Annotated in this window: 42 protein-coding genes (1 of these 42 running past the window's edge); 16 read left to right on the top strand and 26 right to left on the bottom strand. The window is 72.4% G+C overall.

Features of this window, described 5'->3' with window-relative positions; translation table 11 throughout:
* A protein-coding gene (locus tag B207_RS0112495) for an AAA family ATPase (protein WP_026310992.1) crosses the window boundary here: on the bottom strand, window positions 1-2,332 show its 5' portion. It extends 119 nt beyond the left edge of the window; the window shows 2,332 of its 2,451 coding nt (coding positions 1-2,332); its start codon is at window positions 2,330-2,332; its stop codon lies off the left edge, out of view.
* Complete coding sequence (locus tag B207_RS0112490) at window positions 2,329-3,000, bottom strand: hypothetical protein (RefSeq protein WP_018636877.1); 672 nt, start codon at window positions 2,998-3,000, stop codon at window positions 2,329-2,331. The genes B207_RS0112495 and B207_RS0112490 overlap by 4 nt, the downstream gene beginning before the upstream one ends.
* Before the next feature lie 452 nt (window positions 3,001-3,452).
* Here B207_RS0112490 and B207_RS0112485 point away from each other — a divergent pair, with 452 nt between their 5' ends.
* Window positions 3,453-3,887 (top strand): hypothetical protein, encoded by a 435-nt coding sequence (locus B207_RS0112485; RefSeq protein WP_026310990.1) that lies wholly within the window; start codon window positions 3,453-3,455, stop codon window positions 3,885-3,887.
* Between the two features lie 102 nt (window positions 3,888-3,989).
* Here B207_RS0112485 and B207_RS33670 read toward each other — a convergent pair whose 3' ends face one another.
* The 3 genes from B207_RS33670 to moaA form a co-directional block, all read right to left on the bottom strand.
* A complete protein-coding gene (locus B207_RS33670) occupies window positions 3,990-4,289 on the bottom strand; it encodes a DUF6457 domain-containing protein (protein ID WP_018636875.1) in 300 nt (99 codons plus the stop codon).
* 94 nt (window positions 4,290-4,383) lie between these two features.
* Entirely contained in the window at window positions 4,384-5,058 is a 675-nt protein-coding gene (gene mobA, locus B207_RS0112475; RefSeq protein ID WP_018636874.1) for a molybdenum cofactor guanylyltransferase, read from the bottom strand.
* Between the two features lie 11 nt (window positions 5,059-5,069).
* Window positions 5,070-6,062: a GTP 3',8-cyclase MoaA gene (gene moaA / locus B207_RS0112470; RefSeq protein ID WP_018636873.1), complete on the bottom strand. Its 993-nt coding sequence runs from the start codon at window positions 6,060-6,062 to the stop codon at window positions 5,070-5,072.
* 294 nt (window positions 6,063-6,356) lie between these two features.
* On the opposite strand from moaA, the gene ppgK reads away from it, so the two are divergent.
* From ppgK to B207_RS0112450, 4 genes are all read left to right on the top strand, one after another.
* Window positions 6,357-7,184: a polyphosphate--glucose phosphotransferase gene (gene ppgK / locus B207_RS0112465; protein ID WP_018636872.1), complete on the top strand. Its 828-nt coding sequence runs from the start codon at window positions 6,357-6,359 to the stop codon at window positions 7,182-7,184.
* Between the two features lie 368 nt (window positions 7,185-7,552).
* Window positions 7,553-9,943, top strand: coding sequence for a septation protein SepH (gene sepH / locus B207_RS0112460; protein ID WP_026310989.1), 2,391 nt, complete (start codon window positions 7,553-7,555; stop codon window positions 9,941-9,943).
* A gap of 159 nt (window positions 9,944-10,102) precedes the next feature.
* The gene (locus tag B207_RS0112455; protein WP_018636871.1) at window positions 10,103-10,303 is read left to right on the top strand and encodes a DUF7455 domain-containing protein; all 201 of its coding nucleotides are present in this window, start codon (window positions 10,103-10,105) and stop codon (window positions 10,301-10,303) included.
* Window positions 10,304-10,469: 166 nt separating this feature from the next.
* Window positions 10,470-11,546 carry a YihY/virulence factor BrkB family protein gene (locus tag B207_RS0112450; protein ID WP_035740570.1) on the top strand — a complete coding sequence of 359 codons (1,077 nt, stop codon included), beginning with the start codon at window positions 10,470-10,472 and terminating at the stop codon, window positions 11,544-11,546.
* A gap of 56 nt (window positions 11,547-11,602) precedes the next feature.
* On the opposite strand, the gene B207_RS33665 is transcribed toward B207_RS0112450, so the two are convergent.
* The 3 genes from B207_RS33665 to B207_RS42830 all read right to left on the bottom strand — a co-directional run bounded on the left by B207_RS33665 (window position 11,603) and on the right by B207_RS42830 (window position 14,833).
* Window positions 11,603-12,811 carry an LCP family protein gene (locus B207_RS33665; protein WP_018636870.1) on the bottom strand — a complete coding sequence of 403 codons (1,209 nt, stop codon included), beginning with the start codon at window positions 12,809-12,811 and terminating at the stop codon, window positions 11,603-11,605.
* Between the two features lie 1,237 nt (window positions 12,812-14,048).
* The gene (locus B207_RS41350) at window positions 14,049-14,591 is read right to left on the bottom strand and encodes a CoA transferase (RefSeq protein WP_084692114.1); all 543 of its coding nucleotides are present in this window, start codon (window positions 14,589-14,591) and stop codon (window positions 14,049-14,051) included.
* A gap of 98 nt (window positions 14,592-14,689) precedes the next feature.
* Window positions 14,690-14,833, bottom strand: coding sequence for a CoA transferase (locus B207_RS42830; protein ID WP_407671412.1), 144 nt, complete (start codon window positions 14,831-14,833; stop codon window positions 14,690-14,692).
* 404 nt (window positions 14,834-15,237) lie between these two features.
* Between B207_RS42830 and B207_RS0112430 the strand changes: the two genes are divergently transcribed.
* The gene (locus tag B207_RS0112430; RefSeq protein ID WP_018636867.1) at window positions 15,238-16,644 is read left to right on the top strand and encodes an aminopeptidase P family protein; all 1,407 of its coding nucleotides are present in this window, start codon (window positions 15,238-15,240) and stop codon (window positions 16,642-16,644) included.
* 254 nt (window positions 16,645-16,898) lie between these two features.
* Here B207_RS0112430 and B207_RS0112425 read toward each other — a convergent pair whose 3' ends face one another.
* Window positions 16,899-17,240 (bottom strand): histone-like nucleoid-structuring protein Lsr2, encoded by a 342-nt coding sequence (locus tag B207_RS0112425; protein ID WP_006542630.1) that lies wholly within the window; start codon window positions 17,238-17,240, stop codon window positions 16,899-16,901.
* Between the two features lie 877 nt (window positions 17,241-18,117).
* Between B207_RS0112425 and B207_RS41345 the strand changes: the two genes are divergently transcribed.
* Window positions 18,118-18,252, top strand: a complete 135-nt coding sequence (locus tag B207_RS41345) for an NYN domain-containing protein (protein WP_230204990.1) — start codon at window positions 18,118-18,120, stop codon at window positions 18,250-18,252.
* Between the two features lie 665 nt (window positions 18,253-18,917).
* On the opposite strand, the gene B207_RS33650 is transcribed toward B207_RS41345, so the two are convergent.
* From B207_RS33650 to B207_RS0112405, 4 genes are all read right to left on the bottom strand, one after another.
* Complete coding sequence (locus B207_RS33650) at window positions 18,918-19,763, bottom strand: ABC transporter ATP-binding protein (RefSeq protein ID WP_018636866.1); 846 nt, start codon at window positions 19,761-19,763, stop codon at window positions 18,918-18,920.
* Window positions 19,764-19,917: 154 nt separating this feature from the next.
* On the bottom strand, window positions 19,918-23,979 hold the full coding sequence (locus B207_RS0112415; protein WP_018636865.1) for a SpoIIE family protein phosphatase: 4,062 nt from the start codon (window positions 23,977-23,979) through the stop codon (window positions 19,918-19,920).
* The gene (locus B207_RS0112410; RefSeq protein WP_026310986.1) at window positions 23,976-26,516 is read right to left on the bottom strand and encodes a bifunctional acetate--CoA ligase family protein/GNAT family N-acetyltransferase; all 2,541 of its coding nucleotides are present in this window, start codon (window positions 26,514-26,516) and stop codon (window positions 23,976-23,978) included. The genes B207_RS0112415 and B207_RS0112410 overlap by 4 nt, the downstream gene beginning before the upstream one ends.
* A 98-nt stretch (window positions 26,517-26,614) precedes the next feature.
* Window positions 26,615-27,907, bottom strand: coding sequence for an acetoin utilization protein AcuC (locus tag B207_RS0112405; RefSeq protein ID WP_051102507.1), 1,293 nt, complete (start codon window positions 27,905-27,907; stop codon window positions 26,615-26,617).
* A 97-nt stretch (window positions 27,908-28,004) separates the two neighbouring features.
* On the opposite strand from B207_RS0112405, the gene B207_RS0112400 reads away from it, so the two are divergent.
* A complete protein-coding gene (locus tag B207_RS0112400; protein WP_326828405.1) occupies window positions 28,005-29,669 on the top strand; it encodes an AMP-binding protein in 1,665 nt (554 codons plus the stop codon).
* A 165-nt stretch (window positions 29,670-29,834) separates the two neighbouring features.
* Here B207_RS0112400 and B207_RS0112395 read toward each other — a convergent pair whose 3' ends face one another.
* Window positions 29,835-31,106 carry an RNA polymerase sigma factor gene (locus tag B207_RS0112395; RefSeq protein ID WP_018636861.1) on the bottom strand — a complete coding sequence of 424 codons (1,272 nt, stop codon included), beginning with the start codon at window positions 31,104-31,106 and terminating at the stop codon, window positions 29,835-29,837.
* Between the two features lie 1,060 nt (window positions 31,107-32,166).
* Here B207_RS0112395 and B207_RS0112385 point away from each other — a divergent pair.
* The 3 genes from B207_RS0112385 (at window position 32,167) to B207_RS0112375 (ending at window position 35,383) form a co-directional block, all read left to right on the top strand.
* Window positions 32,167-33,777 carry an amylo-alpha-1,6-glucosidase gene (locus tag B207_RS0112385; RefSeq protein WP_230204989.1) on the top strand — a complete coding sequence of 537 codons (1,611 nt, stop codon included), beginning with the start codon at window positions 32,167-32,169 and terminating at the stop codon, window positions 33,775-33,777.
* A 138-nt stretch (window positions 33,778-33,915) separates the two neighbouring features.
* Window positions 33,916-34,158 carry a helix-turn-helix domain-containing protein gene (locus tag B207_RS0112380; RefSeq protein WP_018636858.1) on the top strand — a complete coding sequence of 81 codons (243 nt, stop codon included), beginning with the start codon at window positions 33,916-33,918 and terminating at the stop codon, window positions 34,156-34,158.
* On the top strand, window positions 34,151-35,383 hold the full coding sequence (locus B207_RS0112375) for a type II toxin-antitoxin system HipA family toxin (RefSeq protein WP_018636857.1): 1,233 nt from the start codon (window positions 34,151-34,153) through the stop codon (window positions 35,381-35,383). The genes B207_RS0112380 and B207_RS0112375 overlap by 8 nt, the downstream gene beginning before the upstream one ends.
* A 76-nt stretch (window positions 35,384-35,459) precedes the next feature.
* Here B207_RS0112375 and B207_RS0112370 read toward each other — a convergent pair whose 3' ends face one another.
* From B207_RS0112370 to B207_RS41340, 3 genes are all read right to left on the bottom strand, one after another.
* On the bottom strand, window positions 35,460-38,546 hold the full coding sequence (locus B207_RS0112370; protein WP_018636856.1) for a vitamin B12-dependent ribonucleotide reductase: 3,087 nt from the start codon (window positions 38,544-38,546) through the stop codon (window positions 35,460-35,462).
* A gap of 556 nt (window positions 38,547-39,102) precedes the next feature.
* The gene (gene nrdR, locus B207_RS0112365; RefSeq protein WP_026310984.1) at window positions 39,103-39,690 is read right to left on the bottom strand and encodes a transcriptional regulator NrdR; all 588 of its coding nucleotides are present in this window, start codon (window positions 39,688-39,690) and stop codon (window positions 39,103-39,105) included.
* 278 nt (window positions 39,691-39,968) lie between these two features.
* Window positions 39,969-40,745, bottom strand: coding sequence for a LysM peptidoglycan-binding domain-containing protein (locus B207_RS41340; protein WP_018636854.1), 777 nt, complete (start codon window positions 40,743-40,745; stop codon window positions 39,969-39,971).
* Between the two features lie 605 nt (window positions 40,746-41,350).
* Here B207_RS41340 and lexA point away from each other — a divergent pair.
* Window positions 41,351-42,097, top strand: coding sequence for a transcriptional repressor LexA (gene lexA / locus B207_RS0112350; protein WP_018636852.1), 747 nt, complete (start codon window positions 41,351-41,353; stop codon window positions 42,095-42,097).
* A gap of 220 nt (window positions 42,098-42,317) precedes the next feature.
* Here the strand turns inward: lexA and hflX are convergent, their stop codons facing one another.
* The 6 genes from hflX to miaB all read right to left on the bottom strand — a co-directional run bounded on the left by hflX (window position 42,318) and on the right by miaB (window position 49,363).
* Window positions 42,318-43,817, bottom strand: coding sequence for a GTPase HflX (hflX, locus tag B207_RS0112345; protein WP_018636851.1), 1,500 nt, complete (start codon window positions 43,815-43,817; stop codon window positions 42,318-42,320).
* A gap of 173 nt (window positions 43,818-43,990) precedes the next feature.
* A complete protein-coding gene (gene dapF, locus B207_RS33645) occupies window positions 43,991-44,947 on the bottom strand; it encodes a diaminopimelate epimerase (RefSeq protein WP_018636850.1) in 957 nt (318 codons plus the stop codon).
* A 17-nt stretch (window positions 44,948-44,964) separates the two neighbouring features.
* Window positions 44,965-45,918: an EAL domain-containing protein gene (locus tag B207_RS33640; RefSeq protein WP_018636849.1), complete on the bottom strand. Its 954-nt coding sequence runs from the start codon at window positions 45,916-45,918 to the stop codon at window positions 44,965-44,967.
* Window positions 45,919-46,023: 105 nt separating this feature from the next.
* Window positions 46,024-46,923: a tRNA (adenosine(37)-N6)-dimethylallyltransferase MiaA gene (miaA, locus tag B207_RS0112330; protein WP_018636848.1), complete on the bottom strand. Its 900-nt coding sequence runs from the start codon at window positions 46,921-46,923 to the stop codon at window positions 46,024-46,026.
* On the bottom strand, window positions 46,920-47,831 hold the full coding sequence (locus B207_RS0112325) for a class III extradiol ring-cleavage dioxygenase family protein (RefSeq protein ID WP_018636847.1): 912 nt from the start codon (window positions 47,829-47,831) through the stop codon (window positions 46,920-46,922). The genes miaA and B207_RS0112325 overlap by 4 nt, the downstream gene beginning before the upstream one ends.
* The gene (gene miaB, locus B207_RS0112320) at window positions 47,828-49,363 is read right to left on the bottom strand and encodes a tRNA (N6-isopentenyl adenosine(37)-C2)-methylthiotransferase MiaB (protein WP_026310981.1); all 1,536 of its coding nucleotides are present in this window, start codon (window positions 49,361-49,363) and stop codon (window positions 47,828-47,830) included. Before miaB ends, B207_RS0112325 begins: the two co-directional genes overlap by 4 nt.
* Before the next feature lie 442 nt (window positions 49,364-49,805).
* On the opposite strand from miaB, the gene B207_RS0112315 reads away from it, so the two are divergent.
* The 4 genes from B207_RS0112315 to B207_RS0112300 all read left to right on the top strand — a co-directional run bounded on the left by B207_RS0112315 (window position 49,806) and on the right by B207_RS0112300 (window position 53,369).
* Window positions 49,806-50,540: an amino acid ABC transporter ATP-binding protein gene (locus B207_RS0112315; protein WP_018636845.1), complete on the top strand. Its 735-nt coding sequence runs from the start codon at window positions 49,806-49,808 to the stop codon at window positions 50,538-50,540.
* 234 nt (window positions 50,541-50,774) lie between these two features.
* Entirely contained in the window at window positions 50,775-51,731 is a 957-nt protein-coding gene (locus B207_RS0112310) for a glutamate ABC transporter substrate-binding protein (protein WP_018636844.1), read from the top strand.
* A gap of 121 nt (window positions 51,732-51,852) precedes the next feature.
* Complete coding sequence (locus tag B207_RS0112305) at window positions 51,853-52,503, top strand: amino acid ABC transporter permease (protein ID WP_084692118.1); 651 nt, start codon at window positions 51,853-51,855, stop codon at window positions 52,501-52,503.
* On the top strand, window positions 52,500-53,369 hold the full coding sequence (locus B207_RS0112300; RefSeq protein WP_018636841.1) for an amino acid ABC transporter permease: 870 nt from the start codon (window positions 52,500-52,502) through the stop codon (window positions 53,367-53,369). The genes B207_RS0112305 and B207_RS0112300 overlap by 4 nt, the downstream gene beginning before the upstream one ends.
* Before the next feature lie 133 nt (window positions 53,370-53,502).
* On the opposite strand, the gene rny is transcribed toward B207_RS0112300, so the two are convergent.
* The 3 genes from rny to recA form a co-directional block, all read right to left on the bottom strand.
* A complete protein-coding gene (gene rny, locus B207_RS0112295) occupies window positions 53,503-55,158 on the bottom strand; it encodes a ribonuclease Y (protein ID WP_407671411.1) in 1,656 nt (551 codons plus the stop codon).
* A 1,008-nt stretch (window positions 55,159-56,166) separates the two neighbouring features.
* The gene (gene recX / locus B207_RS33635; protein WP_018636839.1) at window positions 56,167-56,760 is read right to left on the bottom strand and encodes a recombination regulator RecX; all 594 of its coding nucleotides are present in this window, start codon (window positions 56,758-56,760) and stop codon (window positions 56,167-56,169) included.
* Between the two features lie 113 nt (window positions 56,761-56,873).
* A partial coding sequence (gene recA / locus B207_RS0112285) for a recombinase RecA (RefSeq protein WP_018636837.1) occupies window positions 56,874-57,671 on the bottom strand: 798 nt, incomplete at its 5' end.

Raw genomic sequence — 57,671 nt, 5'->3', positions numbered from 1 at the left:
GGGCGAGTACCTCCGAGCGGTGGTAGGCCTCGGCGACGTCCAGGAAGCCGGGTTCCAGGTAGCGGCGGCCGTCGATGGTCGGGCCGACGGTCCCCTCCATGATGGCTTCGACGTCCTCGCCGGTGAGCGTCTTGTGGGTCTCCAGCGCGTGGGTCAGCGACAGCACCTCACGCCGGTTCGCGGCCAGGACGCCCTCGGTGCGCTCGTAGAGCTCCCGCAGTTTGGCCTCGACCTGCTCGCCGAACGGCCGGTCCGCGTCGATGGACGCCTGGCCCATCTGGTGCTCGATCATGCTGAGCCGAGAGGCGAGCGTCTCCCCCATCGCCGCCGAGGAGATGTTGCCCGAGACCAGCAGGGTGGCGCTGCGCAGGTCGCCGCCGACACCGACGGTGTTGTCGCCGTCGAAGAACATCCGTTCGCCGGCCAGCGAGGCGAGCGACACCATGACCTGGATCTCGATCTCCGACTTCCACATGAACATGCGGTCCTCGACGGCGACATGCGCGACGAAGCCGCCGACTCCCCCGCGGCGCTCGATGGTCGCCAGGTCGATGACCCGGCCACGCTGGGTGCGGTAGGCGACGACGGCGTGGCAGGCCTCGTGCAGCGCGATGCTGTGCCGCTCGCGGGCGATGTGCTCGTGGTCGTCGGCGAGGCCGTACTCCTTGATCACCCGGGCGCGGAGGATGTCCTGCCAGGTGATGACCTCGCGGCCGTCCTTGATCGCCTGGACGAGAGCCTCGTTGACCGTGTCCTTGATGGTGGCGCCGGTCGCCTCGGGGCTCATGATCGCGAGCCGCTCGATCTGCTCGGCCGTCAGCTCGTGGTTCACCTTGGCCAGATAGCCCTCGAAGGTGCGGATCCGGCCTTCCTTGCTGGGGTAGCCGACCTTGTAGATCCGGTCGATGCGGCCGGGACGCAGCAGGGCCTCGTCCAGCGACTGGGGCATGTTCGTCGCCATCATGACCAGGATGCGGTACTTCGGCGGCGGCTTCGGGCGCATGCCGAGGGTGCGCCGCACGACCCGGTTCAGGAAGCCGCGCGGCTTCTTCAGGCCCGACATCTCGGTAAGCAGCGCCTGCAGGGTCCCGTCGACCTTTCCGCCGCCGCCCATTCCACCCATGACGAAGTTGTCCCGCTGCGCATGATCGCGGGCAATCTGCGCCTGGGCGAAGGTGTCGAGGTAGGAGAAACCGTTACAGGTGTCCACCGACGCCACGCCCGCCGGCACCCCGAAGGCGCCGTGCCCGGCGGAGAAGACGTCGCGGCCGCCGGCGAACCCGCCCGGGCGGGCGGCACTGGCGGCAAACGGGGTCGCGCCGCCGAGCTTCCCCCCGAAGCCGGTGGCGAGCTGGCCACGGTTGCCCAGGGTATCGGCCTCGTCGAAGAACACGATCACGCCGCCGTACCGCAGCGACAGTTTCCGCAGTCTGCGGAACAGCGACTTGACCTTCAGAATGCCGACGCCGACGAACATCGCCGAGAAGGCGCCCGGGTCGACGAAGACATAGGGTTTGCCGGTCTCGCCGGCGACCGCCTCCGCGATCAGCGTCTTACCGGTTCCCGGCGGGCCCCACAACAGGATGCCGCCCGGAACGTAACCGCCGCGGTCCTCGATCTCCTCCGGGCGTTCAAGGTAGAACACGTTCTCCCGGACCCGCCCGACGACGTGGTCCTGGCCCCACACGTCGGCGAACCGTGTCTTGATGTCCTCCGGGAAGTAGACCTCGACGCCGCCCTTGGACAGGAACCAGAAGATCGCGACGAACTGGCCGACGACGACCAGCATCAGCATAACTATCTGCAGCACATAGGGAATCGCGCCCCAGGCCGCGCCGGGCAACCCGACCGTCGCCTCGAAGAGGGACTCGTCGACGATCCGCGCGTAGATGAACAGGAACAGCGCCAGCGCGACGACGATCTTAAGCGCGCGGCTGACCCGGTACCGGTTCCAGTCGTTCAGGCGCTGCAGACGGCGTTCGGCGCGGCCGAAGACCTTCTCCGTCCAGAAGCGGTAGTAACCCGCCGACCGCTCGCCGAGAAAGATGTGGATCTGGTGGACGACCTCCAGGCCGAACAGCGCCAGGATCCACCAGCTCGACTCCGCCTGGATGCGGATCGCGTCGCCCCACGTCATCAGTGGGTTGCCCGAGACGTCCGCGGCCACCACGAAGGCGAAGAGCGCCCCGAGCAGAAGCAGGAACTTCACCCTGTCCCAGAGCGCCGCGGGGCGGCGGCGCTGCGACTCGCCCGGCCTCGCGTCGCCGTCCTCGTCCACGGGCCCCGTCACGGTGGAGGATCCCGGACGTCCCGCCCGGTCGCGTGTGCTCATGCCTGCTGCCCTCGGTCCGTCGGCTTGATCGTGAAGGAGCCCGTGACCTCGCCGATCTGCCCGCCGTGCTGGGCGTAGCACAGCGCCGAACAGGCCAGGACGAGCTGGTAGAGCACGGTCTGGTTCTGGTCCAGCAGGCTCGTCTGATCAATGGTCACCAGGCCTGCCGCCGTGGCCACCTGGTACACCAGGTGCACTCCGTGGACGCCCTCGTCCTGCGCGACCGACTCGTCGGCGAGCAGCAGGAAGTTCGGCGCCATCCGCGCGCCGTAGGGATCCTTGCGGACCGCCTCCTCCTGCGCCGCGACCGCGTCGTCGACGGAGACGACGAAGTTGCGCAGGTCATTCGTGGAGACCGCCCGGGCCTCCTCCGGAAGGAGATGCCGCACCTGGACGAAGCCCTTCGGCAAGGGGGCGTCGGGAACGAACAGGCTCGTCTCGTCGAACTTCTCGGCCGCGTCCAGGCCGACGACCCACTCCCGCGACATCAGGCCGCGAAGCATCTCCGGGCTCACGGTGCGGGCGTCGATACCGAACAGCGCGGGCCCGGGCATCTCCTGATGCGTCCAGCCGGCCGGCACCTTGAGGAACGCGCCGTCTTTCTTGTTCGTTACATACTGGTAACTGGGCGAGCCGCACCCGACCACAGCGGCCAGTAGCGCGACCACCGCGACGACGACCAGAACGAGGCCGGATCTCGGCCGCGAACATGGCCAGGCTCGTGGCAGTGGTCGTGGCAGGCCACGACTTCCAACCTCCACGGCGATCCTCCAGCCTCGCGAGGTCGAGCCCATGACGCGACTCCGGTCCATGGATCTACACCGGCGATGGATCTCGTGTTTCCCATTGCAAGTGTCGCTCATTCCGGTGTGAGGTCGGAGAAGATTTACCGGAAAGAGCGACCGCCGATTACCCTCCGCTGCCATGACCGCCCCCTCCCTGGCGGGTGCGGCACCGGTCTCCACCCTGCGGGCCCCCGGGTGAGGGCGCCAGTCGGTCACCACCCGGTCTCCGTCCGAGCCCGGCGAGGACTGCGAATACCGATCTGTCCAAGGCCTGGAACAGGGCACAGAAGTGCCCGGCTCTGGACAGGTACCCCGGAGGGGGCACACTGTCGGGTATGGCGCATTACCGGCGTGGACGGAAGGTGCCCGCGCTGCCCCCGGTGCGCAGGCATATCGTCGGCGGCCTCACCGTCGTCGCCGTGTTCGTCATGGTGGGCCTGACCGTGTGGCGGCCGATCGCGGCCATCCCCGCCCTGGCAGTGATCGTCGTTCTCGGCGTGCTGGACTTCGTGATCGTCACGAAGTCACCGGCCGCGGAAAGCCTGCCGTCCGGTCCGCTGAGCGGCAAGGAGCTCGACTGGGAGTCCGGGCTGATCGAGGCAGCGCCGGGCCTCGTCGACGCGCCGACGCAGATGCTTCCGCGACTGGCGTTCCGCTACAGCCGCGACGCCGAGGACGACGAGGACGAGCCCGCGGCGGATGACGTCCACACGATGGCCATCGACATGCGTGGCTATCTGGACGAGACCGGCACCGCCCGCATGCGCTGACGCCCGACTGACGCCCGCCTGCCGCCCCCGGTCGTCGCCGACAGGCGGGCGGACAGACAGGCCGACAGGCGGACAGGCGGACAGCACGGGTTGCGTTGTCCGTCAGGCCCGAGCGGCGTTACCCGTCCCGGTGTCCGTGCCGCCGTCGGGGCCGGGGAGCAGTGACAGGACCGTCTCGACCGCGGCGTGCACGTCCGGCCCGCTCCCGCCGGCGCGGCCCGCCGCCAGCCCGACCAGGAACGCGGTCAACGGCGCCGCCGGCCTGGCGACGCCGTGCGCCACATCCCGGGTGAGGTCGAGGACGAGCGCGGCGTCCACGCTTCCGGGCTCCAGGCCGAGCGCGGCGCTCACCCGGGCGACCCACCCGTCGAGGGCCCGCGAGACTTCGTCGCCACCTGTCACCAGCCTGCCTCCATCCGCTGTGTGCCTGCCGAGCCCGTTCTTCGGCTGCTGATCGACGCCGTCCGCGGCCGGTCGCCGCCCGACGCGGGCGGCGTCATCGCGGCCAGGCCCTGGCAGCGGCCAACGCCTCGGGATCGTCGCAGTCCAGGCAGGCACGGGCGTCCGCCGGCACCGTGCGCACCTGCCGGCCGGCCAGCAGCGACCGCACCGAACAGCCGGCAGGACGGGCCGGCAGCGCGGCCCGGAGCACCATCGTGCGCCAGGCAGCGGCCAGGTACTGCGTCCGCCCGGACGGATCACTCAGCACCGCGACGTCGGCAGGGGCAGGAACCGCAGGGACGGCAGGGACGGCAGGGACGGCAGCGGAGCGCACGTCGAGCCGGTCGAGCAGGCGGTGGATCTCGGCCGCGCCGAGAAAGGGCAGGTCGACGGCGAGGACCACGACAACCGGAGCCTCCACCAGGCGCAGCCCCGCGGCAATGGCGGCGACGGGGCCCCCGCCGGGTGGGTACTCACGGGCCCACCTGACCCGCCGGGAACCAGCTGGCCGCGGCCGGGGTGGTCCGACGACGATGGTCGAACCGACCGAACCGACCGAACCGACCGCGCCGACCGCGCCGAGCACGCGGTCGAGCAGGCGGGCGCCGTCCACCTCGAGGGTGGCCTTGTCCGCGCCGCCCATCCTCCGGGCCAGGCCGCCAGCCAGCACGATCGCGTCCCACGGAACGCCACCGCCGCCCGTGCGGGTGGCCCCGGGCCGCGCGGACACTCCCGGTGGATTCAACCGCCGATCGCCGACATCGGGCGGTCCGGCTGGCGGAAGCCGGGTGTGTCGATGCCGTGGCCGGCACGCTTGCCCGCAACGGCCCGGGCCCACAGGACGGCCAGTTCGTCGTCGTCGGCGCCGGCGCGCATCGGGCCCCGCAGATCCGACTCCTCCCGCGCGAACAGGCAGTTGCGGACCTGCCCGTCCGCGGTGAGCCGCACCCGGTCGCAGGCGGCGCAGAACGGCGCGGACACCGAGCCGATCACCCCGACGGTGCCCGGGCCGCCGTCAACCATGAACAACTCGGCCGGTGCGCTCCCCCGCGACTGGGCCCGAGCCGGTTCCAGACCGAACTCGGCCCGCAGCAGCTCCATGATCTCAGCTGCCGTGACCATCTCGGCCCGGCGCCAGCCGTGCTGGGCGTCGAGCGGCATCTGCTCGATGAACCTCAGCTCGTAGCCGTGCTCCAGGCAGAAGCGCAGCAGCGGCGCCGCCTCGTCATCGTTCAGGCCACGGACGAGGACAGCGTTGACCTTCACCGGGGTGAGCCCGGCGTCGACCGCGGCGGCCATGCCGGCGAGGACGTCCTCGATCCGGTCCCGGCGGGTGATCCGGGCGAAGCGGTCGGCGCGCAGTGTGTCCAGCGAGACGTTGACGCGGTCCAGGCCCACGGCGGCCAGCCGGGGCGCCAGGTCACTCAGCCGCAGGCCGTTCGTGGTGAGCGAGATCTCGGGCCGCGGCGACAGCGCCGCCATCCGTTCCACCAGGTGGACGAGGCTGGGCCGCAGGGTCGGCTCACCCCCGGTGAGGCGGATCTCGGTCACCCCGAGCCTGGTCACCGCGAGCGTGACCAGGCGCAGGACCTCGTCGTCGGTGAGGATCCGCGCGGTGGGCAGCCAGTCGAGCCCCTGGGCGGGCATGCAGTAGGTGCAACGGAGGTTGCACCGGTCGGTCAGCGACACCCTCAGGTCGGTCGCGACTCGCCCGTGGGAATCGGTCAGCCGCATATGGCCAGACTAGGTGCCGCCCGGACGGGGCACACGCGTTTGGACGGGCACGCCCGACGCCGGGGGTCGTGCCCCGGGTGGCCCGATCGTCCGCAGTGGCTATGAACGTCCGGCACCGTCGAAAGCGCCCGCGATCGCCACGACGTCCCGGCGGCCTGCGAAACTACAGCAGGTAAGGCAAGGTCGGCGTGGCCCGGCGAGGCCGCCCGGCGCCGGCGTTTCGGAACACGGCGCTCCGTGGCACGGCGCTCGTGGCACGGCGCACAGCGAGACACTGGGGAGAGGACGGGGTACATGCGGGTCTTCGGGGTCGACATCGGTGGGACGGGTATCAAGGGCGCCCCGGTCGACACTGAGGACGGAACGCTGGTCGCCCCCCGGTTCCGCATCCCCACGCCGCAGCCGGCGGAGCCCGAGGCCGTCGCACGGACCGTCGCGCAGGTGGCCGAGCACTTCGGGTGGACCGGCCCGGTCGGCGCCACCTTCCCCGCGGTGATCAGGGCAGGGGTGGCACACACCGCCGCGAACGTCGACGAGAGCTGGGTCGGCAGCGACGTGTCCGCGGTGCTCGGCGGGGCACTCGGCCCGGCGCTCGGCGGCACGGAGGTCGCGGTCGTCAACGACGCGGACGCCGCGGGGATCGCCGAGATGGCCTTCGGTGCCGGCCGCGACACCGCCGGCCTTGTCGTGATGACCACCTTCGGCACCGGTATCGGCACCGCGTTGTTCCTGCACGGCCAGCTGATCCCGAACACGGAGCTGGGGCACCTGGAGATTCACGGCCACGACGCGGAGACGAAGACGTCCGACGCCGCTCGGGAGCGCGAGGACCTCTCCTGGGAGAAGTGGGCCAAACGGGTCAACCGCTACCTGGGCGCGCTGGAGGCGCTGCTGTGGCCTGACCTGATCATCGTCGGCGGTGGGGCGAGCAAGAAGGCGGACCGCTTCTTCGACCATCTGGAGCTCCGGACGAAGGTCGTCCCGGCGCAGCTGCAGAACGAGGCGGGCATCGTCGGGGCGGCCATGTTCGCCGCCGGTGAGCAGATCCGCCCGCGGCCTGCCCCGCGACCGGCCCGCCGGCGAGGCCCGGCCACCCGGCCGCCGGGGGGCCGGCGTCCCTGAGCACGACGGGCTGGCGAATCGTCCGCCCGTCCTGCGGGCATCCCCCGGACGGGCCATCCACATGGGTGGTCCGTCCGGTGGTGATACGTCACATCGACGTCCGGGACCAGCCCCCGACGTGTCCAGAACCTTCGACGCGAGTCAGACTGTGCGTGTCGTCGGCCGCAATGCGACCGTCTGGCGCCATCGATGGCAGGCTGTCACCTACCGGGCATGGCGGCGAGGCGGTTTGGCGTGCACGCCGCACGTCGGCGTGCCCTCAGGGTGTCCCGCGGGGCAGGCCGGATGCCCGGCCCCGTATGGGTGTCGGCACGGTGTGTCACCGCGCCGGGCCCCACGGCAGGAGATCGACGGGAGGAGAAGGCGCCATGCGCGAGCTGCGGGCGGTCGCACTCAGCGAGGACGGCGGCTATCTCGTACTCGCCGACGCAGCCGGGCGTGCCGATGCGGAACAGTTCCGGGTCGCCGTTGACGATCGGCTGAGGGCCGCTCTGCGCGGGGCCCGACGTAGTGAAGTACGCGCGGAAAGCGCGCTGACCCCCCGCGAGATCCAGGCCCGGCTTCGGGCCGGCGAGACCGCCGCGGACGTCGCGCGAGCCGCGGGCATCCCCGTGGAGCGGGTCGAGCGCTACGAGGGGCCCGTCCTCGCCGAGCGCGCCAGGGTGGTCCAGGAGGCCCGCGCCGCGCTGCTCCCGAAGGACCCCGGCGGCATACCGGGCCGGCCCCTCGGCGAGGTCGTCGACGCGCGCCTGCTCAGTGTCCAGGACGATCCGATCGCCGCCCAGTGGGACGCCTGGCGGCGGGTGGACGGGATCTGGCTGGTCCAGCTCACCTCGGACAGCCGCTGCGCCCGCTGGACGTGGGACCCGGTGGTCCGCCGCGTGCGCCCTCACGACGACGCCGCTCGGGCGCTGGTCGCCCCCGAGTCCGTCGAGCTGCCACCGGCACAGCCGCAGGGTCCCGGCCGTGCCTCCGCACCGGCGCTCACCCTCGTGCACGACCAGGGCGCCCCCCCGGCCTACCCGAGCAGCACCCACGGGGCCGGTGGATCCTTCCAGCCGCAGGAGCCGGCTGCTCCGACCGCCGTGCCCACCGCGTTTCCCACCGCGGCCGCGGTGAACGCTGCCGGCTACCTGCCGGCCGGCCACGGCGCGCCGGATCCGGCCGGGTACGGCCAGGCGGACGCCGCCGGGCCGGCCCCCGTGGCTGGCCCGCAGGCCACCACCACCGCCGCCGCCGCCCACAAGCCGGCTGGAGTCGACAGCGCGGGTAATGACGCCGGGCACCAGTCCGCCGGGCACCAGTCCGCCGGCCACGGCGGCGTGGCCTACGGCGGCACCGGGTACGAGCCCACCGGCTACGAGGCCGCTGCGCATGGGGCGGGCGGGTACGGCGACGCCGGAGCCACCGAAACCGCCGGGTACGAAGCTTCCGGCCACGACAACGCCGGCCACGACAACGCCGAGGGGTACGAGCCGGCCGGGTACGACGCCGCCGGTCGGGGTACGGGTCTCCACGGGGCGGGCCGGTCCCACTCATCGGAGCACACCGGGCCCACCCGGATCGCGTCGTCCCAGGATGCCTACCCGGCCGCCCCGTCCCGTCCGGTGTCCGCGGCCCGCCGGGCGGCCCCGACCCCATGGCAGGGAACGGCGCCGGGAACGCCGGCCCGGCCCGCGGGCGGCCGGCGCGCCGCACCGCCCGCTGGCAGGTTCGCCACCCGCGACCGGGCGGTGCCTCCGCCGGACCACGGCACGCCCGACCACGGCACGGCCGACCACGGCGGCGAGGGCCACCCCTCCGCCTCGGTGCCGGCCGGCCGCCGTGCCCTCGCCCCCGACTTCGCCGCCGCCCGCGACGAGGCAGTGCCCACTGCGGCTCAGGTCCCCTACACCGGGTCGAAGCCGATCGACGAGGTGAATCTCCTCGGCGCCGGCCCCAGCCCGGCCTCGCTCTCGGACGTCGCGCCGGAGACGGCCGGCATCAACGGCACGGGCACGGGCACGGAGGCCACCGAGGATCTGACCGGGATGTCACCCGCCGAGGACGGCTGGGACGAGACCCCGACCGACTCTCCGGGCCCTGTCACGGCCGCCGGGCCGACGGGCACCGAAGAGGGGACGACAGCGGCGGAGACGTCCGTAACACCGCTGCAGACCGCACCGCTGCAGACCGCGCCACGCCGGTCAGCCACCGCGGCCGGCGGGCCACGCCGTGCCGCTGGGAGCCGTAGCACCCCCGCGCGCACGGCGGCGTCGGCGCCGGGGCGCCCCGGTACCGGCGCCGCACGGGTACCGGGCGGAGCGGGGGCGGCTGGCGGCGGCGCCGCGGTCGCCCGCGCCACCGACTCGCCCGCGCCACCCGGCGCCGCCGGGTCCGCGCCGGCTGCCGCGGGAGCGGATCCGAGCGGCACCGAGCACCTGGCAGGGACCACCCCGGGCGAGAACGCCGCCGGCACCGCCGGCACCGCCGCCGCCGTGGCCGACGGCCCCGCAGTCCACGGTGCCGCGACCGGTGGCCCAGCCCCGGCGACGGCTCCCACCTCGGACGCCGCAGATGAGAGCACTGCCACAGATCCGGCGGACGAGGCAACGGAAACGGCCACAAAGTCAACGCGGGGCAACCAGGCGGCGACAACGGGTAATCGTGGGCGCCAGAACGGGACAGCTCGTGGAGGCGAACGTCCCACAGGCGGTCGACGCGGGCGCAAGTCGGTGCCAGCATGGGATGACATCGTGTTCGGCGCTCGCCGGCCCTGACCGGCGGACCTGAGCACGAGACCCGTCACCGCTCCACCCCCGGGTGGAACCGGGGGGCGGGGGCCGCTCTGGATGCAACGACGCCGAGAGAGCCGGCTGTGAGTAAACCGTCACATGGTCAGGCGGAACGTCTGGCCGCTCAACACAGTTGGAGAAGGTGTGACAGGGACTACCACGAAGCCGACGCTGACCAACCTCGACCGTTGCGACAGGTGCGGCGCACAGGCGTACGTCCGAGTCGTTCTGCCTGGCGGCGGAGACCTGCTGTTCTGCCGCCACCACGCGAAGTCGTACGACTCCAAGCTCCGTTCGGTGGCAGTCGAGTACCACGACGAGACCGAAAAGCTGAGTGTCTCCTGACACATCCTGCTACCGAGGGCATGCCATGGACGCATGGCATGCCCTCGACTCGTGTCCGGCCTGGCGTCGTGGCCGCCAGGCCGGGCCGATACCCACATCGACCACACGGATCTGACCGAAGGGTGCGCTGACCGCCCACCTGGGTGGGTAGTCATACGGTGGGCACGTGTCCACCACGGGGAACGAGCCGGCGCCTGCCCTGGCACCCCCCGGGAGTGGCCCAGGCCCCGCACGCGGGGCAGCCCGGCGCGCGGGGCGGGCCCTTGTCGGGTTCCGCGTCTTCTTCGGCCCCGGCGGCCCCCTTCGCGGTGAGGCCCCGCGAGATCTCGCCCGCCGGCTGCTGCGGCCCCGTTCCTGGATCCCCTGGAGCGCTCTGCGCCTGGCCCGGGCGACCGTCTCCAACGCCTGGCGGCACCGGGTGCTCGGGCTCGCCGCCGAAGCCGGCTTCTGGCAGCTGCTGTCGATGCCGCCGCTGCTGCTCGCGCTGCTCGGCACCATCGGCTACGTCGGTGACGCCCTGGGCGGTGACGCCCTGGACAACGTCCGCCAGACCATCCTCGGCGCCGCCGACAACCTGCTCACGGAGTCGGTGGTCGACGACACGGTGCGGCCGACGATTGACGAGATCCTCTCCCGCGGCCGGCCGGATGTCATCTCCATCGGCTTCCTGCTGTCACTGTGGACGGGATCCGCCGCGATGGCGACGTTCGTCAACACGATCACGATCGCGTACGGCCAGCGGGAGCTGCGTTCCGCGGTGCGCAGCCGACTCCTCGCCCTCGCTCTGTTCCTCGCCCAGGTCGCGACCGGTGTCATCCTGCTGCCCGCGCTGGTGCTCGGGCCGGGCATTCTCTCCGACCTGCTCGACTCCGGCCGCCACCCGATCGTGGACGAGCTGCTGAAGGACCTCTTCTGGCCGGTGGTCGGCGTGGTCTCGCTGGCGATGCTGACGGCGCTGTACAACCTGGCGCTGCCACAGCGCCGCCCGTGGCGGCGGGCACTGCCCGGCGCAGGGCTGGCCCTGTGTCTGTGGCTCGTCGGCAGCTATCTGCTCCGCATGTACCTGGAGCTGGTCTTCAGCAACGAGCTCGTCTACGGATCGCTCGCCGCGCCGGTCGCCGCCCTGCTCTTCTTCTACATCACCGCGCTGGCGGTCCTGCTGGGCGCCGAGCTCAACGCCGCGCTGGACGAGCGCCCGCCGCGCCGACGCCACCGCGGCGAGCACCGGCAGCACACCCGCTGATCCCCGGCGGGTGTGCTGGACGGACCTCGCGGCGCGGGCGCCGGCCACCGCGCCGCTCAGTACGTGCAGCCAACGCCCTCGGCCGGCGCGCCCTGGGCCGGCGCATCCTGGGCCTGCACCGGCTGGCCCTGGGTCTGCACCGACCGAGCGGACACCGCCCGCTCCCGCGACGTCTGGTTCGCCGGCACCACAGCGCCCGCCGGAACAGCGCCCGCCGGAGCAGAGCCCGCCGGAACGGCGAGGTGCGCGGGCGCCACCGAGCCCGCCGGAACGAGGGCGGTCGCGCCGGCACTCTGTGGAACGGACCCACCGAGCCGGTTCAGCAGCGCTCCCAGCTCTTCTGGACTGGCGAGCAGCACCGACTGCTCGCCGACCGTCGACGGCGTCGCGGGGATCGTCTCGAAGGCGACCCCGCCGCTGCTGATGCCCTGCATCCGCACGGCCAGCAGGCGCAGGTCGGCCAGGGATGTGTTCTCGTCGAGTGTCAGCGCCGAGGTGGCCGCGTCGACGACGTCGATCAGTTTCCCGGGGTTGAGCAGGGTGCCGGTCGAGGCGATGGAGCGGAAGACCACACCGAGGAACTGCTGCTGCCGGCGGATGCGGTCGATGTCCCCCTCCGGCAGACCGTAGCGCTGGCGGACGAAGGCCAGCGCCTGGGTGCCGTCGAGGGTGTTGTCGCCGACCTGGCCGTGCCAGCCGGAGTACCTGTCGTTGAGGTTGTCGAGGCCGCGCGACTTCAGTTCGGGCGGAAGCTCCTTGACGCAGACCGTCACGCCACCGAGCGCATCGGTCATCGCCTGGAAGCCCACGAAGTCGATCTGCAGGTAGTGGTCGATCCTGATGTTGGTGAGCGTCTCGATCGTCCGGATCAGCAGTGACGGGCCACCGTACGCGAACGCCGCGTTGAGCTTGGACTTCTGCGGGCCGTGCTCCGTGCCGTCGGAGTCGGCGTAGGCCGGGATCTCGACCCACAGGTCCCGCGGGAACGACACCAGCGTCGTGGAGCCGTCGGAGTCGAGATGCGCCAGGATCGTCGTGTCCGAGCGCTGGCCCTCGGTCTGCCCGAACTCCCCCTCGGTGCCCGCCCGGGTGTCGGACCCGACGAGCAGGATGTTCTGGGTCCCACCCCCGGCCGAGTCGGGTCGGGCAGCGGCATCCGAGAACGACAGGTTCACATGGCCGACCTTGCCGTCATAGTGGCGCAGAACGGCCCAACCGCTCGTCGCGACCGCCAGCACCGCGACGGAGACCAGAGCCGCGCACACCAGGATGGCACGGCGTGCGCCGCTGACCGGCCGCCGCGGTTCGTCGACAGGCTCGTCCGCAGACGGGCCGTACGGGTCATACGGGTCGCGGGGGCTGTTCGGGTCGTACCGGCCGTACGGCCCGGCCGGCGCCGCGCCGCCACGGTCACCCGGGCGGGGGTGCGAACGCTCGGGCCGGCCACCGCCCGGTCCGGGAGGCGGCGGCCACCCTGCTCCCGGCTGCTGCGAACCGGGCTGGCGTGACCCAGGCTGGCGTGACCCGGGGCCGGCGGGCGGGGTGGCCGGTGGCAGTCGTCTGGTCGGCGGAACCGCCGGCGGAACCGGTCGGGGCTCACGGCGGGGCCACCCGCCGGCCGGCCAGTTCTCACCGCCGGCGGGAGGTCTCGGAGAACCGGCCCGGGGCGCCCGGGGGTCGGGGGAAGCCGACCGGCCCGCGCCCGCGCCGGGTGGCCTCCGGCGGCGGTCACGCGCATCCCCACCGTCCGGATTGCCATCGTTCGGAGGCCAGCTCACGGCCACGTCCCCTCATTCACCTGCCGGAGCGAAGATCGTCGCCCCGCCCGGACCCGACGAGCTCCCGTACCGCCCGCAGGCAGCCGGTGTACCGCCGGGTTCGTCCGACCTCCGCACCAGGCTGACCGGTGCCGGTGTCGCTCGATACCCACTATGGTCACCCGATACCCACTGTTGCCGCCGTGCAGACCGCGAACCGGCACCTGCCCGGCTCCGCGGACCGCACTGACCGCACATGACTGTTCTACCTGTGTTCTGTCGGCATCCTCCGTTGTACCGGTATCCCGGTCACGCGTTACCGACGCTGCTCGGTATCCGACAGCCCCCGCTACGCGCGATCTGCCCGGCACCTGCCCAGGCTGACACGACCGTCCCAGCCATCACGGCTCTCCCCGCCCTCACGACGCCCCGGCTGTCCCGGCCTGTCCCCGCGGGGCGGGGCACTGCCGGTCGCGGGTGCCGCGAAGTCCGTCCGGATCACCGAGCCGTCCGCAGCGAGGGCCGGTACGGCGGGGCGTTCAACCGGATCCGAATACCCCGAAGCCTTGACGGGATTACCGGGGAAGAGGAAGGCCGCCGACCTCGATCGCCATCCGGCGGGCGCTCGTCGGGTGAGCCGATCGCCCGGCGACCTCATTGATGGCCCGCTGGGCAGCCCCGTCTCCTGGAGTATCTTGAGCCAGTCGCCAGCCCCGGCGGCGCGGCTCCGGCTCGATCTCGGTTTTCAACTCCGCCCGCCCTTCGGCCGACCGCTGTTGGCGCGCAGGCGCGGATCCACCACCGGATCCAGCCGGTCGATCACCGTACAGAGGCGGGCGAACAGGTCGTCGTTGGCGGCGCGGATCACGATGCTGCCGGCAGCGCAGGCGAACATCTCAAACGGCGCGATGGAGTAGTGTGCGTTTCCGGTCCGGGGCGGGGTGGCGCCGATCGCCGGATATGCCACCGCGGCCCCTTCGAGCAGGGAGACCGCAGCGCCGAACATGGCAATATCAAGATGAGTTCCGCGGCCCATGGTTCCCCGGCCGTGTGGAGCGCCGCACCGGTGGCCCCGAAAACGTGGAGCCGGCGGCGAGATCCGCGATCGTAACACCGGTTTGAAGGGGTCCTCACCCGGACGACCCGTGATGGACACCATACCCGACGCGACTTGCGCAACGGTGTCGTATGCCGGGCACTCCCGCCACGGCCCGGTTTGCCCGGAGCCGGAGATGCTCACGAAAATGAGACGGGGATTGCGCGCCGCGAGCGGATCCGTGCCGAGCACAGGCCCGCTCCATCACCCCCGGCCGATAGTTCTCCACCAGAACATCCACCCGATCGACGATCCGCAACAGAAGGTCACGTTCCGTCGCGTCTCGGAGATCAACGAACGATGGATTGCCTGCCCCGGTTGACCCGAGCGAAGTACATCGATCGCCCGTCGATGAACGGACCGCAGGTACGCGAGTCGTCACCGCGCCCCGGACGTTCGACCTTGATGACCCGGGCCCCGAGATCGGCACACATCATCATCGCGAACGGGCCGGCCAAAACCCGGGCGAGATCAACCGCGAGAAGGCCCGGCATCGGCCCGAGCGCTCGCCACGACGAACGACGCTACCCGACCAGGGCGTGGGCGGCCTACCGTTAACGGTATGAGCGCCCAGTCCCACCAAACACCACCTTCACACCCCGCCCCGGCCTCATCCCCGGGCGGCGGGAGCGAGGACACCGCACACCGGAGCTCTCTCACTTCGCCCGGCACGGAAGCGGAACAGGCAACGCCGCCGGCGGAGGCCTCCGCGGTCGCCGGGCAGGCCGGGGCTCCACCGGAAAACCGACCGACGACAGCCGAACAAGGAACGGACGAACCGGACAGGGTCCGCCAGGCCAATCACGACGAGCAGCCACACGCCGCCTTCCGGCGTTTCATGGCGAGCGGCTGGGCTCCGGTGGATGAGACGGTCGCGCCGCGTGACGAGTGCGCTCCCTACACCACCAAACGGCGCTCGCTTCTCGCCACCAGATTCCCCGCGGACACACTCGTTGTGCCCAGCGGCGGGATCCACGTCCGGGCGAACGACACCGATTACCCGTTTCGCCCGGGCAGTGACTTCTTCTGGCTCACTGGATGTCACGAACCGGACGCTGTCCTGATCCTGCATCCCAACGCCGCCGGCGATCACGACGCCGTCCTGTATCTCGCCGATCGTTCCGACCGGTCCAGCTCCGCGTTCTACACGGACCGCCGTTACGGCGAACTGTGGGTCGGCCCGCGTCCCGGGGTGCGGGAGACCACAGCAGCGCTTGACGTCGAATGCCGGCCGTTGCCGGAACTACCCGAAGCTCTCGCCCGTCTCGCCCCGGCCCGGACAAGAGTGCTGCGCGGGCTGGACGCCCGGGTGGACCGGGCGGTGAGCCGCTGGGCTCCGACCTCCTCGTCCGACGACCGGGATGCCGTGTTCGCCCAGACGCTGTCGGAGCTCCGACTGGTCAAGGACGATTTCGAGATCGCCCGTCTCGACGAGGCGGTGGCCGCGACCATTGTCGGTTTCACCGAGTGCATGACCGAGTTCGAGCGCGCGGCGGCTCTACCCAACGGCGAGCGGTGGCTGGAAGGAACGTTCTGGCGGCGGGCCCGGGTCGACGGCAACGACGTCGGCTACGGCTCCATCGTCGCCTGCGGGCCGCACTCCACGACCCTGCACTGGGTGCGGGATGACGGCCCTGTCCGGCCCGGTGACCTGGCTCTCCTCGACATGGGTGTCGAGGGGCGCTCGCTGTACACGGCCGACCTGACGCGCACGCTGCCCGTCGGCGGACGCTTCAGCCCGCTCCAGCGCCAGGTCCACGACGTCGTCTACCAGGCACAACAGGCGGGAATTGCCGCCGTGCGGCCGGGCGCGACCTTCCTCGACCCACACCGCGCGGCAATGCGCGTGATCGCGCAGGCGCTGCATGACTGGGGGCTGCTGCCGGTCACCCCGGAGGAGTCTCTCAGCGAGGATCCGAAGGCCCCGGGGGCGGGGCTGCACCGGCGCTACACGCTGCACTCGACGTCACACATGCTCGGCCTGGATGTGCACGACTGCGCGCAGGCGCGCGATGAGACATACCGGGATGCCGCGCTGGAGGCGGGGATGGTACTGACGGTCGAGCCCGGCCTCTACTTCCAGCCGGACGACCTCACCGTTCCGCCGGAGCTTCGCGGGATCGGCGTCCGCATAGAGGATGACATCCTGGTCACGTCAGACGGAAGTCGCAACATGTCAGCCGGGCTCGTACGTTCGGCCGACGAGGTCGAAAGATGGATGGCCGGCGAAGCCGGCAGGTGCTGAAACCGCGCGGGATCCAGCCAGCCGGCCGCCCATTTGACCGCCCCCGGCCGTAGTACGGCAGTCGGCCGGCAATCGCCACAACGTGGTCTGGTTCCTGCCCATCGTGCGATGGGCAGGAACCACGACGCGAAAAGATGATCACGCCTTCTTCGGCCGCCGGCCCGAGGAGACCCACACCAGCTATCAGGGTGGCGCTCGGGTAGTACCAGGATCGACCCGCTCGGCGCGTCGACCCGAAAGCAGTGGGACCAGGCTCAGTGAGCCTTGTCGTACGCCTCCACGATGTTCGACGCGATACGGCCACGGTCACTCACCGTGTAGCCGTTGCTGCGCGCCCACTCGCGAATGTCGGCCGTGCGGTCGGTTCCGCCGGTGCGCCGCGAAGCAGCGCGCGCGCCGCGCCGGCCACTGGCGGCACGCCCACCGGAACGACGGGCGGCGGTGACGAACGGCGCCAGCGACTCCCGCAACTTCGTGGCGTTCTTCTCCGACAGGTCGATCTCATACTGTGCGCCGTCCAGTCCGAACCGGACCGTCTCGTCGGCCTCTTCTCCGCTGAGATCGTCAATCAACGAGACGATGGTCTTCTGGGCCATGCCACTCTCCTTCAGGTCAGCGGACCGCAGAACTTACGGGTCTAGTATTACCACGAGAACACCGTGAACTGTCACGCCTGGTTCGACAGACTCGCGTGCCAACCGCGTCGATGGCGCAAGTGCGGGCTCGAGGTGGGGTGTCGACGCAGCCCAAAGGAGCGGATCGACATCGACATGATAGAGAGATGATCATGTTCTTCGAATCACACCTTCCGGTTCGAAACGTCGACCCACGAACGGCGCCACCGTCGCTCACGGCAACCCACCAGCAGCCGGCACCATCCCGGAGACGCCGCTACCCGGGCACGAGACAGGCTTGGTACGCGTCCGGACCGTTCGATTGCCCGGCAAACGAGGCCCCCGACGGGGCAGGGTCTTTGGTCAACCTGCCGGGCGGGAACCCACCGCCGTGTTTGCCAAAGCCGACCCACCGCGCCGGATGAGTACGCCGGATTCCGCTCCTGACGCTATGCACCCGACTGGCGCGGACTACGGTCTCACCTGGGTCGTGGACGCGGCGAACGTGATTGGCGCCCGACCCGACGGCTGGTGGCGCGACCGCGCAGGTGCCGCCAGGCGACTACACAGGGACATTTTCACCCTGCTCCACCGGGCGGATGGACCCCGCGCTCAAGCCGACCGGCCGGCACAGGTGCTTCTTGTTCTCGAAGGCGCCGCCCGGGCGGGTGTACCGGCCGGGCCCGGCTCGTCGAAGTTCGCACCATGCCGGCACGGTTCGGGCGATATCTCCGCCGGACAGCGGGAAGACCAGCTCCCGCCGCCAGCATCCGAACCGAACGCCCCGTTACTCGGAAAGGGGACGGAACCCCCACACCTCCTGGTGATCCACGCACCAGCCAGTGGGGACGACGCCATCGTGGATGCGGTACGCGGCACGACATCGCCGACTCTGGTGGTGACATCCGATCGGGCGCTGCGGGATCGCGTTCGCGCACTCGGCGCACAGGTCGCGAGCGCCCGCTGGCTACGGGATCTCCTCGACGAGACCTGAGTACCGATATGCCGGAAATCACTATGTCCGGAATCACATTTTTCGAAGGCCGAACCCCGGCGCCGCGACACGTTCAGGCCGCTGGCAGATAAGGACGCCCAAGGCACCGGCCTGCGCCCGTCCCACCTTCGCCGGCCACGATGCCCGGTTCGCCACCACGGATACGACGGGTCCAGCCCGGGTCGGACGCCCCCACACCCTGCGCCGGCCGGGAGTCGACCCGCGGCCGGGACCGCTCCCCGGCCGCCTCACCGCGCCGGGAAGGCCCTCGAACGCCGGGGGGGTAATGAAACCCTCGATTCTCGATACCGGCCAGCACAGGCGGCCTGAGCGGCTTGAGCGGGTTGAGCGGCTTCGCGGGCGGCTTTCGCAGGCAGCCACAGCCGCTCAGGCCCACCGCGGCTGCGCCCGCGTCCGGCACGGCCGCACGCAACGGAGGGCGGCGGAGTACCCGCCGGACGCAAAGGCAGAACGCGGGCCGGACGCCGGGATCACATCCACCCGCCATGACGCGGGCTGCTCGGCGACGGGCTGCTCCGGCCTGCCAGGTGGATCCGAGCTGGTTCGGAACGCGGGACACCGGCGGCCGGGGTTCTCCAGCCGGATCCAGGTGGACCTACCTCGATGGAATGACGGCTCAGCCGCGATGGCGCGGGGCTGCCCCGTCAGGCTCGAGCCGGAGCCGGCACAGGTGCGGAGGCCGGTGGCCGGGTACGCGGTCCAGGCGCGGCGAGCCGGGCCGCGTACCGGCCCGCGGTGGCCGACACCTCCAGCGGCAGACCGAAGCAGGATGACAGGCGCTCGGAAACCAGCACCTCGCCGGCCGGCCCGGCGGCGAGAACCTGGCCACGGCGCAGCAGCAGGGCGTGCGTGACCCCGACCGGTATCTCTTCGACGTGATGGCTCACCAGCACGGTGACGGGCGCGGCCGGGTCGGCGGCGAACCGGGTGAGCCGCCGGAGCAGCGCCTCCCGGGCGCCGAGGTCGAGGCCGCTCGCCGGCTCGTCCAGCAGAAGCAGTTCGGGATCGGTCATCAGTGCACGGGCGATCAGGACCCGCTTGCGCTCGCCCTCGGAAAGGGTGCCGAAGGTCCGTGCCGCGAGGTTCCGGCAGCCGAACTGGCTCAGCAGCTCGGTGGCCCGCTTCAGGTCGACGTCGTCGTACTGCTCGTCGCCGCGGCCCAGCACCGACCAGGCCGCGGTGACCACCGCGTCGAGGACACGCTCGTCGGCCGGCGGCCGGTCGGTGAGCACCGGGCTGACCGCACCGACGCGGTATCGCAGCTCCTGCAGGTTCACCCGGCCCAGCCGCTCGCCGAGCAGATGCACCGTGCCGGAGGTGGGGAACAGCCGTGAGGACGCGATCTGCAGCAGGGTGGTCTTACCCGCGCCGTTCGGCCCGAGGAGCACCCAGCGCTCGCCCTGGTTCACCACCCAGTTCACGTCGCGCAGGAGGTCCTGCCCGTCACGTCTGACCGTGACCTGATCTAGGCGCAGCACGGCGTCCGGCATGACGCTCACGTTACGCGAGCCGGCCGGCGTTCCGGCGTACCGGTCAGGGGAAAGCAGGACGTACCCGCGCCCCTGCGCGGCCGGAGGAGGCCGGAACGGGACAGCCGCTTTCCAGCCCCCGGCCGGGCACCGGCCCGGCCTCGCGCGGGCCCTCTCAGGTCCGGTCGGGATCGATCTCCGCCCACACCAGCTTGCCGTCACCGACCGGGCGCGTGCCCCACCGGGACGCCAGCCTGCCCACCAGGTCGAGCCCGCGCCCGGTCTCGTCCTCGGGCCCGGCGCGGCGCCGGCGGGGCATCCGGCCGCCGGCATCGGTGACCTCGATCAGCAGATGCGGCGCCCCGCCCGTGCCGGTTCCGGCGGCCGCCATCCGGCGGACACGCGCCGACAGCGGCTCGCGGCCGTGCACGAGCGCGTTGCCGACGAGCTCGGAGAGCACGAGTACCACTGTGTCGATCAGCGCGGGTGGGAGCAGGGCGTTCTCCAGCGCGACCCGGACCTGGGCCCGCACCTGACTCAGGCCGGCGCCCGGGTCCGCCGAGACGTCCAGTGGCTCCGCCCGGCTGTCGCGCTCCGGCAGCCGGGCCAACAACAGGGCCACGTCATCACCGGAACCCGAGCCCGCCGGCGGCCGGGCGGCGCAGGCCGCCCGGGCCAGCACGTCGAGCCGGTCGTCCCAGTCCTCCGCCGGGCGCGCGAGCACCGCGGCGAGGTTCGACACGCCCGCGTCGATGTCCGTCCCGGGCCCGCGGACAAGCCCGTCGGTGAACAGCGCGAGCAGGGAACCGGGCCCAAGCTGCACGGTGTACTCGGTCATCGCGTCGCGGGCGAGCCCCAGCGGTGTCGCCACCGCCATGTACAGCCGCGACACCAGGCCGTCCGGGGCAACCACCAGGGGCGGCGGATGTCCCGCGCTGGCCAGGGTGAGCTGGCCCGTCTCGGTCTCGAGGACCGCGTAGATGCAGGTGGCGATCAGGTCCTCGGCCAGGTCGGCGACAAGCAGGTCGAGCTGGGTGAGCACCTCCGCGGGCGGCAGGTCGAGGCGGGCGCAGGTACGGACGGCACTGCGCAGCTGCCCCATCAGCGCCGCCGCGCGCAGGCCGCGCCCCATCACGTCGCCGATGACCAGCGCGGCCCGCCCGGCACCCAGGTCGATGGCGTCGAACCAGTCGCCGCCGACCTCGTCGGCCTCACCGGCGGGCAGGTACCGCGCCGCCAGGTCCAGGCCGGCCAGGACGGGCAGCCGCGGCAGCAGCGCCTGCTGCAGTTCCCGGGCCTCGCCGCCGGCCGGCCCGCCCCGCCCGGCGCGTTCGAGGGCCGGCGCGGTGCGGGCCGCGACCTCGGTCAGGAAGGGCAGGTCATCCCCGGTGAACGCGGCCCGCTCACCGGTGGCGATCACCGTCAGGACGCCGACAGGCCGGCCGCGGAACAGGATCGGGACCGCGGCGGCGCTGTGGCCCTCCGCGTCGCGGACCCACCGGGCCAGCTCCGGGGCGAGGACCCCGTCCAGGAACAGCGGCAGGCCCGGCAGGGGAAGCCCTCCGGATGAGGGCAGGGCGCCGGAGTACGGAACACCGCCAGGCGCCGCGTTCCCCTCCCCCGCGTTCAGCAGGATGGGGCCGGGACGCCCGCCCGGACCATCGGCGACGGCGACGGCGGTGAGCGGGCTCGGGATGGGCAGGAGCAGCGCCGGGCCGCCCGGCGGCGGGCCGGCGGCAAGGCCGTCGCGGACGGCGAACACGGCCGGGCGCACCGCGGGTCCGTCGGCGGGATCCGATCCGTCCGCGGCAGATGCCAGATGGACGAGACAGACGTCGGCGATCTCCGCGACGACGACCGCCGCCAGCGCGGCCAGCGCCCGGTCGGGATCAGCCGCGGCCGTGACCGCGGCTCCGGCCTGGGCGAGCTGCTCCAACCGGCGCCGGGCCGTGGCAGCCGACGCCTGCTGGGTCTGGGCCACGGCCCGGGCGCTCGCCAGGTCCGCGTCGGACTCGTCCCGGGCCAGTCGGCGCTCGGTCGCGTCGGCGGCGACCCGCTCGAACAGCGTGGCCCGTTCCAGCGCCTGTGCGCACTGCTCGGCGAGGGCCAGCAGGAACTCCTGGTCCTCGCCGTCGAAATCCCGTGCCGCGGGGAAACCGAGGTGCAGGACGCCGAACGGCGCATCCGTCGTCGCCAGCGGCACCAGCGCCCAGGCATGCTCGGGGCCTGTCTCGACGGTGCCGAGCAGGTCCGCGACCGGCCAGCGGGCGCCGAGCTCGTCCCGGCTGCGCAGCAGGACCGGCCGCTGCCCGCGAACGACCTCGGCGAGCGGGTGGATGGCGCCGAGCGACACCTCCGACCATCGCCCGGCGTACTCGGACGAGGTGCCGACCAGCTTGTGGAAACGCAGCCGGTCACCGGACTCGTCGATCAGCGCCACGCCGCGGCTGACAGCGCGCGCGGCACGGCCGGCGTGCTCGACCACGGCGGCGACCACGTCGTCGACGGTCACCGCCCGCCCCAGCGCGGAGGTGAGGCGCCGCGACTGGTCCCGGCGCCACGCGGCCTCGTCCGCGGCGGCGGTGAACGACACCCGCGCCGCGGCGGCCGAACGGGCTTCGGTGACGTCCGCGAGCACGCCGACCCATTCGGCGTGCTGCCCGTCCATCGCCGGCACCAGCCGCGCGGTCATCGTCCGGAACCCCCCGGTGACGTCCGGGAGGGTGAACTCGGCGTCGAACGGCTCGCCGCGCTCCACCGCGCCGTGCCAGGACCGCCGGACCCGCTCCCGCTCGTCCGGATGAACGGCGTCCAGCCAGCCGAAACCGGCTGTCTGCGGGCCGGTCTGCCCGGTCGCCGCACGCCAGCGGGGCAGGTCGATGTCGAGAGCGCCGTCGGCGGCGGCGTGGAAGACGTCGGCGGCGGCGGCGTCGACCAGCAGGCGCTCGCGGGCCTGCGCGCGGGTGAGATCTGCCTGCGCTGTCTTCGCCCGCGTCGCGTCGACCGCGACCAGGACGGCACCGGCGGGCGTGCCCAGCCGGTCCGTCGCCGGGTACCAGCTCGCCAGCCAGGTCTGGTCCGGGCCGGTGCCGCCCGTGGCGACCCCGATCTCCAGGTCCGTCACCGGCTCTCCGGTTCGCAGCACCCGGCCCAGCAGGACGTCCATCTCCTGCCCGATGTCGCCGAGCAGCTCCGACATCGTGCGGCCGAGATGCTCGACAGCCGGACGTCCGTTGAGCCGGGCGAGCACCTCGTTGACCCGGACGTAGCGGCCGGCGGTGTCGTAGAGGGCGAGGCCGACCGGCGCCCGGTCGAACAGGGCGTCCCGCAGGGTCTGCCCGGTGGGATCCACGGCGGGGGGGAGCAGCGGCGGCGGCAGGGACGTGCCGAGGTCGGATCCCGCACCGGGATGGGCGGAGCCCGGCGGCAGCAGTCCGTCCGACCCGACTCCGCCGACCGCTCCGGCTCCCGTCCCGCCCGCCGCGGACGCAGAGGCGGGTATGGACGCAGAGGCGGGTATGGAGGTCGGATCGAGGGACGGTGTGTGCCAGGGCGTACCAAAGTCAGCGGGGATCGCACCGGCCCCGTCCGGCGGGGCGGTGAGCGGGAAACCGGGCAGACCGGCGAAATCCGGCCCGGCGGCCCCGCCCGCCCCGGCGGCCCCGCCCGCGGTCCGCTCGTCGGCCACCTGGCCGAGGGAGGGCACGAACCCCGGCGGTACCTCCGACGGCGGCGGCGGCGGACGCAGCGCCCCGGACGTCACGGGCCCGGAGGTCCCTGCCCCGGACTGCTGCGGGGCGGGCTGCAGCTGGTCCGGTTGCAGCTGGTCCGGCGCAGTCACCGGCGGCACCGCGGACGGTCCGGACTCGGACGGCGGTAGCAGCGGTGGCGCCGGCGCCGGGCCGGCCGTGGCCAGGGGCCGCGGTTCGCCGCCCCCGCCCTCGCCCGCCAGCGGTTCCCAGCCGGACGGCGTGTGCGCCGCGGAGCCGGCCGGACCGGCGCCCGCGCCACTCACCTCCGCGTAGGCGGGCCAGCTGGGCTGGCCGGCCAACCCGTTCCAGCCCCCCGCCGCATGGTCCGTGCCGTCCCAGCCGGGCATCGGCAGACCGGGGTAGCCCATGCCCCTGGAGTCAGGACCACCCGACCCGGCCGGTTCGTCGCCGGCGGCGTCGCGGCCGTCCGCGTCGGGGCCGACGGACGGCCGGCCAGCTGGCTGAGCGGGGTACGGCGTGGTCATGGCAGACGATTGTGGACGGTGGGGACACGTTGTGCCGAACCGGGCTGCGGGTCGGCCGCGGCCGGGCGTTCCGTCACCGGTCTCCAGAACCGGCGCGGACCGGCATCCGCCCGTGGCGTCGGGGGCGCCAGGAGGATCTCCGCCGCGCGCACGCTGACCCCGTCCGCCGCGACGACGACGGGGTCCAGAGCCAGGCGGCGCACCGTGCCGATCTCGTCCACGAGCCGGGCCAGCCGCAGCAGCAGGTCCTCCAGCGCCGCGACGTCGACCGGCGCGGCTCCGCGGTAGCCGAAGAGCAGGGGCGCCGCGCGCACCGACCGCACCAGCCGGGCCGCGTCGGCGTCGGTCAGCGGCAGGATGTGGTGCGCCCGGTCGCCGAGCAGCTCCGTCGCCGGGCCCGCCAGCCCGAAGGACACCAGTGGGCCGAAGCGGGGATTCTCCTCGGCGCCGAGAACCACCGCTACGCCCGGCGGCCCCGCCGCGCCCGGGAGGTGGACATCCTGCCGCGGGCTGTGGACGTCCGGCCCGGGGGTGAGCTCGATGCCGTAGCAGGCGAGCAGCGCACGCGCGGCGCCGGCGGTGAGAGTGCCGGTCACGCCCGCCGTGAGCCGCCGGGCCTCGTCGACCCGGACCGGGAGCGGGGGGACGGCGCCCGCTGGCAGCGCCCGCCAGCGGGCGTAGGCGACAGCCCGGCGCAGCGCGCCGACCGCCGCCTCCGGCGAGAAGTAGGTGGGGATCCCGTCCAGTTCGGGCCCGATCCGACCGCCGCTCGCGGTCGCCAGCAACGGCACGTTCACGCTCGCCGCCGCGGCGGCCGCGCCGACCGCGGCCGACTCGACGGGACCGGTCGACTCGACGGGACCGGCCGACTCGACGGGACCGGTCCGACCGGCCGGACCGGATCGGGGCCGGGGTGCCGCTGACGGCGGTTGCACGGCGGCCGTGATCAGGGCGTCCGCCCTGGTGGACGCGTCGACGAGAGCGTTCCGGAACGCCTCCGGGGTGCTGTCCACGGGCAGCAGCACCTCCTCGACGACGAGGCCGGCGGCGTCCGCGGCCCGCGCCGTGAACCGGACCAGGGCGCGGGAGTCGCCGACGACCGCCACCCGGTTCCCCGCCGGCAGCGGGCAGCTGGCGAGCAGCAGGGCGACGTCCAGGCCCTGGGAGACCCGGTCGACGCCGATCACCCCGGCCTGGCGCAGCAGCGCCTCGTCCAGCGGCGTCCGTTCGGAGAGCACGACGACGACCGGAGTGTCCCGCCCCAGCCAGCGGGCGAGCCGGGCGAACTTGCGCGGATTGCCGAAGGTCTCCAGGTGCATGAGGGCCACCCCGGTGGACGGGTCGGCCTTCCAGTACTGGAGCAGGTCGTTGCCGCTGACGTCGGCGCGGTCGCCGGCCGAGACGAAGACCGACAGTCCCAGCCCGCGGCCGGCGGCAGCCTCCAGCAGCGCGCCGCCGAGCGGGCCGGACTGGGAGTAGCAGCCGATCCGCCCCGCGGCCGGCATCTCGCCGACCAGCGACGCGTTCAGCCCCGCGGCGGGGTTCTGCAGCCCGAGGCTGGCCGGCCCGACGACCCGCATGCCGTACGCGCGGGCGCCGGCGGCGAGCCGGGCGTCCGCGGTGTCGTCACGCTGGTCGGTCATGACGACCAGCCCGCGCACCCCGTGCCGCCCGCAGGCGGCCACCACGGCCGGGATCCGGGCGGCCGGCACACACAGCACCGCCAGGTCGACCGGGCGCGGTGTCTCCTCGACCGAGGCGTACGCCCGGACCGAGGCGACAGCGCCGTCGGCTGCCGCCGCGAGCGGGTTCACCGGGTACACCGGCCCGTCGAAGCCGCCGGCCAGCAGGTTGCGCAGCACGATGTTGCCGAGCGACCCCCGGTCCCGGCCCGCCCCGATGACGGCCACGGCCCGGGGGTGCAGGAGCCGGTACACGGACGCCGCCTCCGCCCGGTGCTCCCGGGCCCGCATCACGTCGACGGAGCGGGCGGTCGGCGCGATGTCGAACGACAGCCGGACAGCGCCGGGCTCCCAGGCCCGCGCCACCGTGTAGCCGGCGTCCAGGAACACCCGGATCATCTGCTGGTTCTCGCCGAGAACCTCGGCGTCGAAGCGGCGCACCCCGCGCTCGGCCGCTGCCGCGGCGAGATGTTCCAGCAGCACCGAGCCGATCCCGCGGCCCTGCTGGGCGTCCTCCACCAGGAAGGCGACCTCGGCCGCCGTGGCCAGCGCGGGCGGTGCCACGTCGGCCGCGAGGCCGCGTTCCCAGTGCGCGAGCGCGACGATCTCACCGCCGATCAGGGCGACCAGTGCGCCGCGGGCCCGCTGGTCGACCTGGGTCGTGCGGGCGATGTCCTCGTCGCTGAGGCCGCGCCGGACGTTGAAGTAGCGGAAGTAGATCGTCCGGGTGGACAGGCGGGACCAGAACGGGCGTAGCAGAGCTCCGTCCGCCGGGCGGATCGGCCGGATGTGCGCCGTCCCACCGTCCAGCAGGACGACGTCGGCCTCCCAGTGCTCCGGGTAGTCGTCCGGCACCGGCACCTCCGCCGGCGCCCGTTCTGCCACCGACGCCCGTGCCGCCGCCGACGCCCGTGCCGCCACCGGTACCGGCGCGGCGTCGGGACCGGGGCGGCTCACCGGTCCTGGAGGGGGTCGAGGCCGTGCAGGGGGAGCACCGCGCGGCGGGTGGCGGCGACCGCCCGGTCCACGGGGTCGTCGACGTCGCCCTCACCCGCGTCCCACGGGTGGTGGCGCGCCGAGGCGCCGTCTCCGAAGGCGGCCGGCATCCCGGCCGCGCCGACCGAGTCGTGGCCGGTCGCGGCCCGCACCTTCGCCGGCGCGCCGGCGGCCCAGTCCGCCGGCAGCGGCCGGGCCGGGTCCAGCGGGGCGTGGGTGGCGATCGCCAGCAGCTGGGTCCAGGCCCGCGGGACGACGACATCGAGCGCGTACCCGCCTCCCCCGCAGGCCAGCCACCGGCCGCCGCACACCTCGTGCGCCAGCGCGTGCAGCGCCGCGTACGAGGCGGTCTGCCCCTCCAGCGACAGCCGCAGATCCCCCAGCGGGTCGAGGGCATGCGTGTCGCACCCGTGCTGGGTGACGAGGACCTGCGGCCGGAACGAGCGCAGCAGCACCGGCACCACGCCGGAGAACGCCCGCAGCCAGCCGGCGTCGTCCGTCCGCGGCGGGAGCGCCACGTTGACCGCCGTGCCCTCGGCGTCACCCACCCCGACCTCGTCGGGGAAGCCGGTGCCGGGGAACAGGGTGCGCCCGCTCTGGTGCAACGAGATCGTCAGAACCCGCGGATCGTCGTAGAAGGCCGCCTGGACGCCGTCGCCGTGGTGGACGTCCACATCGACGTAGGCGACGCGACTGGCGCCCGCCGACAGCAGCCAGGCTATGGCGACCGCCGGGTCGTTGTAGACGCAGAACCCGCTCGCCGTGCCGCGCATGGCGTGGTGCAGGCCGCCGGCGAGCGCCACCGCGTGCCGGTGGGTGCCCTCCCACACGGCCCGCGCGGCGGCCAGCGTGCCACCGGTGACGAGCGCGGCGGCGGCGTGCATCCGGTCGAAGACGGGGTTGTCCGAGGAGCCGAGGCCGAACCTGGCGGCCAGCCGGGCGCCGGTCGCCGAGCCCGGCGACGCCTCCCGGACGGCCCGCAGGTAGGCGGGGTCGTGGACGAGCTCGATCAGGTCGTCGGACGCCAGCGCCGCGGACGACACCGTGAGCCCGGGGCGGTCGAGCAGGCCGGCCGCGCCGGCGAGATCCATGGTCAGGGCGAGCCGGACCGGATGCAGCGGGTGGCTCGGCCCGAAGTCGTAGTCGAGCATCGCCGGGTCCCAGACCAGCAGCGTACGGTCGTCCGCACCGCCGACCGGCGGCCGCGGCCGGGATCCGGTGTCTCGCGGTTGCGCCGGCTCTGCGTTCACGGACCCGCTCACACGACAAGACGGTAACTCCCATCGCTGTCCGGAGCGACGACGCGGCGGACGGATGGCGAAACGCGACACATTAGGGTCAGATCACGTGGCGGGAGACGAAGGACCAGAACACGACGAACCACGCGGTCGCCGGCCGGTTCCCGGCACGGCGTCGAGGACCCCGGTCGGCACCGTGCTGTGGGAGCCGCCGGCGCGGCGGGTCGCCGAGGCGTCCGTGACCCGGTTCCGCGGATGGCTGGCCGAGGAGCACGGGCTGTCCCTCTCCGGATCGGCGGCGCTCCAGGACTGGTCGGTCACCGAACCCGGCCGGTTCTGGGACCTGCTCTGGGAGTTCTGCGCCGTCGAGGGTGACCGCGGTGACGGTCCGCCGCTGACCGGCGCGGGGATGACCGGCACCCACTGGTTCCCCACCGCGCGCGTCAACTACGCGGAGAACGCGCTCACCCGCCACGGCGCCGCACCGGGAATCATCGCCGTCCGCGAGGACGGGGCGACCGCCGTGGTCAGCTGGGACGACCTGCGCCGGCAGGTCGCCCGCGCCGCCGCCGGACTGCGCCGGCTCGGCGTCGGACCCGGCGACCGGGTCGCCGCGGTGGTGCCGAACACGGCGCACGCGGTGATCGCGATGCTGGCCACGGCCAGTCTCGGAGCGGTCTGGGCCTCCTGCCCGCCTGACGCGGCGCCCGAGGGGCTCGCCGACCGCTTCGCCCCGATCACCCCGCGGGTGCTGATCGGCGTCGACGGGTACACCCGCGGTGGCCAGGTCTTCGACTCCCTGGAGCCGCTGGCGCACCTCGCCCGACGGCTGCCCAACCTGGCGGCAACGGTCGTGATCCCCTATCTGACCTCCGAGGCACTCGGCCGGGCGGCCGAGGCCGGGGTGCCCGCGCTGCGGTCCTGGGACGATCTGCTCGCCGTCGAGGAGGAGCTGGTCTTCGCCCGGCTGCCGTTCGACGCGCCACTGTGGATCCTCTTCACCGCCGAGGCCGGCAGCCAGCCGCGACCGGTTGTCCACGGGCACGGCGGCATCCTGCTGGAGCACCTGAAATCGCTGGCCATGCACCTGGACCTGGGGCCGGACGACCGCCTCTGCTGGCAGGCCACCACCGGTGAGGTGATGTGGCACTACCTGGTCTCCGGGCTGCTCACGGGCACGACGATCGTCCTGTACGACGGCAGCCCGGCCCATCCGGACCTGTCGATCCTGTGGCGGCTCACCGAGGCGATCGAGGTGACCTGCCTGGGGCTGGCCGCGGCGTTCGTGGAAGCCTGCCGGGACAGCGGGCTCGTGCCGGCAGCCCTTGCGGACCTCTCCCGGCTGCGGACGGTCGGGGCGTTCGGAGCCCCGTTCGCCCCCGATGCGGCAGCGTGGGTGTACGAGGCGGTGAGCCCGTCGGTTGCCTTCACAGCCATGAGTGGCAGCGCCGAGCTCGGTACGGCGCTGATCCTGGCGCTGCCGACGGAACCGGTGCGGGCCGGCGAGGCCGGGCCGGCGCTGGGTTGCGCGGTGCGGGTCACCGACCGGGCGGACACCGGCGGCGAGCTGGTCGTGACGGCACCGCTGCCGTCGATGCCGGTGTTCGTCTGGGGAGACCCGACAGGGGCGTGGCTCTACCAGACCCGACTGGGCCGCTTTCCCGGCTGGTGGTGGCAGCGCGAACGGGCCCGGGCGACCGCTGCCGGCGCTTTCGCCGTCGGGGACGTCGTCTTTCCGGCGCTCGTTCCGTCCGGGTTGCGCCCCGGGCTCTGACGGGAGGCCGCGGGAAATGGAAGAGCCGGATCCTCGCCTCAGCGAGGATCCGGCTTCCCACCACCCTTTACCGGAGCAGTGCGGCTGCCGCTGCTCCGGCCTGCTGTGGGCGCCGGCCCGCGTTGCCGCCGCCCACCAGACGACCTCGTCCCAGACGACCGATCCTCAGTCGAGGAACTCGCGCAGCCTGCCGGCAACGGCGGGCTTACGCAGCTCCCTCAGCGTGTCGCGCTCGATCTGACGGATGCGCTCACGGGTCAGGCCGAGTCGGTTACCCACCTCGGCAAGCGTGTGCTGCTTGCCGTCGGCGAGCCCGAAGCGCAGCCGCATCACCTCGCGCTCACGCGGGTTCAGCGCGCCGAGAACGTTGTCGATCTCGTCCTGCATCGCGCCGTAGGAGGCGGCGTCGGCCGGGGAGGTCGCGTCGGAGTCCTCGATGAAGTCGCCGAGCACGGAGTCACCGTCGTCGCCGACGGACGTCTCCAGGCTCACCGTGTCCTGCGCGTAACGGCGCAGCTCGACGACCTGCTCGATCGGCATGTCCAGCTCGAACGCGAGCTCCTCGTCCGTCGGCTCGCGGCCGAGGGTCGAGACGAGCTGGCGCTGCAGCCGGGTGATCTTGTTGATCTGCTCGACCACGTGCACCGGGATGCGGATCGTCCGAGCCTGGTCGGCCAGCGCGCGGCCGATGGCCTGGCGGATCCACCAGGTGGCGTAGGTCGAGAACTTGTAGCCCTTCGCGTAGTCGAACTTCTCGACCGCGCGGATGAGGCCCAGGTTCCCCTCCTGGACGAGGTCCAGCAGGGTCATGCCGCGGCCGCTGTACTTCTTCGCCACCGACACCACGAGGCGCAGGTTGGCGGAGACCAGCTGCTGCTTGGCAGCCTGGCCGTCGGCGACCAGCCGGCCCAGGTCACGGCGGAGCTCCTCGGGCAGGTTCTGGTCCGTGTCGAGCTTGTGCTCGGCGAACAGACCAGCCTCGACCCGCTTGGAGAGCTCGACCTCCTGGGCGGCGTTGAGCAGCGGCACCTTGCCGATCTCGCGCAGGTACATGCGGACGAGGTCCGCCGTACCGGCGTGGTCGGCGACGGTGCGGGTCGGTGCGGCACCGGCCCCGGGGCGCTCGACGTCCTCTTCCTCGACGAGGTCGATGCCGGCGGCGCTCAGCCGACTGATCAGCGCGGGCAGCAGCTCCACGCCGATGTCCGCGGCCTCAAGGGCCTCACGGAGCTCGGCGCGGCTGAGCTCACCGGTCTCGCGACCGCGGGCGATGAGCTCCGCGACCGCGGAGACGTCGAGCTCGTCAAGCTCGTCGGGAACCGCGGCCAGCGTGCGGCTCGGAGTGTTACGGGCAGGAGAAGCGGAGCGACGGGTACGCCGCGGACGCGGGCGTGACTCGTCGGTGCGCTCGGCTAGTTCAAGGGCAGGCAGCGTCATCAGTGGCAGATCCGATGGTCGGTGCGGGTGGGTCGTCTACTTCCTTGCACATGGAGGCAACGACCGAAGAGGCGCAACCATTCCCGTGCAGGCACAGCCGGACGTCAGCGATCGCCGGGCCTACTGAGAAGTGTAGACCCCTGCCTTCGGGACGCTGAACCCGCTGTCGCGAAGACTACCTGGCAGATCGCGTGCTGTGGCGGGAACGAGCAACTATCTCGGCGGCTCCCACGGTGACCCCTCGACTATCAGTGACATTTCACAGCGGAGAGTCGCCACCATGACACTTTAGGGAGTTCGATCCAGAGATCGGCGTCACCTTCCCGGCTCTTCGGCGAGGGTGCGCAACCGAAGGCCGTCGCACGCCCGCCTCGATTCGGATGCGCCCCGAGCAGGCCGGGAGGGCCGCAACGGCGTTCCCACCGAGCTGATACCCGCCGTGCGGGCCCGCATGCCCGCACGAAACGGGTTCAGCTCTGTGACGCGCACCACGAAGAGCTCACCTGGAGACCACTGTGGGCCCAGCAGGGACTCCGGACGCGTGAGCGGGCCCACAGCCAGCCGCCTCGCCACCACCGCGCGACTCCGGAAAGCGGTACCGGCGCGACGCGCACCGGCCGGGGCGCCCCTCACACTCCCGCGCCACGAAGCCACGCCAGGCCCACGGAAAGGCGGTCGCGGCATCGCGCCCGGGCCGTCCCGTCGGGATCCCGCCGGGGAGTCGACTCCGGTCGCACACCGGACGCCACCCAGGAGCCGACTCCGGAGGAGACCTCCACACCAACCACCCACTCGTCACTCCAGGTAATTGATCTGCCGGCTTGCGGCGCCTTGGCCCCACCCGCCGCCCCCGCCTCCGACGGGCTCCGCGGGCCGCGCCGCGACATCACGCACGACTACCGAACCGGACTTTTCCCTGCGTGGCAGGGGGACGACGCACGTGTCGCAACGCACCCGCAGCTCGGGCGCAATCATCTTCCGTTAGGCGGACCACACCGGCGGCCCCCGCCAGGCGAGCACGGCGTGTAACCGCTACTCTCTCACGATGTCGGTTTCCCCGATGCCCGCGCCGTCCTCGTCCAGCCCGGTCATGCCGCCCGTCGCGCGTGACGCCACCCCTGCCGCGGCGCCGCCGGGGACGCCGACCGGCTCGACCCCCGGCCCCCCGCCAGTGCCGACGACGGGCACCAACCGGTCACGCGGGGCCGCCGCCGGCATCGGCGCCGCCGTGCCCACCGGCATACCTGCCCCCGCCGACCCGCCCGATGTGACACCCGCCACGCCGGGTGCGACCGGGGCCGGTGCTGGCACCACGGTGGCGCCGCCCGCCGGGGAGGTCGCGCTGCCCGCCGACCTGGCCGCGCTGCGCGAGACGGCCATCGGGGTCCTGCGTGCGAACGACCTCGGGGACATCACTCGTCCGTCGCCCACGCTCTATCCACACCAGTGGCTGTGGGACAGCTGCTTCATCGCGATCGGACTGCGCCACCTCGACCCGGCACGGGCCGCGGCCGAACTGCTCTCCCTGCTGCGGGGGCAGTGGCCGGGCGGCATGATCCCGCACGTCATCTTCGCGGAGACGTCCGACTACTACCACGCGGGCCCGCAGCGCTGGCGGTGCGACCGGGTGTGCACCACCGCCGGCGGGGTCCAGTCGACCGGCGTCACCCAGCCGCCGATGATCGCGGAGGCGGCGGTCCGGGTCGGTGAGGCCATGAGCCGCGACGAGCGGGTCACCTTCTACCGGCGGCTCGTGCCGGGGCTGATGCGGTTCCACGAGTGGCTCTACCGCGAGCGCGACCCGGACGACACCGGGCTGGTCACACTGGTCCACTCGTGGGAGTCCGGGATGGACAACACGCCAACCTGGATGGAGATGACCAAGCCGGTGGCGCCGCGCACGGTGCGGGCGCTGCGTCGGATCAACGGCGACGACGCGCTCGACGCGCTGCGGCGTGACTCCAAGGAGGTTCCGCCGGACGAGCGGCTGACCTCCGCGGACCTGTTCACCCTCTACCGGATCGTCCGCGAGCTGCGGCGAAGCCGGTACGAGTTCCGGACCATCCGGAACACCTTCGTCCCGCTGGTGCAGGACGTCGCCTTCAACGCGATCCTCGTCCGCGCGAACGAGCACCTCGTGGCGATCGCCGAGGAGGCCGGCTTCCCGGTGCCGCGCTGGCTGGCCCGGTCGATGCGGCGGACCCGGGCCGCGATGAACGATCTGTGGTCGGACGGTCTCTACCTCAGTCGCGACTTCCGCACCGGCGGCCTGCTGCCTCACCCCACGATCGCCAGCTTCCTTCCGCTGTACGCCGGCGTCGTGCCGGACAGCGAGGTCGACGGCATGGTCGAGCAGCTCATGTCGCCGCGGTACTGGGCGAAGTACGGCATCGCCAGCGTGCCGACCGACGACCCCGCGTTCCTGCCCCGCTGCTACTGGCAGGGCCCGGTCTGGGTCAACATGAACTGGCTGATCGCCGACGGGCTGGACCGCTACGGCCGCCGCGAGGCCGCCGACGCCATCCGCCGGAACACCGTCGACGTGATCCGCTCGTCCGGCTCGATGTTCGAGTACTACTCCCCGCTGGACGGCTCCGGCGCCGGCAGCAACCGCTTCTCCTGGACGGCGGCCCTGCTCGTCGACATCCTCGCCACCCACCCGCCACGCTGACCCGACCGGCCCGACCGGCCCGACCGGCCCGACCGGCCCACGCGACCATCACTGACGTCGATAACGACGTCAAGCACCTCGACTTCGATATGGTAGTCATCGCACATGACGGCCTTATCGAAGTCAGCGGGGGCGAGAATGGCCTACACCGGAAAGATCACGAGCGCCGAGTCGTTGGGACGCATCCTCCAGCAGGCCCGGCTGCTCTCCGGTCTGAGCCAGCGCGAGCTCGCCCGCCAGCTGGGGACCACGCAGAAGTACATCTGGGAGCTGGAGGCCGGCAAGCCGTCGATCCTGATGGATCGTCTCTTCGCGGCCATGCGCGCGACCGGCATGGAGCTGACGGCCACCATCACGCCCCCCGGCGACGGCCATGGCTGACCTGGTCGTGGAGCTGTACGGGACCCAGGTCGGCGTGCTTTCGGGCCCGTGGCGCAGCTTCGACTTCGTCCCGGATCCGGCCGCCGTCGACATCTTCGGCCTCGACAGCACCATCCTGTCGGCGTCGATCCCGCTCACGGCGGTGCCCACCCGGGCGCGCAAGGACCGACGGCAGAACTTCTTCCGTGAACTGCTCCCCGAGGCACGGATGCTTTCTCTGCTCGCGCAGCAGGCCGGCGTCAACGAACTTGACGTCATCGGCATGCTGCGCAGCTACGGTCGCGATGTCGCCGGTGCCCTCCAGATCTGGGACCCGGCCGTCCCCGGCGAGCCAAAGCAGCCAGCGCTCGAACCGCTGACCGCCGCCGGGGTGGCCGACATGCTCACTCATGTCCAACGCGACCCGCTCGGGAACAGGGCTGCCACCGGCAAGACGTCGCTGGCCGGCGTCCAGGACAAGATCGTGCTGGCGCGCACAAACGAAAGCTGGAACAGGGTGATCGACGGCTGGCCGTCCACCCACATCCTCAAACCGCGGTCGCGGGACCATCCGACGATGATCTACGACGAGGAGTTCGGGGCACGGATCGCACGGGCCGCAGGTCTCACCTCGACCGCGACGTGGATCGAGGAATTCGAGGGCGTGCCGGCGGTCGTCATCGAACGCTACGACCGATCTCCGGACGCACCGCAGGGGCGCATCCATCAGGAGGACTTCAACCAGGCGCTCGGCGCGGCGGGCAACCAGAAGTACCAGAAGTACGGCGGACGGGTGAGCCTCGAACGCGTCTCCCGGGTCTTCTCAGCAGTGGGCGACGAGGAATCACTCCGACGTCTGTTCGGCCTCGTCGTGGTCTCGGTCGCCGTCGGAAATCTCGACCTGCACGCGAAGAACATCTCGCTCGTGCACCGCCCCGACGGGTCGATGACGCTCAGCCCCGCCTACGACGTCGTCCCGCAGGCACACCTGCCCACCGATGGCGAGATCGCACTGGCCATCGCCGGCGAGTACCGTCACTCGGCCCTCACCCTCGAACACCTCGTGGCAGAGGGCCGTGCGTGGGGTCTCCCCGATGCGGCAGGTCGTGCCGAGAGGGACCTGACCACGGTGCGCGACATCGCGAGGTCACAGACCCCGTACCCCGGGGCCCACCCGGGACTGGCCGACGACATCACCCGCTTCACCGGCAACCTGCTCGCGGGACGCGCGACCGGCGACCGATGACCGTCGGGTGCGACCTTCACGGGTGGGCGTCCGTACCCACCCGTGAAGGTCACCTCCGTCGCGATTCCGCTCGGTGTCAGCTGCAGCCGCTGGTGGAGCCGCACTGCTCGCAGACGTAGCAGCTCCCCGCCGGCCGCATGTTCACGCCGCAGGTGAAGCACAGTGGCGCGTCGACCACCGTCTGCGCGGTGAGCGAGCCGCCGGGCATGGCGGCCCGCAGCTCGCGCACCACCAGTTCCGGCCCGCCGCCTGCGGCCGGCCCGGCGAGGCCGTTCAGGCCGGCCGGCGGGGCCGGGTTGGCCGGAGCGGCGGTTGCACCACCGGTGCCGGCACTGCCGGCGGCGCCGGCGCCCGGAGTGCCCGCGGCCACGGGAGCGCCCTCCACCGGCGCGGACGTCCGCAGCGCCTCGATGTCGATCTCCGGCTCGACCGGCTCGACCGGGGCGGCGGCCAGCTCGCCAGACTGGTCGGACAGCCGCCTCGTCCGCTCGGAGGCGGACAGGATGCCCAGCTCCGCGCGCTGCTCCTCGCTGAGGTAGTCCAGAGCCAGCCGGCGGAACAGATAATCCATGATCGACTGGGCGATCCGGACGTCCGGGTCGTCGGTCATGCCCGCGGGGTCGAACCGCATGTTGATGAACTTGCTGACGTAGGCCTCCAGCGGGACCCCGTACTGCAGCGCGATGGAGATCGCGATGGAGAAGGCGTCCATAACCCCGGCGAGCGTCGATCCCTGCTTCGACATCTTGATGAAGACCTCGCCGAGGCCGTCGTCCGGGTAGGAGCCCGCGGTCATGTAGCCCTCGGCGCCGCCGACGCTGAACGAGACGGTCTGCGACGGGCGCTTCTTGGGCAGCCTGCGCCGCACCGGACGGTGCTCACCCGGCCCGGCCGGCCAGTGTGGAGCCCCGGGCGCCAGGCCGGGGGCGGCACCGGCGCCGACACCGAGCGCGGTGCCTGGTGCTGCGGTGCCTGGTGCTGCGGTGCCGACGGTGGCCGCCGCCGCGGTGCTGGCCGCGGCGAGGGCCTCGGCCGCGTCGGCGTCCCGCTTCGCGCCCCTGACATCGGTCAGCGGCTGGCCGACCTTGCAGTTGTCCCGGTAGATCGCCAGCGCCTTCAGGCCGAGGCGCCAGCCCTCCAGGTAGATCTCCTCGACATCGGCGATCGTGGCGGTGGCCGGCATGTTCACCGTCTTCGAGATCGCGCCCGAGAGGAACGGCTGGACCGCCGCCATCATCCGGACGTGCCCCATCGGGCTGATCGCACGGTCACCGATCGCGCAGTCGAAGACCTCGTAGTGCTCCGGGCGCAGGCCGGGCGCGTCGATGACGTGCCCGTGCTCGGCGATGTACTCGACGATCGCCTCGATCGTCTCCTCCGGGTAGCCCAGCGCCCGCAGCGCCGCCGGTACGGTCTGGTTCACGATCTTCATGCTGGCACCGCCGACCAGCTTCTTCATCTTGACCAGGGCGAGGTCCGGTTCGATGCCGGTGGTGTCGCAGTCCATCGCCAGCCCGATCGTCCCGGTCGGGGCCAGCAGGCTGACCTGGGCGTTGCGCCAGCCGTTCTTCTCCCCCACCGCCAGCGCCCGCTCCCACTCCCGCGAGGCGGCGGTGATCAGCCGGGCGTCCTCGGAGTGAACGGCCCGCACGGAGTCGTTCGCCGCGCTGTGCTTTCGCACGACGCGGCGGTGCGCGTCGGCGTTGCGGGCGAAGCCCTCGTAGGCGCCGACGGTGCCGGCGAGCTCGGCCGAGCGGCGGTAGGCGGTCGCCGTCATCAACGAGGTGATCGCCGCGGCGAGGGCGCGCCCGCCCTCGGAGTCGTAGGCCCGGGCGCTCGCCATGAGCAGCGCGCCCAGGTTGGCGTAGCCGATGCCGAGCTGGCGGTAGGCCCGGGTCACCGCGGTGATCTCGGGCGTCGGGAAGTCCGCGAAGCAGATGGAGATGTCCATCGCGGTGATGATCAGCTCGACCGCGGAGACGAACCCCTCCGCGTCGAAGGTGCGGTCCGGCCGCAGGAACTTCATCAGGTTCAGCGAGGCCAGGTTGCAGCTGGAGTTGTCGAGGTGGACGTACTCCGAGCACGGGTTCGACGCCGAGATCCGGCCGGACTCCGGGCAGGTGTGCCAGTCGTTGATCGTGCCGTCGTACTGGATACCCGGGTCGGCGCACTCCCAGGCCGCCTTGGCGATCGTGGTGAACAGCCCACGGGCGTCCACCGACTCGATCACCCGGTTGTCGAGGCGGGCCCGCAGGTCGAAGGACGTCCCGTCGACGACGGCGCGCATGAACTCGTCGTTGACCCGCACCGAGTTGTTGGCGTTCTGGTACTGCACCGAGGCGATGTCACGCCCGCCGAGGTCCATGTCGAAACCGGCGTCACGCAGCGCGCGGATCTTGTCCTCCTCCCGCGCCTTCGTCTCGACGAACTCGACGACGTCGGGGTGGTCGATGTCGAGGACGACCATCTTCGCGGCCCGGCGGGTCGCGCCACCGGACTTGATCGTCCCTGCCGACGCGTCGGCGCCGCGCATGAAGCTGACCGGGCCGGACGCCGTCCCGCCGGAGGAGAGCAGCTCCTTCGACGAGCGGATGCGGGACAGGTTGAGACCCGCGCCGGACCCACCCTTGAAGATCAGCCCCTCTTCGCGGTACCAGTTGAGAATCGACTCCATCGTGTCGTCGACCGCCAGGATGAAACAGGCCGAGACCTGCTGCGGCGCCGGGGTCCCCACGTTGAACCAGACCGGGGAGTTGAAGCTGAAGACCTGGTGCAGCAGCATCCAGGTCAGCTCGTGCTCGAAGATCTCCGCGTCGTTCTCCGACACGAAGTACCCGTGCTCGCGGCCCGCCATGCCGTAGCGGTGCACGACCCGGTCGATGAGCTGGCGCAGCGACGACTCCCGCTCGGGTGTGCCGACCGCCCCGCGGAAGTACTTGCTGGCCACGATGTTGGACGCGTTGACCGACCAGGCGACCGGGAACTCGACCCCGCGCTGCTCGAAGTTGACCGAACCGTCCCGCCAGTTCGTCATGACGACGTCCCGGGACTCCCACTCGACCTCGTCGTAGGGGTGGACGCCCGGCGTGGTGCGAACCCGCCGGATCTTCAGTCCGGCCACCTTCGCGGCCGACCTGCTCCCCTTGCCGCGGGTCTCGGTCATGGCACTCCTCGTCTTCGTTCTCGAACAGGTTCAACAGTGGCCGCAGTGCCTACCTGCCCCGTCCGGGCGCGGTCGGATCCGCTCCGAACGGGTAGGAAGGCACGACGGAACAGCCGGATCAGCCTGGTCGCCGATCGGCTGGATGCACTCGTGGGATCTGTGGCAGTGACTGGCGGACGTGGTCGTGGTGACGCGGGGACACGGCGGGACGGGAATGACGTCAGTGATACGCCCGCCGTGGTTTGCTCCCTGGCCGGTGGAGCGTCGCGGGTCCACCTCGCCGCCGGAGGGGCCAGGGACCCCGACCACCTGGCAGGAACGCGTCGACGGGCTAATTACGCGTTGTTCACGGCAACCAGCCCGCGCAGGCTTCGGTCAGTCATCGGCTCGGGTCCGCGGAACCGATGCTCGCGGCGAGCCGCCCTCACCTGCGAGCCACCGCGCGCCGCCACCGAGCCCAGGCCTGGGCCTGGGCTCCCGGGGCAGCCGGGTTGTCACCGCCAGCTGTCGCCGGCACCGGCGCCGGGTCGATGTCGGCGACAGCTGGCGGTGACGTTCAGGGGCCGGAGGCCGCCTGGAGGGCGGACACCGTCGGCAGGCGCGGCCGGCCGACGGGCGTCGCGGTGTTCTGGTCGGCCGCCGCGGCGGTACTCAGGGCGGCCGTCGCAGGGCGGCCTCCGCGGGCGCCTGGCGCCTGGCTCGCGTCGGCGCGCAGCGCCGCGATGGCCTCCTCGAAGTCGCCAAGCGACTCGAAGGCCAGGTAGACGGAGGCGAACCGCAGGTAGGCGACCTCGTCGAGCTCCCGGAGCGGGCCCAGGATCGCCCGACCGACATCCTCCGCGGCCACCTCGGCGGAGCCGGAGGCACGCACTGTCTCCTCGACCCGTTCGGCGAGCAGAGCGAGGTCGTCCGACCGGACGGGCCGCCCCTGGCAGGCCTTACGCACACCGACGATCACCTTCGCCCGACTGAACGGCTCGGTGGCGCCGCTACGCTTGCGCACCCGCAATGAGGCCTCCTCCATCGTGGTGAACCGGCGGCCACACGCCGAGCATGATCTCCGCCGCCGGATGGCGGCGCCCTCCTCGGCCTCCCTGCTGTCCACAACGCGGCTGTCGGAATGCCTGCAGAAGGGACACCGCACAGCTCGTTCCTCTCCTGCTCCGGCGGGCCTGCACAGCCGCGCGCGGAGCACCTCCGGTTGGTCGCCGCCGCCCTTGGCGAGCCGCCCGACAACGGGGGCCCGCCCGGGACCTGTGGATACCGGTGCACAACCTGTGGATGACTTACCGCTTTGTAACTACAAGATGTTGTGGTCAACCGTAGCGCACACCCCCGACAGTTCCGACACCGCCCCCATCGGCGTGTCCAGAACCCACGGGCCAGAACACAGGTGGACACAGCCAGCGGCGAGGCGCGCGCTCAGGGCAGCCGAAGCCGCTGGCCCGGCAGAAGTGCCGCGGTCGGAAGGCCGTTCAGCGCCATGAGCTGACCCACGATTTCGCGAGTGTCGGCATCGGGGTCGATCCCGCGCGCGATCTCCCAGAGCGTCTCCCCGGGCAGGACCCGGTGGGTCTCATAGGCCACCGGCGTGCCGGTGAACGCCTGCGACGAGGTGACCAGCACCGCGGAGAAGACCACGCCGAGGACCATGCTCGCCAGGAGCCCGAGGACGATCCGCCCCCGCCTGGTCAGCCGCAGGGGCGGCTGCGGCCGACGCCCCGTCCCCGTCCCCGCCCGCGGACGGGGACGGGGACGGGGACCAGCGTGGCCCGACAGTCGCCCGCCCGACCCAGATGCGGATCGCTGCCCGCCGCGCCGCGCCGGACGCGGGGGAACGAACAGCCCCGCCTCCTCGGCCGACGCCTCCCGGCCCGCCCACTCCTCGTGCTGCCACCGGGCCGATCCTTCGAGGTACTCGCCGCAGCCCTCGGCCTCCCGGCGGCTCGCGTACCCCCGGCGGCTCGCGTACTCCCGACCCGCCGGCGGGCCGGGCTGTTCCGGGAACTCCGGGACGCGCTCCGGCGCGCCCGGCGCAGGACGCCCGCCAACCCCGCGCACCGGATGCCCGACGGCCAGGGCCCGCCAGGCCAGCCCGGGCATCTCGATGACCCGCGCCCCCGCGACCTCCCGCTGCCCGGGCAGCACCAGCGGCTCCCGGGCCGCGGCGGCAGCGCCCGCCGACCCGCCGCCGGTCACTGCCGCCGCACCGGAGAGACCGCGACCGGAACACTGCTGGCGACGCGCACCACCGGCGCGCCGTCGGTCGGCACCACGAGCCGCCATCCCCCGCACCGCACGGCCCCGGACGGCGACACCGCCGACCGCGGCACCCCGGCACCCACGCACTCCCCGCCCCGTCACGACGGCGCCGCCCGTACCTGCGGTCTGACGTGCCATGCGATCACGGGGCCCCCGAAACCCCGACCCGACCGGCACCCTGCCACTGGTCACACGCTTGCCGTCGGCCACACCAACCTCCCAGGCCCGAACATCCGTTCGATCGAACGCCTGAGCGATTCTTGCACGGCCGCCACGCACACTTCCCCCGACACGCTCGAACAGACGTTTGAGATTCGGCGACCGTCCGACTACCGTCAAGGACGATCAGTTGTGGACGATCGTGCGAGAAGAAACGAGCACGAAAGAACCACGCCGAACCGGTCAGAAGTTACTAATAGGACAAAACGAGAGATCGACCGGGTGGCTCACAGGAGCCGGGGGGCACCGACCGCCCGGTCAGGGAGAAACCGCCGTCGGGGTGGCCCGCGGCGGGGAAGCATCGACAGGGAGAGCGGTAGGCGATGACCAGCCAGGGACGGGGTACCCGCCGAGGCGAAGCCCGCGGCAACGTCCGGGATCTTCCCGACGGCCCCGCGGACGCCTCGGGCCTCACACAGCGACAGAAGAAGGTTCTCGAGGTTATCCGCACCGCGGTGGAGCGGCGCGGTTACCCCCCGAGCGTCCGGGAGATCGGTGAGGCTGTCGGTCTGACCAGCACCAGCAGCGTCGCGCACCAGCTCAAGGTGCTCCAGGAGAAGGGCTATCTGCGGCGCGACCCGAACCGCCCGCGGGCCATGGAGGTGCTGCCGATCGGCGGGCAGAAGACGGGCGCCCGAGCCCGCGCCGCCCTCGCCGGCCGGCCCGTCGAGGAGGCCGAGGCCGTGGCGGGGGGCACGCCGACCTACGTCCCCCTGGTGGGGCGGATCGCCGCCGGCGGGCCCATCCTTGCCGAGCAGGCCATCGAGGACGTCTTCCCGCTCCCGAAGGAGATCGTCGGGGAGGGCACGCTGTTCCTGCTCAGGGTGGTGGGCCAGTCAATGATCAACGCCGCGATCTGCGACGGCGACTACGTCGTCGTGCGGCAGCAGCCGGTGGCGGACAACGGCGAGATCGTCGCCGCGATGATCGACGGCGAGGCGACCGTCAAGCGCTTCCGGCAGCGCGACGGCCGCGTGTGGCTGGCACCGGAGAACCCGGCCTTCTCCGATATTCCGGCCGAGGATGCGACGATTCTGGGCCGGATCGTCGCCGTGATGCGCCGGGTCTGAGCCGTTCGGGAGCGGGGGCCGAGCCGGGGCCGCCACGTCCGGTTCGGCACGGCTCCCCGGGTCGCAGCCCGGGCACCTTCGCGAGAGCGAGGATGCCCGGGGCGGCGCAGGGTCCGCGACTGAGGCCACCGCGACTGAGGCCACTCAGTCAGCCGGGCCACTCAGTCAGCCGAGGTCACTCAGCCAGCCCGGGCTGCCGGGGTCGGTCAGCCGGGGTCGGTCAGCCGGCCACGGCATGTACCTCGGCGCGGAAAGGCTCCAGCTCGGCAGCCAGGTCCACCGGCACTCGCGCGGCCACCGACGTGCCCGTGCCGGTGTGCTCGATACTCAGCACCTCGCCGTCCCGGTGGATGCGGGAGACGAGATCACCGCGGGTGTAGGGCACCAGCAACGACATCTCGACCTCCGGGTGCGGGATCCGCGCCGAGAGCGCCTCGACCAGGTCCGTCAGGCCCGCGCCGGAGCGCGCCGACACGAAGACGGCGTCCGGCACCGCCTGGCGCAGCACCGCGAGCGTAGTCGGATCGACCGCGTCGACCTTGTTGACCACGATGAGCTCCGGCACCCCGGCCGCATCGATCTCGGCGAGGACCTCGCGGACCGCGTTGATCTGGCCCATCGGATCCGGTGCCGCACCGTCCACCACGTGCAGGACGAGCTCGGCGTCCACGACCTCCTCCAGTGTCGAGCGGAAGGCCTCGACGATCTGGTGCGGCAGGTGCCGGACGAAGCCGACCGTGTCGGCCAGGGTGAACACCCGGCCGTCGGGCAGGGTCGCCCGTCGCACGGTCGGGTCGAGGGTGGCGAACAGGGCGTCCTCGACCAGCACACCGGCTCCGGTCAACCGGTTGAGCAGCGAGGACTTCCCCGCGTTCGTGTACCCGGCGATCGCGACCGACGGGACCGCGCCCCGCCTGCGCGCCGACCGCTTCGTCGCCCGCACGGTGGCCATCCCGGTCAGCTCGCGGCGCAGTTTCGCGATGCGCGCGCGCAGCCGCCGACGGTCGGTCTCGATCTTCGTCTCACCGGGCCCGCGGGTTCCGATCGGCGCACGGCCACCGCTGCTGGCGGCGGCCCGGGACATCGACTCACCCCAGCCACGCAGCCGCGGAAGCATGTACTGGAGCTGCGCGAGCTCGACCTGGGCCTTGCCCTCGCGGGAGGTCGCGTGCTGGGCGAAGATGTCCAGGATGAGCGCCGTCCGGTCGATCACCTTGACCTTGACGACCTCTTCGAGCTGGCGGAGCTGACCCGGGGTCAGCTCACCGTCGCAGATCACCGTGTCCGCGCCGGTCGCCTGGACGATCTCCGCCAGCTCACGGGCCTTGCCGGAGCCGACGAACGTCGCCGGGTCGGGCCGGTCGCGGCGCTGGACCAGCGCGTCGAGCACCACCGAGCCAGCGGTGGTGGCCAGCGCGGCCAGCTCGGTCATCGACGCCTCGGCCTCGGTGGGCGAACCGGAGGTCCACACGCCGATCAGCACGACCTGCTCCAGGCGGAGCTGGCGGTACTCGACCTCGGAGACGTCCTCGAGCTCGGTGGTGAGGCCCGGGACCCGGCGAAGCGCCCCGCGCTCCTCCAGGTCGAAGCCGTCGCCCTGCTCGTCGAAGAACGAGAAACCATCGGTGTCGTCGAGCACCACCACACCGTCGCCGGCGCGGTCGGAGCTCTGGTGCAGGTACCGGGTGGACGCCCTCACGGCGTCAGCGGGAAGACTCATACCATCCGTTCTCAACGCGGTCCGGTGACCGTGTCATTCCAGCCCGTCCCGGATGGGACGGAGCAGCCGGTCCCGCCGCGGCCCGTCGGACCGCCGGCGGAACATCCACAGGCCCAGAGTGACACGATGCGCCCGCGACCGCGAACCGTTTGCCGGACGGGTCCCGGGACGGACTACACCCCCGCTGCGGCCCGCCCGGCGGCCGATGGGGCCGCCTCCGTGCCGGCGGCCTCCCGGCCAGCAGCGTCGGTGCCGGCGGGATCAGTGGCGGCGGCATCGGCGCCCGGTGGCCCGGCCACCAGCCGCAGCCATTCGGGGCGCAGGACACCATCGGACACCAGCACGGCCGGGCCGCGCAGGACCACCGTCCGCTCGTCCCAGCCGACGGTCAGCCGCCCGCCGGGCAGGTCCACCTGGACCTCGGCGGGCGGCCCGCCGCCCTCACGGGCGGCCCAGGCGACCGCGACCGCGCACGCACCGGTGCCACACGAGGCCGTCTCGCCGACGCCCCGCTCGAACACCCGCATCGCGACCCCGCCCGGCGTCGGCACGACGACCTCGACGTTCACACCGTCGGCGAAGATCTCGGCGGGGTAGACAGGCGCCCGCAGGTCCAGACCGGCCAGCTGGGCGGGCCCGAGGTCGTCGGCGAAGCAGACCGCGTGCGGGTTGCCCATCGAGACCGGCACAGCGGCGAACTCCCGGCCCACGACGGTGACCGGCACCGGGCCGGGGGCGAACTCGGGCGGCCCCATGTCGACGCTGACATCCCCGGCCGGCGGCACCTCCACGGTGCGCAGACCCGCCCGGGTGGCGATGGGCAGGGTGCCGGGAGCCTCGTAGCCGGCGTCCACGAGATAGCGGGCGAACACCCGGATCCCGTTGCCGCACATCTCGGCGACGGAGCCGTCGGCGTTGCGGTAGTCCATGAACCAGCGGGCCTCGCCCCGGAACTGCTCCGCTGCGGGCTCGGCCGCGGAGAGGACCACACGCAGCACACCGTCCGCGCCGATTCCAGTGCCCCGGTGGCACAGTGCCCGCACCAGCGCGGCGGGCAGCTCGAGATCACCGTCGGGGTCCGGCAGAATGACGAAGTCGTTGCCCGTTCCGTGTCCCTTGACGTACCGCACGCGGCGATCGTACGGCGTCAGACGCCCGCGCCGGCAGCCGCTGCCCGCGGGCGGTCGCCCTGCCCGTAACCGGCCGGACGTCCGTTCAGCGGGTCGTGCGGCGATCCGCCCGGTCCGTCGGCCGGGCGCGGGCCGCCGTGCCCCCAGGACTCGGTGGACGGTTTGTACCAGCGGTCCGGCCGCCCTCGGCCGAGCGCGATCAGCCGGGCTTCCTCAACCGGCACCGGCGGGCAGAACAGCGGCCCGGAGACCCGGTCGCAGTCCATCCGGCCGACGGCAGCCGCCAGCCCCGCCGTGTCCACGCCCTCGGCGACCACGACCATGCGCCGCCGGTGCGCGATCCCCACCATGGCCGCGAAGGCGGACTGGCCCTCCAGGTCGCGGATCGTCGCCCGCAGAAACCGCCCGTCGATCCGGACCAGGTCCAGCGGGAGCTGGTCGAGGGTCGACAGCGATCCGTACCAGGTGCCGAAGGAGTCGACGCCCACCGCGACCCCCAGCGCCCGCAGCTGGCCGAGCAACCGGGGCAGGCCGGGTGGAGCGAAGGCCAGGGTGTCCTCGGTGAACTGCAGGCCGACCGCGCCGGGTGGAAGCGAGCGCCCGATCACCAACCGCTCGATCTCGCTGACGAAGTCGGGCCGGTCCAGCTGGCCGCTCTCGACCCGCACCCACAGCCTCGGCGGCCGCACCGCGGTGCCCGCGGCCATCCGGTGCCAGGTACGCGCCTCGATCACCGCCATCCGCAGCACCCACTGGTGGACCTGGCCGACGAGCCCCGCGGCGCTGGCGACGGACATGAAGTCCGCGGGGCCGAGCAGGCCGAGATCGGGATGCGCCCAGCGGGGATGCGCACGCATACCGGGAACCGAGCCGTTACGCAGGTCCACGTCGGGCTGGTAGTGCAGCCGCAGCGTGCCGTCGTCGAACGAGGCGTACAGCGCGGGAACCATCGCAAGGTCGAGCGCGGTCACAGCGGACTCCCCAGACGCCGGGACGGGCCGGGCGCCGAGCCGGGAGACCCGGGGGGACCCGGGGACCGATCAGCGAAGCTCCCGCGGCACGAGGCCGGCCACACGTCAGAGTGAACTCACCAGACGTCGCACTGCGGCGAGGTCCGGAGACGCGAACCAGGATATCCGCGGATCACGCCGGAACCAGGACCTTTGCCGACGGGCGAAACGCCTGGTAGCGCTTGTTGTGGCCTGTTTGGCCTCGACCATGGAATCCATTGCGCCGTCCAGCACGGCCAGGACCTGCGCATACCCGAGGGCCCGCGATGCCGTCCGACCGTCCCGCAGGCCGCGCGAGACCAGCCCCTCGACCTCCTCCACGAGCCCCGCCTGCCACATGACCTCGACCCGGTGGGCGATCCGCTCGTCGAGATCCGGGCGGTCCAGGGCGACCTGGACGACGTCGTACACCGACCGGTGCTCCGGCAGGGTCGCCACGAAGGTGCCGGTCAGCTCCACCACTTCCAGGGCACGCACGACGCGCCGCCCGTTGCTCGGCAGGATCGCCGCCGCCGCGGCCGGCGCCAGCGTGGCCAGCCGGTCGTGCAGCGGGCCCGGCCCCACCTCGGCCAGCTCCTGCTCCAGCCTCGCCCGCACCACCGGGTCCGTGCCGGGGAACGACAGATCGTCCAGGACGGCCCGCACGTACAGACCGGAGCCACCGACGATGACCGGGATCCGGCCGCTCGCGAGCAGCCGGTCGACGGTGGCGCGCGCATCAGTCTGGTAGCTGGCGACGTCGGCCGGGCGGGTGACGTCCCAGATGTCGAGAAGATGGTGCGGGACGCCGCGACGCTCCCCTTCGGGGATCTTGGCCGTTCCGATGTCCATCCCCCGGTAGAGCTGCATCGAGTCGGCATTGACGATCTCGCCGCCGAGGTCCAGTGCGATCTCGACCGCCCAGTCGCTCTTGCCGGCCCCCGTCGGCCCCACGACGGCGACGACGGGCCCGCGGCGCGCGGTCACCGCGCACTTCCCGCGGGAGGTCGTCCTCCCTGCCCGGCCGAGCCCGCGCCGCCCGCGCCGCCCGCACGTTCCCAGCCGACCACCAGGTAGCCGACTCCGAACGGAGCATCGTCGTAGTGGACCCGGCTCACCCACCCGGCGGCTGGGCCCGCCGGGGCCACGTCCACCGGAGCCGCAGCTGCGGGGCGGGCCGCCCCCCCGGCCGGAGCGGCGGACAGAGCGGCGGCGGTCGCGCGGTGGACCGCGCCGGCCAGGACCTGCCAGGACGCCCGCCCGGGCGCGAGCAGGTCCCGCGCCAGCTCCGGATCGAGCGCCAGCAGCGCGTCGACGTCCACCGCGGCGAGTGCGGCGGCGACCGCCGCGTCGTGGGCCGCGGCCCGCGGGTCGAGGCTCCCCGGCGCCCGGATCGTCCGCCGGGCGCTGGCATCGCCCATGACCAGGAGCGCCAGCCGGGACCCGTCCGCCTCCGCGGCCGCGACGAGGTGGGCACCGAGCGCGGCAGCGGCCTGCGGGGTGGTCGTCGCGGGCACACCGCGGGCCGCTCGGGCGCCGGCCCATCCCACTTCGTGCAGCAGCCAGGCCCCGATGGTCAGCGAGAGCGGCAGCATCCGGCACCCGCCGCCCACCCCGTCCGCCCCGTCCGCCCCGGCGCCCCGGGCCGGCGACGTGGGCCCGCCGAGCGGGACGGTGAGATCGACGCCGAAGCCGGCGAGCGACCCGGTGGACGTCTCGTCGTAGAAGGCGTCGCGGACGTCGTCACCGACGAGCACGATCCGGTCCGGGCCGAGAGCGCACAACCGGCTCACCGCCGACACAGCGTGATCGCGGACTTCGATCGGGTCGACGCCGGCGACCTCGGGCACCAGCAGTGGTGGGTGCGGGCAGACAGCCGCGGCGATCAGAGTCACCGGGAGGCTGGGCTGCTCGGCCGCATCGTCGGCATGCCGAGGGCCACCGCCGGGCGCCCCGCGCCGGCCGCCACGCCCGCAGCGCCGTCACCCGCAGCGCCGTCGCCCGTGGTTCGGCCACCCGCAGCGCCACGGGACCGGCCGGCCTCCCAGGCGTCACCGGCCCTCGTCCTCCGGTGGGAGAGCAGCGGGCCGTCGGCGGTGAGATGATGCGGTGCGCCTCTGGTCACCACGGTCTCGATGACGTCCCCGGGGCGAACGACGCCGTCCTCGGCGTGCGGACCGGTCACCAGCAGGTGCACGAGCCGCCCGTCCCGCGCACGGCCGGACAGTCGGCCGGTCTCGGAGTCCTTCCGCCCCTCCCCCTCGGAGACGAGGATCTCGACCCGCCGCCCGACCTGCGCGCGGTTACCCGCCCACGACATCTCGTCCTGCAGGCTGGCGAGACGCTCGTAGCGCTCCGAGACGACGGCGGGGTCGACCTCGCCGTCCATCTCGGCGGCCGGCGTTCCGGGCCGCGGGGAGTACTTGAAGGTGAAGGCACCGGCGAAGCGCGCGGTGCGGACGAGATCGAGGGTGTCGGCGAAGTCCGCCTCCGTCTCACCCGGGAAACCCACGATGATGTCGGTGGTGATCGCCGCATCGGGCATCGCCGCCCGGACCCGTTCGACGATGCCGAGGAAACGGTCGCGGCGATAGCTGCGCCGCATCCGGCGCAGCACGGCATCCGACCCCGACTGCAGCGGCATGTGCAGCTGTGGGCACACGTTCGGCGTCAGCGCCATCGCCTCGATGACATCGTCGGTGAAGTCACGCGGATGCGGAGAGGTGAAACGCACCCGCTCCAGCCCCTCGACACGGCCGCAGGCGCGCAGCAGCCGGGCGAACGCCCCGGGATCGCCGAGCGAGCGGCCGTAGGAGTTCACGTTCTGGCCAAGCAGCGTGATCTCCAGCGCACCCTCGGCCACCAGGGCCTCGACCTCGGCAAGCACATCGCCCGGGCGACGGTCGCGCTCGCCGCCGCGCAGGCTCGGCACGATGCAGAAGGTGCAGGTGTTGTCGCAGCCGACGCTGATGCTGACCCAGGCCGAATGCTGGCTCGACCGGCGGGCCGGCAGGCTGCTCGGGAAGACCTCGAGCGCCTCGGCGATCTCCACCTGGGCGGCGGCGTTGTGCCGGGCCCGCTCCAGCAGGACCGGCAGCCGGTGCAGGTTGTGCGTGCCGAACACGACGTCGACCCAGGGGGCGCGGTCCCGGATGACCGAGCGGTCCTTCTGCGCGAGGCACCCGCCGACCGCGATCTGCATCGCGGGATTCTTCTTCTTCGCCGGGTACAGGTGCCCCAGGTTTCCGTACAGCCGGTTGTCTGCGTTCTCACGGACCGCGCAGGTGTTGAACACGACGATGTCGGCGTCGGACCCCTCCGCGACCGGAACGTACCCGGCGGACTCGAGGAGGCCGGCAAGTCGTTCGGAGTCATGGACGTTCATCTGACAGCCGAACGTCCGGACCTGATAGCTACGGCCACTCACCGGTCCAGCCTACGGCCCGCGCCCGGCTGCCGTTCGACGCGCCGGAGCGTCCGGTCGGGCCCGTACGCCGCCGAGTGCGCGACGATGGCCGCGGAGCCGTTGACCAGCGGACCGACGCCCGATGCCGACCGCGGCCGACCGCGGCCGACGGCGGCCGACGGCGGCCGACGGCGGCCGGCCGCTGGCGCAGGGTGAGCAGGCCGAAGACCGCCCGGGTCGACGCGAAGGCAAGTCCCTACCCCGGTCGGGGCGTGGTATGCACTGTTGCCTGACTGGCAGTAGTGCCACAGAACATAGCCAATGCGGATGACCGGACGTAAAGTTCTCAAATGCTCGCGACCACGCTGCGATCGCATGAACCCCTCGGGGCCGTGCACCACCTGCTGCGCGACAGCCATCCCTCCGCACTCTTCGCACCGGACCGGTGCGCCGGGAGTGCACGATGGCGCTCGTGACCCTGGAGGGGGTCGGAAAATCCTTCGGGAAGAACCGCGTCCTGCATGACATCAACCTCGCCGTGGCGCCGGGCGAGGTGGTGTGCGTCATCGGCCCGTCCGGTTCCGGCAAGTCGACGCTGTGCAGATGCGTCAACCGCCTCGAGACCGTCGACGAGGGCCGCATCACCTTCGACGGCCGTCCGCTGCCGGCCGAGGGCCGGGAGCTGGCCCGCATGCGAGCCCAGGTCGGCATGGTGTTCCAGTCGTTCAACCTTTTCGCGCATCGAACCGTGTTGGACAATGTGACTCTCGGCCCGCGCAAGGTCCTCGGCGTTCGCCGCGCCGAGGCCGAGACCCGCGCTCGGGCGCTGCTGGAGCGGGTCGGGATCGCGGACAAGGCCGACCGGCTGCCGCGCCAGCTCTCCGGCGGTCAGCAGCAGCGGGCGGCCATCGCCCGGGCGCTCGCGATGGAGCCGAAGCTGATGCTCTTCGACGAGCCGACCTCCGCGCTGGATCCGGAGATGATCCAGGAGGTGCTCGACGTCATGCGGTCGCTCGCCGCGTCCGGCATGACGATGATCGTCGTCACCCACGAGATGGGATTCGCCCGCTCGGCGGCCGACCGCGTCGTCTTCATGGCGGACGGGCGGCTGGTGGAGGTGGCGCCTCCCGACGCCTTTTTCGCGGCACCGAAAAGTGAACGCGCGGCCGAGTTTCTGGCGAAGGTTCTGACGCATTGAGGGAACCCCGTTGGGACGGCCATCGGAGGGCACCCTGGTGAGAGCCCGTGCCGGATCGGCGCGCACCGTGTCACGGCACCCGCGAAAGCCCGGACAAGGGCGGTCCCGGTCTGCTCCTGGCCAGTAGCGGTCGGGCATTAGGGTTGTCGGGCGGGGGCCGTCCGGGGCGCACCGAGACCACGCAATCAGATACCTGAATTCTGACGTCAGTCCACCTTCTGGAGGGGATTCCTCATGCGCATGCCGTTCACCCGCACCAGACAACGAACGGCACCCACCGCCCCGGCCGCGGCCGCGGCCTCCCGTCGGTCGCAGAGCCGGGTGGCTCTCGCCCTCACCGCGGCGCTGGTCGCGTCCCTGGCCCTCGCGGCCTGCGGTGACGACGACAGCGACGCCGAGGCAGCACCTGCCGGCACCGCCGCGACGACGTTCCCCGCGGGCAGCACCATGGCCGAGCTCCAGTCGGCCGGGTCGATCACCGTCGGCACCAAGTTCGACCAGCCCCTGTTCGGCCTGCGCAACCTGCGTGGTGAGCCCGAGGGCTTCGACGTCGAGGTCGCGAAAATCATCACCGACGCGCTCGGCATCCCCGAGGACAAGGTGGAGTTCGTCGAGACGGTCTCGGCCAACCGGGAGCCCTTCATCCAGCAGGGCAGGGTCGACATGGTGGTCGCGACGTACACCATCAACGACAAGCGCAAGGAGGTCATCGACTTCGCCGGGCCGTACTACGTGGCCGGTCAGACGCTGATGGTGCGGGCGGACGAGACCGCGATCACCGGCAAGGACACGCTCGCCGGCAAGCGCGTCTGCTCGGTGAGCGGCTCGACGCCGGCGGAGCGGATCCGCACCGAGGCGCCGCAGGCCGAGCTCACCCTGTTCGACGTCTACAGCAAGTGCGCCGAGGCCCTGAAGAACGGCCAGGTGGACGCGGTCACGACGGACAACGCGATCCTGCTCGGTCTGATGGACTCCGACCCGGACACCTTCAAGCTCGTCGGCGAGCCCTTCAGCACGGAGCCCTACGGCATCGGCATCGCCAAGGGCGACGACGAGTTCCGCACCTTCATCAACGAGACCCTCACCGCCGCCTACGGCGACGGTCGCTACGAGGCCGCGTACGAGTCCACGATCGGCTCGGTCGAGCCGGAGATGCCCACGCCGCCGGCGGTCGACAACTACACATCCTGATCCGCAGCCGCGCCTCGGCGATCTCCAGCAGGCAGTCCTGACGCACCGTAGGCCCGCCGCCCGTGCCTGACCCGCCCGGGCGGCGGGCCGGGTGCCGTCCCCGACCGGTGGGTGGTCCCTCATCGACGCCGTCCTCGACAATCTCGACGTGTTCCGTGAGGGTTTCGTGCGGACCCTCCTGCTGAGCCTGTTCTCCGCCGCCGCGGCGCTGGTGCTCGGCAGCCTCCTCGCGACCATGCGGGTGAGCCCGGTCCCACCGCTGCGCTGGGCAGGGGCGACCTACGTCGAGATTGTGCGCAACACTCCGCTGACCGTTGTGTTCTTCTTTGTCGTCTTCGTGCTGCCGCAGATCGACGTTGTCTTCAGCTATTTCACCTTCGCGGTGGTGGCGTTGACCGTCTACCACACGGCCTTCGTCTGCGAAGCCGTGCGGGCCGGCGTGAACGGGGTGGACGCCGGCCAGGCCGAGGCCGCCCGCGCCCTGGGCCTGACCTTCCCGCAGACGCTCCGGCTGGTCATCCTGCCGCAGGCGTTCCGCAACGTGATCCAGCCGCTGGGCAGTGTGGGAAGCGCCCTGATCCGCAACACCTCGATCGCGGCGGCCTTCGGCGTACAGGAGCTGACCGGTGTGAGCCAGGGCCTGACCACGGCCAACCCGAGCCACGTCATCGCCCTCCTGCTGGCCGGCATCGTCTGCTACCTGATCCTGACGCTCTCCCTGGCGGCCGGGGTCGGCGTCGCCGAGCGGCGGCTGGCGGCGGTACCCCGATGAGCCTCGTCCTGGCTGACCCGCCGGGCCCGCGCGGCCGGCGGCGCATCCTGGTCGCCAGCCTGGTGGCAGCGGCCCTGCTGATCGCACTCGTCGTGCTCGCGATGCTGCGCCTCGCGGACAAGGGCCAGCTCGACCCCGAGCTGTGGCAGGTCTTTTCCGACGAGCCCGAGCTTCGGACGCTGCTGTGGGAGGGCCTGCTCGACACCCTGCGGGCGGCCGCCACCGGAATGGTGCTCGCGGTCGCGGTGGGAACGGCGCTCGCGTTCGCCCGGCTGTCCCGCCGGCGGTTCGTCCGCGGCCCGGCCACCGCGGTGGTCGAGGTACTGCGCGGTCTGCCACTGCTGATGCTGATCTTCTTCGCCTACCTCGGCCTGCCCGAGCTCGGCGTGAACCTGACCGCGTTCTGGGCCCTCGTCATCGGGCTCACGGCCTACAACGGGGCTGTGCTCAGCGAGATCTTCCGCGCCGGGATCCTCTCCATCGACCGGGGCCAGACCGAGGCGGCGGAGGCGCTCGGCCTGCGCGGAACCCAGATCTTCACCCTGATCCAGTTCCCGCAGGCCGTGCGGCGGATGAGCCCCACCCTGGTCAGCCAGCTCGTCACCCTGCTGAAGGACACGTCGCTCGGCTTCGTCATCGGCTACACCGAGCTGCTCCGGCAGGGCCGCTCCGCCGTCGAGTTCCTGGGCGGCCGGTACGCGCTCCCGATCTACACCACCCTGGCTGTCATCTACATCATCGTCAACGGGACGCTGTCGCTCCTCGCGCGCTGGCTGGAACGGCGGCAGTCCGCCCGGGCGGACGGTCCCGCGCGTGCTCCGGGGGACACCTCCATGGGAGACACACCCGCCGAGCTGGTGCCCTGACACCACCAGCCCGGTCCGAGCGGTCGACACAGGCCGGAGGCAGCTCCGAAGAAGGCGGGAACAAGCTCCGAGAGCAGGGGCGGTTCCAGGTGGGGAGCTGCCCCGGGTGGGGCCGCCGCGGGTGGGGCCGCCGTCAGCGGGCCAGACCGATGGCGCGGGTCTCGCGGACGACGGTCACTCTGATCTGACCCGGATAGGTGAGCTCGTCCTCGATCTGCCGGGCCACGTCGCGGGCGAGCATGTGGGCCGCCACATCGTCGACCTGCTCCGGCACCACCATCACCCGCACCTCGCGACCGGCCTGCATCGCGAAGACCTTCTCGACACCGGGGCGCTCCCCCGCGATCTGCTCGATACGTTCCAGGCGCTTGACGTACGACTCCAGGCTGTCGCGGCGCGCCCCGGGCCGCCCCCCGGAGATCTGGTCCGCGGCCTGGGTCAGCACCGCGCCGATGGAGCGTGGCTCGACCTCGTTGTGATGCGCCTCGATGGCATGGACGACGTCCTCATGCTCGCCGTACCGGCGGGCGATCTCCGCGCCGACGATCGCGTGGGAGCCCTCGACCTCGTGGGTCAGCGCTTTGCCGAGATCGTGCAGGAGCGTGCCGCGTTTCGCGATCGCCGGCGGCAGCCGCAGCTCGGCGGCCATGATGCCGGCCAGATGCGCGCTCTCCACCAGGTGCGCGAGAACGTTCTGCCCGTAGCTCGTGCGATAGCGCAGCCGCCCGAGCAGCGTGATCAGCTCGGGGTGCATCTCGGCGATGCCGACGTCGATGAGGGCGTCCTCGCCGGCCCGCACGCACTTCGCGAGAACCTCGCGTTCGGCCCGCGCGTACTCCTCCTCGATCCGGTGCGGATGGATGCGCCCGTCCGACACCAGCGCCGCCAGCGTGATGCGCGCCGTCTCCCGGCGCACCGGATCGAAACAGCTCAGCAGCACGGCCTCCGGGGTGTCGTCGATGAGCACGTTGACACCCGTGACGGACTCGAAGGCCCGGATGTTGCGCCCTTCGCGCCCGATGATCCGGCCCTTCATCTCGTCGCTCGGCAGGTGCAGCACCGACACGACCGACTCGGCGGTCTGCTCGGACGCGACCCGTTGGATGGCGAGGGTGACGATCCGGCGGGCCCGCTCCTCCGCCTCCTCCTCGGCGCGGTTCTCGATGTCCCGCACCCGGACCGCGGCGTCGAGCCTGGCCTGGTCCTCGACCACCTTGACCAGCTCGCTCCGTGCCTCCGTCGCTGTCATGCCGGCGGCCCGCTCCAGCTCCCGCCGCCAGTGCGTCTCCAACCCGGCCAGATCGGTGTCCCGTGCGTCGAGCCCCGCCTCGCGAGCGGCGAGCTCCCCCTCACGGCTCTCCAGCCGGTGGATCCGCTCCTCGACGGACGTGGTCTGGTCAGCGAGTCGCTGCTCGCGCTGGGCGAGACGGCTGTCCCAGCTCCGCAGCTCCGCCCGCTCGGTCCGCAGGTTCTCGGCGAGCTCGGCACGGACCTGCTCCCTTTCGACCCGCACCGCCTCACGGGCCTGGGCCTCCGCCTTCGAGGCCCGCAGCTCGGCGTCCGCGACCGCCCGGGCGCGGATGGCCTCGGCGGCCTCCTCCGCGTGCCGACGGATCTGCGCGGCCTCCCGGTCGACCCGGGCGGCCTGTTCGGCCGCGTCCTGGTCAGCCCGGCGGCGGGCCCGTTCGGTGTCCTCCTCGGCCTCACGCGCCTGTCGCCGCAGCTCGGCGAGCCGAGCGGAGATCTCGGCAAGCTCGGACCGGCTCGCCTGCGCTGCGCGGTCATCCACGACCACAGCAGTGCCCGCACCCGCCACGGGCGGGTCGGGCGGCTGTGTGGCCGGGTCGGCTGCGCCCGCCGCCGGCACACCGCCGGACGACTCGTCCACCTCGGCGACCGGTACCACCGCTGCGCTCTCCGGCGACGGTTCCGCCTCCGCGCCGGCAGCTGCGCCCGGATCTGCGGCTGTCGCGGTGACCGGGCCTGCTCCGCCAGCGACCGCATCGCCAGCGACCGCATCGCCGGCCACCTCATCCGCCGGTACGCCGGGAGCCGGGGTGATGCTGTCTGCCAGCTCGGTGATGGTGCCCGGCGGCCCGCCCTGCCCTGCCGGGGACCCTTCCACGAGCTGAGCTGCGGCAGCGGGATCCGACCGCTCGCTGTCCGGCGGCGGGACCGCCGCCTGCAGGCTGCCTGGCAGGGCGCCGACCGCCGCGACCGGAGGCCGAGGTGGATCGAGCACTGCCTCGGCGCCCACCTCCGTGGTCGCGGTCCGGGTATCCGGTATGTGCGCCTGGCGGGCGGTTTCCCCCGCATCCCCGCTGGTCACGCCGAGACCACCGGCCCGCACCAGGCGTAGCAGAACCAGCGTGAGGCCGCCGACAGCAAGAATGAGCAGCACGAGAAGCGTTACGAGGGCGGCACCCACGGTTGCTCCTCCCGCTTCCGTCTGTGCCTGCCAGGACAGGCGTGGGGCGCGGGACCGGACCAACCACTGGACGAACTACACGCGCCGACGGCGCCCAAAACCAGGGTCGCCAGCAGCACCCACCCGGCCGAAAAACGAGGCAGGAAGGACGCGCGACCACCGGCTCCCGAAGGAACGCTCGCCCTGATGTGAAGTTGTGCCAGCTATCTGGACCGCTTACGAGCAGGAGTCCTCGCACCTTTGGGGAAAGGGTAGGTCTGCCGCTTTCATTCGGTCAAGAAAAACGTGGGCGAACCACAGACACCGGACGACCAGCCGGCACTCGCGCTTTCGTCGACGCTGCCGGACCCGGATCGGGCACAGCCCGGCCTAGCGCAGGTCGTACGCGTCGTCACCCAGGCCAGCATCGGCCTCCTCGTCCTCGGTCGGCACGGACTCGGCCACCACCCGCATCGCGAGGTCGAGCGAGTAGCCCTTTCGGGTGAGCAGGGCGACCAGCCGACGGACCCGCACCGGTGCGGGCAGTCCCTCCATCGCACGCAGCCGCCGCGCCACCAGCGACCGCGCGGTGGCCTCCTCGTCCTCCGCGCCGACGGCAGCCAGCGCGATCTCCGACGCCTCGGGACCCACCCCTCGCCGCCGCAGCTCGCCGGCGAGCGCCCGACGCCCCAGGCCCCGCCCGGCCCGGGCCGACGAGACGAAAGCGGCAGCGAAAGCCTCGTCGTCGATCAGCCCGACTTCCGTCAGGCGATCGAGCACCTGTTCGGCGATCTCCTCGGCGACACCGCGGCGTCGAAGCACGGCTTCAAGCTCGGCCCGACTGCGCTGTCGGGCCGCCAGCTGATGCAGACAGATCTCCCGCGCCGTCTCCAGCGGGTCGGCGTCGCCGGCTACTCGGCGCCGCGCCGAGCGATCCTCCCGTGCGGGTACCGCACTGGCCGCTGTGGATCTCGCCGGATCCACAGCGGCGGCACGCAGGATCGGCAGGCGCCCCTCATCCGACTCGCCGCGGTCTGCGGACGCTCCGCGGAGGTGTGACGGCCGACTCGACTCGGGGCCGGGCACAGCGCGCCCGGTCAGAGATCAACCGGGACAGGGACAGGGGCGTCCGCGTCGAGCGTCGGGACCATGCCCAGCTTCTCCTTGATCCTTTTCTCGACCTCGTTGGCCAGATCAGGGTTGTCGCGCAGAAACGAGCGCGCGTTCTCCTTGCCCTGGCCGAGCTGGTCTCCGTCGTAGGTGTACCAGGCACCGGACTTGCGGATGATCCCGTGCTCGACGCCCATATCAATGAGCGAGCCCTCACGACTGATACCGCCGCCGTAGACGATGTCGAACTCGGCCGTCCGGAAAGGCGGCGCCATCTTGTTCTTGACCACCTTCACCCTGGTCCGGTTACCGACCGCCTCGGCGCCGTCCTTCAGCGTCTCGATGCGACGGACATCAAGGCGGACGGAGGCGTAGAACTTCAGCGCCTTTCCACCGGTGGTCGTCTCCGGGGAGCCGAACATCACGCCGACCTTCTCGCGGAGCTGGTTGATGAAGATCGCGGTGGTGCCCGAGTTCGCGAGCGCTCCGGTCAGCTTCCGCAGCGCCTGGGACATCAGCCGGGCCTGCAGGCCCACGTGGCTGTCGCCCATCTCCCCCTCGATCTCGGCACGCGGCACCAGGGCCGCCACCGAGTCGACGACGATGATGTCCAGCGCGCCGGAACGGATCAGCATGTCGGCGATCTCCAGCGCCTGCTCACCCGTGTCGGGCTGGGAAACGAGCAGCGCGTCGGTGTCGACACCCAGCTTCCCCGCGTACTCGGGATCAAGGGCGTGCTCCGCGTCGATGAAGGCCGCGATGCCGCCGGCCGCCTGCGCGTTCGC

Origin of the sequence: Parafrankia elaeagni (assembly GCF_000374165.1) — a bacterium.
Classification (GTDB): Bacteria; Actinomycetota; Actinomycetes; order Frankiales; family Frankiaceae; genus Parafrankia; species Parafrankia elaeagni.
Note: the sequence above shows the minus strand (reverse complement) of the source record. Positions and strands in the feature narration are given on the sequence as shown.

Excerpts from the sequence above, each read along its gene's own strand:
- B207_RS0112370 (WP_018636856.1), bottom strand. The coding sequence starts at position 38,546 with ATGACCGAGACCCGCGGCAAGGGGAGCAGGTCGGCCGCGAAGGTGGCC.
- lexA (WP_018636852.1), top strand. The coding sequence starts at position 41,351 with ATGACCAGCCAGGGACGGGGTACCCGCCGAGGCGAAGCCCGCGGCAAC.
- B207_RS0112385 (WP_230204989.1), top strand. The coding sequence starts at position 32,167 with ATGCCCGCGCCGTCCTCGTCCAGCCCGGTCATGCCGCCCGTCGCGCGT.
- B207_RS0112395 (WP_018636861.1), bottom strand. The coding sequence starts at position 31,106 with ATGACGCTGCCTGCCCTTGAACTAGCCGAGCGCACCGACGAGTCACGC.
- B207_RS33650 (WP_018636866.1), bottom strand. The coding sequence starts at position 19,763 with ATGCCGGACGCCGTGCTGCGCCTAGATCAGGTCACGGTCAGACGTGAC.
- B207_RS0112430 (WP_018636867.1), top strand. The coding sequence starts at position 15,238 with ATGGCGAGCGGCTGGGCTCCGGTGGATGAGACGGTCGCGCCGCGTGAC.
- B207_RS0112310 (WP_018636844.1), top strand. The coding sequence starts at position 50,775 with ATGCGCATGCCGTTCACCCGCACCAGACAACGAACGGCACCCACCGCC.
- B207_RS0112315 (WP_018636845.1), top strand. The coding sequence starts at position 49,806 with ATGGCGCTCGTGACCCTGGAGGGGGTCGGAAAATCCTTCGGGAAGAAC.
- B207_RS0112415 (WP_018636865.1), bottom strand. The coding sequence starts at position 23,979 with ATGACCACGCCGTACCCCGCTCAGCCAGCTGGCCGGCCGTCCGTCGGC.
- sepH (WP_026310989.1), top strand. The coding sequence starts at position 7,553 with ATGCGCGAGCTGCGGGCGGTCGCACTCAGCGAGGACGGCGGCTATCTC.
- B207_RS42830 (WP_407671412.1), bottom strand. The coding sequence starts at position 14,833 with ATGTGTGCCGATCTCGGGGCCCGGGTCATCAAGGTCGAACGTCCGGGG.
- B207_RS0112300 (WP_018636841.1), top strand. The coding sequence starts at position 52,500 with ATGAGCCTCGTCCTGGCTGACCCGCCGGGCCCGCGCGGCCGGCGGCGC.
- B207_RS0112425 (WP_006542630.1), bottom strand. The coding sequence starts at position 17,240 with ATGGCCCAGAAGACCATCGTCTCGTTGATTGACGATCTCAGCGGAGAA.
- moaA (WP_018636873.1), bottom strand. The coding sequence starts at position 6,062 with ATGCGGCTGACCGATTCCCACGGGCGAGTCGCGACCGACCTGAGGGTG.
- B207_RS0112485 (WP_026310990.1), top strand. The coding sequence starts at position 3,453 with ATGGCGCATTACCGGCGTGGACGGAAGGTGCCCGCGCTGCCCCCGGTG.
- hflX (WP_018636851.1), bottom strand. The coding sequence starts at position 43,817 with ATGAGTCTTCCCGCTGACGCCGTGAGGGCGTCCACCCGGTACCTGCAC.
- ppgK (WP_018636872.1), top strand. The coding sequence starts at position 6,357 with ATGCGGGTCTTCGGGGTCGACATCGGTGGGACGGGTATCAAGGGCGCC.
- B207_RS0112375 (WP_018636857.1), top strand. The coding sequence starts at position 34,151 with ATGGCTGACCTGGTCGTGGAGCTGTACGGGACCCAGGTCGGCGTGCTT.
- B207_RS0112380 (WP_018636858.1), top strand. The coding sequence starts at position 33,916 with ATGGCCTACACCGGAAAGATCACGAGCGCCGAGTCGTTGGGACGCATC.